The following is a 48,898-nucleotide window of genomic DNA, read 5'->3' as shown; positions in this document are numbered from 1 at the left end:
AATCTACCATGAGTGCTTCCTATAAAGGAGCAACAGTCTGTGATGCACCGTGGTCGAAGGAGTCAGACTATGGGGAGGGCTCTCACGCACCAAGGAGTCTCGACCTTCCTCATCCAGCCGTAGAATCAGTATAGGCATACCATAACCATTTTCATTCTCTGTGGTGTAGAGCTGTTTTTTGCGATACATGAATGGCTATGGGACGTGTGGGACAGGTGAGACCCCGGAAGGCGTAGCCTGAGGAGGCTCAGCGCCCGCCCCATGGAAAGCGAACTGTTTCCCGGAGCCCCTAAACTCCAACAAACATCTCGAAACTGACTCTTCCACAATCGGGATCTTTAGTTGAAGTCGGAATTTGTCTTTTTATTTCTGAATCAGACTTTTTTGTTCTAACCGGGAAATCCGACCTGCTTTTTTCTGTTCAATCCACCCAAACTTTGATAGAGTAGTTTCATAGGGAATAAAGGAGGTACCAACATGGCATTCGGATTCAGCTTGTACGCGCTCGTCATTTTATTCGTGTTTAACTCACTCACACATTCCTTATGCACAAAGACGAAAATGTCGAACGAAAAACAAACGCGTGTTTTCCGCACGATCAACGTACTCATTACAATATTACTGATCTCTTCTTATGTGGAAGTGCTTAATACACTTTAGAACAGGCCGTAGATGGCCTGTTTTTTCTATGTCTTGTTTGAATTGCTATATTTTCACAACACAGTATAGAACATTGACTATATAATGTGTTATATTTACTGATAGGCTGTGAGCAAATCTCTACGTCACGAAATTCACAATAAGTTTTAGGAGTGTCAGGATTATGAAAAAAATAGCCATCACGGCTGCATTGGCAGCGAGCGTATTCACCTTGTCAGCTTGTTCATCAAATGCAGATGAATCAGAAGTTGTTGTTGAAACCAATGGTGGAGAAGTCACGAAAGAAGAATTCTACCAAGAATTGAAATCTCAATCTGGGGAGCAAGTGCTTCAGACTCTTGTCATGAAAGAAGTTCTTGCAAATAACTACGAGGTTTCTGATGAAGAAGTGAACAAGGAACTAGAAACAATCAAAGAACAATACGGTGATAATTTTGAGAACATTCTTCAGCAAAATGGCTTTGCAGATGAAGAGGCTTTCAAAGAAACCATCCGTATGAGCCTATTGCAAGAAAAAGCCGCTTCTGAAGGAATCGAAATTTCAGAAGAAGAAATGAAAAATTATTATGATCGGATGAAGACAGAGGTTCAAGCGAGCCATATCCTAGTCTCTGATGAAGAAACGGCGAAAGAAGTTAAAGAAAAAATCGATAATGGAGAAGATTTCGGAGAGCTAGCCGCGGAATATTCTTCTGATGGTTCTGCTCAGCAAGGCGGTAAGCTTGGCTGGTTCGGACCTGGAGAAATGGTTGCTGAATTTGAAGATAAAGCCTATGAATTAGAGCCAGGCGAAGTAAGTGAACCTGTGCAATCTCAATTTGGCTACCATGTCATCAAAGTGACGGACAAGCGCGATAAAGAAGATATCAAGCCTTATGAAGAAATGAAGGAAGAAATCAAACGTACATTGACGAGTCAGAAAGTCGATCAGGCTGAGCTTCAGAAGAAGATGGATGAGCTTATGCAGAACTCTGAAATTGATGTGAAGCTTGATGAGTTTGAAGGTCTCTTCGATAAAGAAGAAGCACCAGTAGAAGAAGGTACAAATCCTGAGGGAAATAACTCAGAAGAAAATTCTTCTGAAGCAGAAAATACAGAAGAATAATAAAGATCAAAAGCCAGGTGAATGTTTCACCTGGCTTTTATTCTGACATCATGGCATCTCTTTTTCCTCGGCGCTCTTTCTCCTTTTCAATCCGCTTTAAATACACTTGACCTTCCCGTTCGATATACTCTTGTTCGAGGTTGTGCTCCGCTCTCATGGCGCGGATGGCCATATACCCGCTTATGAATATAAAGACAATGCACAAAAACACCCAAATCGGAAGACCGAATATCATAAATTCATCCTCCCCGCTCCTTTTGTCTCTAGTCTATGAGCAATCGCGAGCAAATATGATACAAGCTCCCTGTTCTTAGTAAAGAGCTACGAAAAAATCCGATGCGCACAGCCAACAAGCTGTTCACATCGGATTTTTTACTTTTTATCTTTTTGATCAATTTTCGGTACGTATTGAAAGATCTCTCCGGATTCTACCACATGAATGAACCTCATGAGCCAGCGATAGTAATTTTGAGCATATTCCAGCCGATCGATATCTTCTGATATTTTTGCTTGAAGATCTTCGTCCGTCGTCTTCTCTTGCAGCTCTAGAAGCTCCTGGATGGCTTCATCCGCTTCTTCAATATTCGTCTCTGTATGATGTCTCCAACGGCTTCCGAACAAGGAAGTGAAAGATTTATACCAATCTTCTTCTGACTTGTATAAATCTTTACGGACTCCTTTTTTAAAGGAAGGTTCGACCATCTTCATATCTGATAAAGCACGGACGCCTGTTGACATACTGGTCTTACTCATCTCCAAAGCTTCCCGCATGTCATCCAATGTCATGGGTTCCTGTGAAAAGTACAGCACCCCATACAAGCGGCCGATGGACGGGGTTACCCCATAAAGGCTCATATTCTTAGCTATGACTTGGATAAATTGTTCAATCGTTTCTTCGTATTTGTTCCAATCTTTATTGTTCATTTCTGGCAATGGAAACCCTCCATTTGCTTATTCCTCAGTAATCTTAAAACATTTTATCATTAATGTTCTTACATTGCGACCTTTTATCGATTTTAACTCAATCGCAGGACTTGAGGAGATTGAAACGCTTCTTCCAAATCTTCTCGCCATGTAAAAAGAACGACTTGGTGCTTTTTAGATAATTGCTCGAAAAGTTCCACCATCAGGCTTAATCTCCTCTGGTCAAAATGAACAAAGGCATCATCAACGAGAAACGGAAGGGACAAGTCATCCGCCATCGTCTCCCCAAGGGCCAGACGGAAAGAAACATACAGTTGATCCCTTGTTCCCCGTGAGAGTTCCATTGGAAAATAAGTGAATCCCTGCTTACTAATGACCTTAATGCAATCATCATCGGGTGGAATTTTCACATCAACATAATTTCCGTTCGTCAGGTTATGAAAATAGGTCGTAGCTTTCCCTAAGATCCGTGGTAAATATTTTTCTTTATACGCACGCTTCGTCTTCTCTAAAGCCTTCCAAGCCAATTGATAAGCCGCCCATTCTTCCGAAAGTTTTTGAAGTTCTACTTTTTCTTTGTGAAGTTTGTGGGTAATGCTAGAGCGTTCATCTGAATGCTCCAGCTGTCGAATGGCGCTCTCGTTATCTGCACTGGCTTGCTGATTCTTTTTTTGTTCCTCTTCAATCTTTTGCTTTTCGCTTTTCAGGCGTTCCAGGCGGGCCGAAAGTGCAGCTTCTTCAGGCACTTCTGTCCACACATGATAATGCTGCTGCTCTCTTTCTGACAGCATACGCTGCAGTTGACGTTCTAAATCCTGGAGCTGACTTTGTTGCTCCCTTTGTTTTTTCTTCTGTTTCGCCTTTGTGTAAAAGTCTTCTTCCTCCTCCACGCCGGCTTCTTGGAAAAGCTCTTGTTGTTGGTCCAAATAAGTAGAAAGCTTCACATTATTTTCTTTCGCACGCTTATCCAAGGATTCCAACTGCTGTTCTGTTTGGGTGATCTTCTGCCTTCTATGATTCTGCTCTTGGACCCATTCTTTTAAACGCTGCCACTGCTGTTCCATATTCTCTTCGTAGAATTCCCACTTTTTCACCTTGTAAAACGCTTCCAGATTTTTTTTGATATGGTTTATTGTGGAACGTTGCTTTTCTGTTTCCTGAAGCAGCCGTTTCTGTGTACGTTTCTTTTCTTTCAATTGTGTCAAAAGATGATAGAGCTTTTCCCAATGCTCCACGTGTAAGTATGCTAGGAAAGGATAGAGATTACGCTGTTCATCAAGGGTATTTTCCAATCTTCTTTTTCGTTGTTGGAGATGGTGGGTCTTCTCCTGCAGCCGAATCTCTTCCTGGTTCAACTGCTTCCATTGCTCACGCAGATGATGGTACTCATTCTTTTGTGCATCATATTTTTGCAGCTGTTTCCTCGCTTGTTCCATTTCTTCCACAGGAATGGATGTCGTCACACTTCGCTCGGATAATTCCACTATTTTTTTGTGACAGCTATAACTGTACAATGCAAGACCAGCGGCTATGACCAAACACAAGACGAATAGCACCATTCCTTCGAGGAACCCCCCAAAAGCCAGTGAGAGGCCGGCCAACACGCCCCCTAACAAACGTCCATTCCTTAATCTCGTTGTATCTTGATCAGACGTTGCTGCCATTTGATAATTTCTCTGCAACTTTTCTTCATATTCTTTGGCTGTTTCCTCGCTGATCCTCTCGTTCTCTATCGAATGTTTATGTTCTTCTATTTTTTGAAGCTCCCGGGCGATGTCGTCTGCTTGTTCCTTAATAAACGCTTCCTCACGTTCCACTTCTTCTTTTTCCTTTTTCAATGCTCGCCATGTTTCTTCAATATAAAATGGCAATGAATATTCCTCTATTTCATCTATATCCAAAGGAACATCAATATGACTTTTATCTTCCTCAAGCTGTTCATCAAGTCGGGTAATCTGTTGTAAAAGGCGTTCGACCTCATAGACAGCTTGTTCATACTTTGGATATCCTGTTTCTACGAGCTTTCCTGCTTCTTCCTCTTGAAGTGGGTCGTATCCATCCTTCCAACGTTGAATAGAAGACTCAACTTCCTCAATATTAGTTTTTAATAGCTTTTGTTCCGATTGAAGAGGCAAAAGGACTTCCTTCACTTGCTGGTAACGCTCCACACCGGCTTCCGGAAAAGAAAGGTTACATTGATGCTCTACTTCAGCCTTTATTAAGTGGTAATCAACGATAATAGCTCTTACTTTCAGAACTTGTTCCGTTATGTAAATTTGATTGATGGTCTCCTGCCATTCCCCTTCTAATGTGCGTAGGCGTCCGTTCAATGTTTCTTTTGTCTTTTGAAGCCGTAAATAGTCTTCTTCTTCATCATCCAATGTTTTCTTCTTCTGCTGCAACTCCTCAACCACTTGAAGCTGTTCATTAATGAGTGGTTTTTTTCCTTTCGGCTTGAAACGTTCATCCATTTGTTTTTGCAGCCATTTTTCTGTCTGATAAATTTGGTCAGATCCAGTTAATCCGATATTCAAAAGGGCTTCACCAAGCTCATACCCTGATAAATTCTTTAGTTCCATCAAGTCATCCGCATTAAAACTATAGGTAGATTCAAAAACTCTACGTTCCATTCCATCCAGTAAGTTCCGGAGCCACGCTTCGTCCTTTTCCTCTCCTGTCTCCAAACGGCAGACCGCTTTTCCGTTCTCATGTTCGTGCGTTCTCTCAATCGTCACTCTTCCGAACTCTTCCGTTAAAAGGACAAGACGTCCGCCCATGCTTCCTCCGGTTTTAGGTATAAAAGATACCCTTTGCTTTGGGGGTAGTCCAAATAACATAAACAAGATAAATTCGTAGAGCGTCGATTTTCCTGCTTCATTTTCGCCTATAATGACATGAGGAGATGGAGCGGTTAAATCCAAAGAATGATCCTTCCATTTGCCGAATCCGTAAATGAATAAATGGGTGATCTTCACATCGCCCCCCTCCTCTCATGGTTGATCATCCGTTCCAATAGTAGTGATTTTGCTTGTTCTATCATATCCGTCGTTTCTTCATTTTTAATCGGATGAATATACTTGGACACTTTTCGGTGAGAAAACAAAGGAGAGAGCCATTGTTCTACTTCTTCTTCATTTAAATTAGAAATGGTCCGCAATAGTTCACCTGTAAAATGAGAACCTTTCATTAAATCCTCTTCATCCCAGGTTGTGCGGCCTTCAACCTTGATTTCCTCAATCCAAATCCAATCATCGGAATCAAAATCTTCATTCTCATTAATGACTTCCACCCATTCTTGAATATCCTCTGTGGATCCTGCATATCCCATCATCGTGATCGTCAACATCACAGGAGAACCGGCAGCTACTTTTTCTTTCGCCTTCTTCAAACCTTTTTCCAATTCTTCAAACGATGTGATTTCAAGATCCTCCACAGTGGTAGAATCGTATGTAATGCTTTGCAAGGGGACAAACTGAAAATTCCATTCTCCGGAGTTGTGCTCGACAAGATAACATCCTTTTTCTCCCGCTTCCTTTCGTGATCTCCCCTGGATATTCCCAGGGTATAGGATAGGTGGATCTGCCGATAGAATCGAACGTTTGTGGATGTGACCTAATGCCCAATAGTCCATCTCTTTCCCTTTTAACTCCTGTAGTGAAAAAGGTGCGTAAACATCATGGTCTGTATTTGTATCCAGACTCCCGTGAAGCATTCCGATATGATAGTCCGCCCCCTCTTTTTTAGTAAAGAATGGAACTTTGCGGTCTCGCACTTCTCTTGTCTCATAGCTAAACCCATAAATATGAGCCAATACCTTTCCATCCTTTTCAAATGGGAAATGTTCAACATTGTCACTTTTAAAAATATGTACATTGTCAGGCATTTCAATGGGTAAGGTTTGCCCCTCTATATAATCGTGGTTACCATAACTGATATATACTTGAATATCCTTCTCATAAAGACGTTCGAACCCACGCCTGAGATGGACTTGAGCTTTAATACTCCGAATTTCCTCATTGTATAAGTCACCAGTAATCAAAAGGAAATCCACATTATTGTCTATGCAGGCGTCGATTAGCCGGTCGAACGCTTCGAATGTGCTTTTTCGCAACCTATCTAACAGTTTTTCCGGGAAGTGTCCCTTTGTTTTAAAAAGGCTGTCGATATGTAAATCTGCGCTGTGTATGAATCGAATCGATGATTCCACCATGATCAGCCTCCTTTTCTATTATTTCTTTCATTTTAACAGAGCCAAAAACCGAATGCACGTTCTCATATCACAAGGGAGCAACAGCAAAGTCGCAAGCTTCTCCGAACGGCCCACCCATAGCTAGGGATTTATCATTTAACCAGCCAAACAAAAAACCCCTTAACAAAGGGGTTTTTCTTTACTTCTCTTTTTTAGAGAGTTGCAAAGCCGTTTTTAAATCTTTTAAGGAAGTGGACTTCCCATACATCAGTACACCGCCACGATAGACCCGTGCTCCAATCAAAGCAAGCAAAAGAATGGAACCGATGAGAATACCAATAGATAAGGCGACTTCCCAAATCGGGATTTCCAGCATTCCTACACGTAAAAACATGATCAGTGGTGTAAAGAACGGGAAATAAGAACTGACCGTGATGAAAGTAGAATCAGGAATACCAAGGCCAAACATCGCAATAAGGAAACCAGCTACAATCAGCATAATCATAGGTGCTAATAATTGCTGCGCATCCTCCAAGCGACTGACGAGCGACCCCAAAGTTGCTGCTAAGGTAGCATAAAGCAAATAGCCAAGAATAAAGAAAACGACAGCATAGACGATGGTGCCGGGATTAATGTCGTTGAAACCGAAAAACTCCAGCATCGAACCATCTCCAAGGGTCTTGCTTTGTTGGATGCCTAAGTATCCAGCCAAAATAAGGATAGCGAATTGCGTCAAGCCTAACAAAGCAATCCCGAAAATTTTGGCAAACATTTGGGAGACAGGGGATACGCTGGAAACTAAAATTTCCATGACCCGACTTGATTTTTCTGTTGCTACTTCCGTAGAGATCATCTGCCCATACATGATGACAGAGAAATACAAGAAAAAGAGCATCACATACACAAGTCCGCGAGTCTGGTTGAGCTCTTCTGCCGTTTTTGCACTATCTTCAAGAGCTACGAGCTCAAAATTCACAGGGGCATTCATTTGTTGAATGATCGCAGGATCGACATTGGCCTGCTCGGTCACATACTGAACTTTCACTTGTTGAAGCGCCTGTCTGACAGGGTCACTTTCCCCTGTGTTAGCGATTTTGTTCGCATAATAAGTCGCTTCAGGCATCCCCTCTTCGCCTTGTTCCACATCTACAACAGATTGAAAGTCTCCTTCTTCTACCGCTGCTTGAGCTTCCTCAAGACTTCCATTGTATTTCTCAAGGCTAAGGTTGTCATTCATCGACACGACCTGATTTAATGACTGAAACCAGTCCTCATTGTCTGTCACGACAGCCACTTTCTTTTCTTCATCCACATCGCTGAAAGTCTCAATTAGGGATTGCAAATTCGATAAAGCGAAAATGAGTGCAACAGTGACAATCGTGGTAATTAGGAAAGACTTGGATTTGACGCGGTTTTTATAGGTCTGGGCAACCATGATAAAGAACTTATTCATAAGAAGCACCCACCTTCTCAATAAAGATATCATTCAAAGTCGGCTCTTCCAGATCAAATTTGCGTACAAACCCTTTCCCTTGAAGCTCCTCAAAAATACGCTGTGCAATTTCCTCGCTCTCAATCTGGATTTCACAGCCATCTCCCAGGGGCTTATATTTCGTAACTCCAGGAATACTCTCCAAAAACGCAAGGTCAAAATCTGCAATGACTTTCACATTCTTTTTCCCGAATGACTTTTTAATCTCCTTCAACTTTCCATGCACCACAGGTGAACCGTGATGAAGAATACACAGACTTTCACACAATTCCTCTACATGCTCCATCCGGTGGGAGGAAAATACAATCGATGTTCCGGATTCTTTCAAATCAATGACAGCTTTTTTCAGCATTTCAACGTTAACTGGATCAAGACCTGAAAAAGGCTCATCCAATATCAACAATTTCGGTTTATGTAATACAGCTGAGATGAACTGAATTTTTTGTTGATTTCCTTTCGATAATTCTTCAACTTTCTTATTTTTGTATTCGGGTACTTTAAATCTTTCAAGCCAACTTTCAATCTGTTGAACGGCTTCAGATTTCTTCATCCCTCTTAATTTGGCCAAATAAACCAACTGCTCCTGGACCTTCAGCTTGGGATAAAGTCCTCTTTCCTCCGGTAAATACCCGATTAAATGACTCTGGTCGTAGCCAATGTCCCCACCGTTCCATGATATTTCCCCTTTGGTTTGATCCAACAAACCGAGAACCATACGGAAGGTGGTGGTTTTACCCGCTCCGTTCGCACCGAGAAAACCAAAGATCTGCTTTTCTGGAATTTCCAATGACAAATCATCAACAGCTGTAAACGATCCAAACTTTTTCGTCACTTTCTCCAATCGTAACGTCATTATTTCTCCCCCTTTTCACCTTATGTACGTAATTTCTAACCTAATGGTTTCAAAATTGCTTTCCAAAGAAATACTTCTTTCAAAGAATATGGCAGGATTCTTGAAGACTCAGTTTCGAGATGTTTTTTGAGTGGATATGGGCTGCGGGGAATGACTCGCTTTCCGCGGGAGCGCGGTGAGCCTCCTCGAGCTTCGCTCTGCGGGGTCTCACCCGGCACTTTTTTCCCGCAGGAGTCTCCCCATTCCCCTCCGCCCCTTTGCCATGGAAGATTCTCGAAACCACTTCTGGAAAAATCAGTTTGTATGATTGAGGGAAGTGGATAATATCCTCCCTCCACAGCTGGCATTCACAACGTAAAAGCTTGATACAGAGCGCTTTATGCATGCTTAGGAGAGAAGAGTGGGAGAAACTCCTTCTCGGTATAGGGATTCGTTTCTTCCTTTTATAGAATGGGGTTGTTGGGAAGCTACGAGACTCCCGTGGGAGAAGGAGGTAGGCGAGATCCCGCAAGGCGATAGCCTGAGGAAGCTCGGCGCTCCCCCACAGGAAAGCGAGTAGCTTCCCAACAACCCCTGACTCCCAATATGGCAAACGAACCCCGAAAACATCTCCAAACTGAGTCTTCAAGAATAGGGAGCTTTTGTGGAGGAATGTGATGGGAAATTTTTTGATGGAAATTTGCTGGTCAAGCAGGAATATCGACGTTGTATGACAAAAGTAAATAATGAATACCTATTCATTCAAGGAGGCACAACAATGAAGACATACTACTTAACTGTATTCGAGAAAGATGGTACCAATGTCCTCGATGAAACCTTTCAAGCAGAAAATGATGACCAGGCAAAAAAATTAGGGTCAGAGAAGCTGGAAGAGAAAGGGTACAGCAATCACACCCATCGCTGTGCTGCACCTGAAGGACATTTGGTTTTGTTCCACAGATAACACCACAAACAATTTAAAACTATAAAAAGTCGCGCTCTTCGGCGCGACTTTTTATTATTTACCATGAAACTCCGGCTTTCGTTTATTCAAGAAGGCTTCAACCCCTTCTTTATGATCATCAGTTTGAAGTAACATCCATTGGGTTTCACGTTCTTTCTCCAAATAGTGGGATAACCGTTCCATCCCATGTTGATGATAAATTTCTTTTGTAGCAATCATGGATTTTAATGGACGGCCGCTCCACTCTTCCGCCAGACGCGCGGCCTCTTCTCGGACAGGTCCATTGACGACAATATCCACAAGTTTATGATCATAAGCTTCTTTCGCTCTCATTTGTTGACCTTCCCAAGCGAAATGTTTAGCCTGGTGTGTTCCTAAACGTTCCTGCAGCCAAAAATGACCTCCACCGTCTGGAGCCAATCCAATACCTATGAAGTTCATTGATAAACTGGCATCAGGTTCCGCTATGACATAATCAGCAGATAATGCGATACTTAACCCAAGACCTACGACAGGCCCATGCAAAGCGGATATAACAATTTTCTGCATAGAATAGAAGGTTGTTACAATCGTCTCGATGTTGTTCATGACTTCATCATAGGTATCTCTGTCAGACACCTCTTTCATCATACTCAAATCTCCACCTGCACAGAATCCATCTCCCTCTCCGTAAAGAAGAACGACCTGTGCCTCCGACCGCCTCGCTTCACGAGCTGCTTCTGCGAATTCTGCTAATAATTCTGCATTTAATGCATTGTATTTTTCTCCTCGGGCAATTTTCAAATGAACCACATTTCCCTTTTCCTCTACAATGAAATGCTTCATAATTTTCCTCCTATATTTGGAAAAATTCTTCTCGGTTTAGCTTTTCGTCATAAAGCCCCCACTTTCCTGCAAGAGACGACAAAAAATCCAGTTTTGAGAAAGCCCTAGTAGACACGAAACATAGACGGCTTATGGTCTGCTTCCTGATTCCAGACATCCTCCCCTGCAAAATAACCCACAAATTGCAGACAACAAAAAAAGGAGCTGGTTCACCAGCTCCTTTTTCATTTCTTTATTATTGTTGTGGTTCTTCAGGGTTGCCGTAAAGCTCTTCAAGAGGCTTCGTAATGATACGGCTGATGTCGTTGATGACTGTATTCAAGCGTTGCTCTTCTTCCATAAGCTTGGAGATTTGAGGGTGTTGTTGTACAAGCTCAACGACTTTACGAGCCTGTTCTACTTCTTCCTCAGAAATTTCTTCTCCCTGCATCTGCTTTTGTTGAAGCGTGATTTGTGTTTGACGGAAATCGTCAAACATTTTTTTAGCAGCTTCGTCGTTCATAACTGCTTCATATGCTTCTTTCAATCCGTTGAATTCCTCACTGTTACGGATTGCTTTTTCTAGATCATACGCGTAATCATATAGATTTGCCATAAAAATAAGTACCTCCTAAATTTTCGTTCTGACACTCCTTCCCCACTATAACAAACTCCTATACGTCTGTATAGGAATACACTATTATCCGAAAAATAGCACAATAGTGGCTTGCAGCAAGCCGATCATTCCTCCTAGTAACGCACCCAGGTAGGTTATCATTTTAAATTCCCTCCTGGAAATGCCGAGGACCATTTCTTCAAGACGGTCAACTTGGAAAGCTTCGACTTCCTCCTGAACAATTTCAGATAAACGTAACTGTGTCATCATGCTCTCCACCTTGGATGATAACAATTCACTGATTTGATCAACGGCTGCCGGAACGAAAGTATCTAGAATCTTTTCTTCATAAGGACTTGTCCATTCCTCCACCGTTTTCGCCATCCATTGATCTACTGGCAAGGTATGGGCAACGGCTTCTCCAAGCTTTGAGCCTATGGTTTCACGCCCGATATAGTCTTCAAACCAAGCCACTCGCTTGGTTAAAAGTTTATCCTTCTCTGCATGCAACATCGTTTCCAACCAATCCTTCATCTCTCTATCAGATACATATTTAAGAATCAGTGGGTAAATACGTTCCGTGAGCCCATCGGGACCCATAAAAGATGAAATCATATTACCGAAAAACCCTTGATTATCCAGATAGTTATCGATCAGTGCTGCCACTTTCTCTTTTCCTTCCGAACTCCGGAAATAAGCTTCTATACTTGCCTGGATATGAGCAGCGGCTTGATCCACCCCATGGTCTGCCCTTTCTCGCAACGCGGGTGTTAACAACTCCTCGATCGTTTTTTCACGATATTCGTTCATAACCGAATCATAACGATGTTCCACCCAATGGGAAACATGCTTGTGAATGGATGTGGACGTTACTTCAATATGAAATTTTTCAAGTACTTCTTTTAACGTGTCTTCTTTTTTGAGCATCGTGTGAACTTCATCTTTCGCCCACGTGGTCATCTGAGTCTTAAAAGTTGAATGGGTGAGTTTTCGTCGGATGCCTTCTGGAGTTAATAGATGGTTCACAACCATTTTCCCTAATTGCTGGGCTAATTCCTTTTGTCGTTTAGGAATCAGTCCCGGGGTGAAAGGAAGACGGTAGTTACCGATATGAATGGCTCGGTATGGACGGAATAGCATTTTTATGGCTAATGAATTCGTAAGCCCTCCGATCAGGGCCCCGATTCCGATCATCATTAAAATTAATAAAACAGGATTCATGTTCCAACCTCTTTCTACACATGGTGTACCAAGTATAATCCATATAAAAGCCAAGTGCCAACGGTAAAACACCAAACAAAAAAGGCCTTGTGTAGACATGGCCTTCAAACTGGAATTATTTTAATCTCCCATAAATGGTACCGAACCGAGTCGCATGCTCCATCTCATCAGTCATAGCTGTAAATAACGCTTGATAAGCGACGGGCGTAGGAATCATAAACAGCATCTCCCTGTACATCTCGGCCGCTTTAAATTCATCTTGTTGAGCCCTGATCACACCATTCTCGAAAGACCGGTAGCTGATCATTTCGGGTTCAAAATCATGATACTTTCCTGTCAACTGAAAGTGAAGGTGTTGAAACATTTGATAATGTTTCAATTCATCATCTTCCGCATGCTTAATATAGTCCCTGAATAAACGGTTACTTGTATCCCCTTTTAGTCGGCTGTAAAAATCATGATCCTTCCACTCTTCTTCAATTGACCTTTGCAGCCTTTGGATAAAGGACTCACGATAGCCCTGCATTTGATCTCCTCCCTTACTACAAGAATATGAAGGGGAAGGACAAGTTAATGCTCCGTGTTGGTTCATTGAATTTCGGAATCAGGGCAAAATGAAAGGAGGAGGTGAACATATGGATAAGCATAAAAAACATGTAGCACCTGAAGGAAAGGGTAAATTCGAGCTTGACGTCGATCGGATGATCAATGAGGGTATGGCAGGTGGCACGATTAAACCTGTCTACGGGCATGAGCAAATCGGAGAAACTCACGAAATTCCTGAGCAAAAAGAGGAAAAATGAAAAGAAAAAGCTGTCTCCTGTTTGCCTTTCATCAGATGCAACAGGTGACAGCTTTCTTCATTACCGGCTTTTAACAATCATCTGTACAGCTTCGTTAATTAATTCTTCCGCTGATTCGCCTTCCTCATGAGCATCACGAATACAGCCTTCTAAATTTTTTGCTACGATATATCCAATCGCACGGTCCATCGCAGAACGTGCGGCTGACAACTGGGTAATAACATCTTTACAATCCTTGTCTTCATCCATCATCTTGAGGACACCACGAACTTGACCTTCAATCCTTTTTAAACGGTTTTTCGTTTCAGGACCGTAAATACTTTTATCCTTCACTTGATCCAATTCCTTCTCCTCCTCTCTTCAGGTACAAAGTTTTATACCTTCAACGCTTTGCGGATTTTGTCCATTGTATTACTATAATAGTAAATATCCAACCAAAAAGGAAGAGATTCATGTCAGTTGTAGACCAACTTAAACGATTATACCCTTCAATCACGATAAATAAACTAGGGTTTGACAATCATACGGAATACAAATGGTTCCAAACCGAAAATGCAGAAATCGTAGGAATTAAAAAAGATGAACTTGATCAGCAATCTTCTGAATTGCTCTCTATATTCCTCAAACCTTTAAGCTCAGAAGAATCCACCATGACGGAAAGGGAGAAGCGATGGTCATCATTTCTTTATAAAAATGAGAAGACTCAAGATATGGTGTGGCCGGTATCCTTTCGGTTTGTTCTCTTTTCCATTGAAGATGCTGAAGCAGAGAAAGATATTGTAAAGGAAGCACTTCAATCCCTATTCCCTCAAGAAATGCCTCTCTTATGGACATCGGATCGTGAGGGGTTCATCATAGAGGAAATATCATCTAAAGATCAGGAAATCATGGAATTTGAAGGCATGACAGACGTATTAAGCAGTGATTTTTATACAGATATCCATTTATTTATTAGTGAATTCACTTCGACACAGGAGGATGCCTCAAAAATATTGAAATGGGCACAGCACGGAGCAAGAATAGCCAAAGAACATAAACTAGGTTCAATTATTACCTATATGGATATTATCCCCTATTTATATATAGACGCACTTCCAGAAGAAGAATGGGAACATATTCGTAGATCCATCTTTAAGGACATCGAAAAGGACAAGGAATTATTGCAGACCATCCGGATCTTCCTGGAATCGGGTTCTAATACATCTCTAGCTGCTAAAAAACTGTATATGCATAGAAACAGTCTCCAATACCGAGTGGACAAATTTGTGGAAAAAACGGGGCTTGATATTAAACAATTTCAGGGCGCGGTCATTACTTATCTCGCATTATTACACATGGAATACTGACAATCGACAAAGTGCACAAACATACCCTTCCAAGCTTTGTGCACTTTGTCCATTTACCGTTTTCAGAAACTTCGATACACTGTAATCAATCAAGAAAGCGATTTCAAATTACTAGGGGGATATAAAATGGCTGAAATAAAACTGAACAATATTGATAAAGTATATGATAAAAGTGTAAAAGCGGTGGATGATTTCAACTTACACATCAAGGATAAAGAGTTTATCGTATTCGTCGGTCCATCCGGTTGCGGTAAATCTACGACACTTCGTATGATTGCAGGACTTGAAGAAATTACAAACGGCGATTTCATGATTGATGAAAAACGCATGAATGACGTAGCACCAAAAGACCGAGACATCGCGATGGTTTTCCAAAACTACGCTTTGTACCCGCACATGAACGTATATGATAATATGGCGTTTGGCCTCAAACTTCGCAAAATGGATAAAAGCGAAATTGAGAAACGTGTAAATAATGCGGCGCAAATCCTTGGCCTTGAGGCTTTACTTGATCGTAAACCAAAAGCGCTGTCAGGTGGTCAAAGACAGCGTGTTGCTCTTGGTCGTGCGATTGTCCGAGATGCGAAAGTATTCTTGATGGACGAGCCACTTTCCAACCTTGATGCAAAGCTTCGTGTTCAGATGCGTGCAGAAATTCAGAAATTGCACCAACGTCTTCAAACGACGACCATCTACGTCACGCACGACCAGACAGAGGCGATGACGATGGCAACACGACTTGTTGTTATGAAAGACGGCGTCATTCAACAAGTAGGTGCACCAAAAGATGTTTATGACAAACCTGAAAATGTTTTTGTCGGCGGCTTTATCGGTTCTCCGGCGATGAACTTCCTGAATGGAAAACTTGCCGACGGCCACATCGAGCTGGGCGAGGTCAAAATCGCTGTTCCTGAAGGGAAAATGAAACCTCTTCGTGAACAAAACTATATCGGTAAAGAAGTGATTCTTGGTGTAAGACCGGAAGATATGCATGATGAGCCTGTATTTATTGATGCAAACCAGGATAAGAAGATCACTGCAGACATTGAAGTAGCAGAATTGATGGGATCTGAGTCTTACTTATATTCCAAACTGAATGATCAGGACTTTATCGCTCGTGTAGACTCTCGTTCAGATATTAATGGTGGAGATCAGATTACGTTGGCAATCGATATGAACAAAGTTCACTTCTTTGATAAAGACTCTGAATTACGTATCCGCTAATAGATGAAAAACGCAGCCTTGTGGGCTGCGTTTTTTTATGTGGCTTGAATATCATTCAAACCACAATCTTCACAAACAAATAAATGGACGCATTCCTCAGTAATGGATGAATTCAAATCACCATCAACGAGATCTGTATATTTCTGATCAAGATAAGGACTGTAATCATCCAAGAAATCCGTGACACGTCCTTGATCTCGCATTGTTCCTTCGCATTTGGGGCAGGTTCTCTCAGAGGGTGCCCACCCATTGCATACACCACATTCTTGCATCGCTCGCCACTTCTTTCAAAACGATCTAAAGAATTCAATCTTCGTGCAACGTATGAATGCTTCAAGACATCCAAAAAATAAAGAGGAAGGGCGCACCCTTCCTCCTTCGTCACAAGTATTTATTTGTATTGTTGTCCACCGAACTGTTGCTCAGCCATTTGGACAAGACGCTTAGTGATCTCACCACCTACAGAACCGTTAGCACGGGATGTAGAGTCAGCACCAAGTTGTACGCCAAATTCTTGTGCGATTTCGTATTTCATTTGGTCTAGAGCTTGTTGTACACCAGGTACAACCAACTCGTTTGAACTGTTGTTGTTAGCCATGTGTCTCACCTCCTGTCTTGTGTAATCGTAGTATGGGTCGGTCTGGTTGTTTTTATGTCAAAAAAACAGGTGGTAATTACTGGAGAAATTTATACCAGGCTAATAAACATGGCTAACAACAAAATCATTTCGCGTTTGGCTTCGTCATCGCTTTAGGATCAACATATTCTTCAAATTGATCTTCGGTAAGAATACCTAGCTCAACCGCTGTTTCTTTCAATGTCTGATCTTTTTCAAAAGCTGTTTTTGCGATTTTCGCTGCATTTTCATATCCAATATGAGGGTTTAGAGCTGTCACAAGCATTAAGGAATCACGTAAGTATTTTTCAATTTGTTCATGATTCGGCTCCAATCCGCTCACACAACGTTCATCGAAAGAAACGATGCTGTCCGCAAGAAGTTGTGCAGACTGCAAGAAATTATAAGCGATTACTGGTTTGAATACGTTCAGCTCAAAGTTCCCCTGACTAGCTGCAAAACCGATCGTAGCGTCGTTCCCCATGACCTGAGCCGCAACCATCGTTACCGCTTCGCTTTGTGTCGGGTTCACTTTACCCGGCATAATGGAACTTCCCGGTTCATTTGCTGGAATCGTTATTTCTCCAATGCCACAACGCGGGCCACTTGCAAGCCACCTTACATCATTGGCTATTTTCATCAGATCGGCAGCCAAGGCTTTCAAAGCACCATGCGTGTGAACAAGTTCGTCATGCGAGGTAAGCGCATGGAACTTATTCGGTGCGGAAATAAAGCCTTTTCCTGTCGCCTCGTTAATTTGAGCCACAACTTGTTCAGAAAAATCTTCATGAGCATTCAATCCCGTACCTACAGCTGTTCCACCAATCGCAAGCTCTTTTACATATTCCGTACTTTCTATCAGCATTTTTTCCGTTTTTTCAAGCATGCGATGCCAACCGCTGATTTCCTGACCGAGTGTCAAGGGAGTGGCATCCTGTAAGTGAGTACGGCCAATTTTAACAATATCGTTAAACGCTTCCATTTTTTCTTGTAATGTATGTTTAAATTGGATCAAGGCTGGAAGAACGACATCCTCAATCTTTCTGACAGATGCAATATGCATGGCTGTCGGATAAGTATCATTCGAACTTTGAGATTTATTTACATCATCATTCGGGTGGAGGCGCGTTTCACTTCCTTTATCTTCCAGCCATTGTGAACCGACGTAAGCGATAACTTCATTCACGTTCATATTGGATTGCGTCCCGCTTCCCGTCTGCCAGACGACAAGAGGGAAATGCTCGTCAAGTTCTCCGGCAATAATGAGATCCGCCGCATAAGCTATAGCGTCTGCTTTTTCCTCTTCAAGCAAACCAAGTGCTGCATTTGCTTTTGCCGCGCTTTTTTTAAGAATAGCAAAGCCCTCAACAACTTCTTTCGGCATTTTTTCATCACCGATGGGGAAATTTTGTTTACTTCTCTGTGTTTGAGCTCCCCAAAACTTTTCGCTCGGTACTTTGATTTCTCCTATGGTATCTTTCTCAATGCGATAATCCATGAATATCCTCCCTTTGCTCAAATCATTGCATGCCCTTTCATTGTATCAAGAATCTTTTGAACAATCACCAGAAGCCCGCTCTTTTTGACAATTTTCTTCAAGTTACAAGTCAGATTATTTACATTTTTCAGATATTTATGTATAATGAATCCATCAAGCAAAGGTACATATCTTCCATCCTTGCTTGATCTCTCAAGTGGGTAAAAAGTGGTGAAAAAGAGCCTTTTCAGAAAGGCTCTTTTTTTTGAATCCACACATCCATTAAAGCTCCCTTTAGTTGAAGACTCAGTTTCGATACTTTTGTTAAGTGGATGGGGGCTGCGGGGAATAGCTCGCTTTCCGCGGGAGCGCGGTGAGCCTCCTCGGACTGCGTCCTGTGGGGTCTCACCATGCACTTTTTTCCCGCAGGAGTCTCGCCATTCCCCTCCGCCCCTTTGCCATAAAAGGATCTCGAAACCACTTCAACAAATAGCGGAGCTTCCAATAGTAGCGTGTAGATTCTAAAGAGTGTACACTTTCCATGGAAAGCCTGCTACAGAGCGCTTTATCAATCCAGAACTGGGATGATGGAAGACACTCATCCTGGGCAAAGTGGGTTCGTTTTTCACACTTATCGAATGGGGGGGTTGGGAAGCTGCGAGACTCCCGCGGGAATGGATTGACTGGCGAGACCCCGCAGAGCTTTAGCTCGAGGAGGCTTGCCGTCATCCCCGCAGGAAAGCGAGTAGCTTCCCAACCACCCCTGACGCTCAACTTTGTAACGAACCCCGGTTATCTCGAAACTGAGTCTTACACAATCCTGCCATTTAGTGTAACAAATTCTTATAAAGAATGGAGAATGATGATGCCTAATATATGGACACATATACTGTTTGTGGATCAGTTGTGCGAGGAGCTTGATAGGAAAGACCTTTTAGAAACTTCCCCGGCCCCTTTACATATGGGAGCCCAGGGTCCGGACCCGTTCTTTTATCATAATTTCCTGCCTTTTCTACCGGATAAAAAGGTAGCAGAAATCGGAATGCTGATGCATACAGAAAAATGCGGGCCCTTTTTGATGGATATGATTGAACGAGGAAAGTCAGAGAAAAACTTAATTCAAGCCTTTATCCTGGGCTTTGTGAGCCATCATATACTTGACCGCCATACCCATCCCTACGTTCACTACCATGCAGGTTATGAAGAAAATAAACACCAGGAACTAGAGGTACTTTTAGATACAGTCATGCTTCATCGTGAGAGGAATTTGGAAACATGGAAAAACCCTGTCCATAAGAAAATAAAAATTGGAAAACAAATCCGTCCGATTTCTTCCTTTATGCATTCGATGCTCTCCCATCACTATCCAGAAATCACGACAAAACATAAAAAGAAAGTGATTCAAGAATCTTTTTTCCATATTCAAGCTGCTCAAAGGGTGTTGTATGATCCTTGGAAATGGAAAAATCAATGGTTCGGATCTCTCGTCTCTTCGTTTTCCCATCAGCCAATCGCTGAAAAAAGAGATTTTTTGAATGAGAGCCGTATGGAGTGGTATCACCCGGCAACGAATGAAAAGCGCGCCGAATCTTTTTTGGATTTATATGAACAGGCTAAAAATGAAGGTACCCTTCTTTTTCAGTATATCTTCGAGTATTGGAAAACAGGTTCCCCGGACGTATTGGCTCACATTCAAGAAATCGTCGGAAACATTTCGTATGATACGGGGGAACCTCTTGAAAAAATGCTGACCAACCAGTATTGTCATCCGATTGTGTAAACTACGAACGAATGATGGGCTCTTCATCAGAGTGGGTGTAGGCCTGCGCCTGCTCCACCCCTTTATCTACATCAAGCACGTATAAAAGAATCATGCCAACGATAAAGAAGAACAAGAGGGACAAAATCCCAAAACGGCTGGACCCTGTCAATTGTCCCACAAGTGCAAAGGCAAACGGTCCAAAAATGGCAGCGAATTTTGAAGAGATACCGTAAAAACCGAAAAACTCCGCATGACGGTCCCCCGGAACCATTCGTCCAAAAATAGAGCGGCTTAAGGCCTGAGCTCCCCCTTGTACGAAACCTACACACAAAGCCAGGATGTAAAAATGAAGGGCTGAGGTCATAAAATACCCAAGTGCTACGATGACCAGGTAGATAGATAATGAAATCATGAGCGCACGTTTAGGAGTTATTTTACCTGCCAGCCAACCAAAGAAAAATGTACACGGAATACCGACGAATTGAGTGATGAGTAAAGCCGTAATCAGTGAAGTGCTATCAATACCAATATCCCTTCCATAAATAGTGGCCATTTTTATAATCGTAGATATCCCGTCGTTATAAAGCCAAAATGCTAATAAGAAGATGAGGAGCTGCTTAAACTGTCTCAGTTCTTTCCATGTCCGACCAAGCCGTTGAAAGCCGATGGCTACATAAGAGCGTTCCCTTTTTTGCTGCCTCTTCTTTTCCTCTACAACGTTTTTTATAAGAGGGATGGAAAAAACAAACCACCAAATACCGACAGATACGAAAGCAAGCTTCGTACCCATCAAGGTACTCGGCAGCCCGAACCATTCATACTTCATAATCATCAGCAAGTTGACGGCCAAGAGAACCCCGCCACCGACATACCCTAATGTGAAACCGGCTGCAGAAACCCGGTCTATATCTGCCTCTTTGGCCACTTCAGGTAAAAAGGCATCATAAAATACATTCGCACCTGAAAAGCCAATTGTCCCCACAATCAATAGTATAGAAGCAAAGACGTAATCCCCTTCTCCTACAAAGGCAAGCAAGACGCTAGCAATCATGCCCATATAGGCAAAAAACATCAAAAATCTTTTCTTCGCTGCCGAATAATCACTGATTGCACCAAGAATGGGAGCAAGGATCGCAACGATTAAGACGGCAATGGATTGGGAATATCCCCAATAGCTTGCAGCTAAAGATTCTTGAATACCTTTAGCTGCTACATCATAATAGAATACAGGTAAAACAGCAGCCATGATGGTCGTCGCAAAAGCTGAATTGGCAAAATCATAGAGCATCCAGCTCCGAACGGGTTTCTTTTTCATGGTCATATCCCCCATCTACATTCTTTTGAGACAAGCATAGCAAAGGATTTTCACATTTTTACGTAGTCATAAGTAAACTTTACAAATCTTTGAGGTGATTTAATGAAACTTGCATTATTCGGTGGAACAGGAAGAGTAGGATCTGAAATCGTACGATTAGCTCTAGATGATGAGGTGGAAGTAAAAGCACTCGTTCGTGATGAAAAACGGGCGATGGAAATTATTCCTGGAGCGGAGTTCGTTATTGGCGATGCGAAAAATGAAGAAGACGTAAAAAAGACGATTGCCAACTGTGATGCGGTTATAAGTGCCTTGAACACAGATAAGACGGACACCCTAACAAAGAGTGTACCTTTGATAATAAAAGCGATGAAGGAAGAAGAAATCAAGCGAATCGTCACAATCGGAACGGCAGGCATCCTCAACAGCAGGTTCGAAAAAGAAAAATACCGCTACCAGAGCAATGAATCCAAACGAAAAAAGACATTTGCAGCTGAAGAACACGTTAAAGTATATGAAGCTCTACAGGAAAGTAAGCTGGATTGGACTATCATCTGTCCGACTTACCTGCCTGATGGAGAAAGATACGGCAATATCCGATCCGAACGTGATTTGCTCCCGGAAGACGGCAAAAAGATTACCGTGGCAGACACGGCATTATTCGCCTATCAGGAATTACACAATAATGCATTTTTATATCACCGCGTTGGAATCTGTTATTAAAAAAGCCATTTCTCTCTTGAGAAATGGCTTTCTATCATTCATCCGAAGGGTAAAGGCCAAAAAACTCCTCTAACGTTACGGCCTGTTCATGAACATCTGTAGAGATGTCTTTCCCTACATACCTCAAATGCCAAGGTTCATACATGTAACCGGTGATCTCTTTGGCACCCTCTCTATAACGGATAATAAACCCGTGTTCATGAGCATGGTCGGCCAGCCATTCTCCCTCGTTGGTTTCACCAAAGGACTGCTCCAGTTTGAATGCCACCTGAGCAGAGGTGACATCCATGGCAAGTCCTGTCTGGTGTTCACTCGTACCAGGTTGTGCTGAGAATGTATCTGTTTCTTCTTTGCCATAAACTTCTACATTTCTTTCGTAAATCCTTTTTTGACGATCATAGGAACGATAGCCGGAAGCGGCTACTAAGTCAATTCCATCCTGTTCAGCAGCGTCAAAAAGCTTTTCTAAAGCACGCGCTGCTTCTTTTCTCAACTGTTTTTTCGGGTGGTCTTCTGTGAAATAAAAAGGCACATTCGGGACAGTCAAATCTTCGGGAGTATAATCCTCCGGCAGTTTCCTTCTCTTGTTGACAACCACCTGCAAACTCTCAGGTTCACCTACTTCGACCGTTCCATCATCCAAGACTTTATCTTTTTCTGTTTTCTCAGACGCTGTATCTTTTTCTTCGTCAGCAGGTGTCTGCTCTGTTTCTTCAGGTGAAGAGGATTGTCCTTCCTTATCTGCATCGTTTTGTTCCGATTCTTTTTGGGAAGAAGCAGGAACATCTTCTTCCGACTCTTGTTCGTTCCCAGATGAGGCGAGAGAACAAGCGGTCAAGCTGATACATAACATTGTTAGAATCCATACTTTTTTCAATTGTATTACCTTCCTAGTCTATGATGTTACCCTTACTATAACATTCACAGGAAGATGTTGTATATCTGATCCCTTTCATAAAGCTGTTTTCCTAAAACTCCGCTCATTTACTCTTTGATTTGTTGCAAAAAGTTCCTTGACGAGTTCTATTTAGTCATAGGAAAGAATTCCAATGTTCCTCTTTCATTCATGACCTAAAACTTCACAAAAAAACCGCTGCATCAGCAACGGTTCTATCTTATTCCCATGTAAAGGGTTGATATTGAAAACTTAAACGTTCAAATTCATCGCGGTCATCGTTATCAATGGCCTGGTTAATTTCCTTATCCAGACGTTCTTTATTAAACTGATAACTTAGTTGATCTAAAAGCAGACGTGAGGCTAACTGTATTCCAAAGGACAACTCTCTCTTTGCCGTAATCTCTTTCCCTTTGTACTCGGGGTGGCGACGGATAACATAATCAATCTTTTGCTTTCTCATGAGACTACCCCCTTCATGCTTTTTTTCATTATGCAGGATTTAATAGAATTTCGCAACAAGTTTTCTGAATATTTAGTATTATGATTCCCAAATTTGAAAAATTTAAACCTTTCAAACCTATTGCTAGAGGGATTCATCATGATTTACTGTCACAAAATAGTTACTAAATCCCTAAGAGAATTCTATGAACATCTCTATTTCTCGAAAAAAATAGGATTCGCTCACCTCTCCTTGTCACATTTAGAAGAAAGAAAAGCGATGATCAACCTTTTTCCATAAAACTCACAAATGGGCCCTCATTCCCCAAACTTCCTTTATAAAGTAAAAAAAGAGTATGAAACTCAAAAAGCTTCATACTCTTCCCTCTATATTAATTGATGAATTTACTTGCTACATCTATTGTACGTTTCACTTGGTGACGTACGCCGCCTTCAACTTCTTCTTTCATATTTCCTTCTCCATCTACGCTCACACTCGTACCGTAAGGGTTGCCTCCTGAAGCAAATACCGCATCATCTGTGTACCCTGGCGCTGCAATGATGGCGCCCCAGTGGAACATCGTAGTGTAAAAGTTCAACAGCGTTGCTTCTTGGCCACCGTGCACGTTTTGAGCAGATGTCATCGCACTGACAACCTTGTTCACAAGTTTTCCTTGGAACCATAGTCCGCCCGCCTGATCCATAAATTGTTTCACTTGCCCAGGAACGTTACCAAAGCGGGTAGGCACACTGAAAATCACAGCGTCCGCCCAATCAAGGTCGTCGATTTTCGCTTCTGGTACAACGTCTTTTGTAGCTAAGTAATGCTCTTTCCATGCAGGATTCTGTTCAATTGCTTCCATAGGAGCTAACTCAGGGACGCGTACCAGTTTCACATCTGCCCCTTCTTGTTTAGCTGCATCTTCCGCCCATTGCGCCATTTGGTAGTTCGTACCTGTAGAACTGTAATAAATGATCGCTAATTTTACGTTTGCCACTAAAATCTCTCCTTTTACATACTATTGGAATCCAAGAATGCCTGTTTATTGTTTCCTAAGATACGATCAGGATTCACAAATAGTATATACCCGCACAAATTAAAATTCAAACTCGAGACTCTTAGTTTCGAGATATTTTATAAAACCTTTACAAATTCTATATAATAGTTCAAATAGAGCCTGTTTTGCGCGAAGGCAATTAACATGAACATGGAAAGCTTTTTTTCTCTAGACCCACTGAACTTCTATTTGATAAGCTATATCAAGCCTTTAATTGACCGATCTGGAGGTAAAAGTCCATGAATGAATATGCAAAATTAAAAAAAGGGGAACGAGGGGCCTGGGTTAGTATTATTGCATACCTTGTTCTTGCTACTACAAAATTAATCATTGCCTCCGCAGGAAACTCTGAAGCGCTCCGTGCGGATGGGTTAAACAATACGACCGATGTCATTGCATCCGTGGCTGTCTTGATCGGGCTTAAGATTTCAAGGAAACCACCGGATGAAGATCATCACTATGGACATTTCCGCGCTGAGACGATCGCTTCTCTCATTGCGGCCTTCATTATGATGACTGTCGGCATTGAAGTGATTATCGGTACGGTTCAGGATATTATCCAGCAAAAAGCAAGTGAACCTTCCATGCTTACGGCTTGGACGGCTTTAGCAGCTGCCTTAATCATGTATGGTGTGTATCGCTACAATTTAAATTTATCAAAAAAAGTGGATAGTAATGCCTTATATGCCGCTGCTCAAGATAATCGATCAGATGCTTTAGTAAGTGTCGGTGCAAGCATCGGTATCTTCGGTTCTCAGTTCGGGGTGTTCTGGTTGGATCCTCTTGCTGGTTTGATTGTTGGCCTCATCATTTGTAAAACGGCTTGGGATATTTTTGTCGATGCCACCCACAGCCTTACGGATGGTTATGATGAAGAAGGAATTGAACACATCCGTGAGAGCATATCCGATCATCCTGACGTTTGGGCTGTGAAAGATGTCAAGGCACGGATGCAGGGAAATAAGACGCTTGTCGAAGCCACCATTCACGTCAATCCTGATATTACTGTGCAAGAAGGGCATACCATTACCGATGAAGTGGAAGAGCGATTAGAAAAAGAAAAAAACATCGGTTACGCCCATATCCATATCGAACCCTACGAAGAAAAAGAAGAGACGTAAAAAGCCTGCCATGACGGCAGGCTTTTTTGACGAATATGGTCTGGTTTATGCTAGACGATCAGTTAAGCTCTTTAACTCACTCCAACCATAAGCCGTCTCTTCATAAGTTCCTTGTCCGATCGTGACCCTCTCAGCCTCAACTGGGTCTGCTCCATATTTTATGTAAAAATGGCTGGAAGGATTATTGGTCAGCACCCATACAAGAAGGGATTGGTACCCCGCTTCAAGCATCCCATTTGAGAATACCCGGAGCATTTCTTTCCCATACCCTTTTCCCTGATACTCATCCAGCAAGTATATGGCATAAATTTCTCCGTCAAATCCATAATTCTTTGTCCGCTCTTTTCCACCAGAAACAAAGCCGACAACTTCACCATGATCATTTTCAATAACATAGGCAATCTGACCATTCACAGGAGTTCTAAGCACCGTTTCCCAAAGCGCAATACGGTGCTCAACCGTCGTATTGCTTAAATCCCTTTCATCAATCAAATCTTTATATGTTGATTTCCAACTCTTCACATGAATTTCCGCAATCGTTTCAGCATCCTCAAAGCGGGCAGCTCTAACTTCAGGCATATGGAGATCGTCCCTTCTTCCTCTAATTAATTCTTATTGTAACAAAAAGATGATGCCAAGAGTGACATCACCTTTTATTTGAGGTTTATCTACATTGGAAACTAGAAATTTGTCGTGTATCAAAGCCTGTATAAACCCACTGACGACGGCGACGCTGCCAACGGTAACCAGCTACAGAAGTGCGGCCAATGAATGTCGGATAAAACCAGAACGAGCGGCCGTTAACAAGCGTGATCCATGTGTATCGATAGAGGCAGCCATATAATGACCCTGGATCAACAGCAAATAGAGAAGCCCCTTGTGAACTAGGCGGCTGATCCGGTGGTGGAGGAAGCTGGATTCCAGGACCGCCTGGCCCACCAGGTCCTCCACCAAATGGTGGCTGCCCTTGCCCGCCTCCAAAAGGTGGTCCACCTGGTGGAGGTCCAGGAGGTGGTTGGCCCGGGCCGAATTGGCCTCCCTGATTAGGAAATCCGAAAATCTGCCCGAAAGGAAACCCAAATTGTCGGTGCATAACGATCAATTCCTTTCTCGGAAGTATCCCTATAAGATATGCACCTTCTGGGCAGTTGTGATTATAATGTCATCAAGAATACAGAGGCAATAGCCCCAAATACAACGAAGATAATATGGACATTCAACCATGCAAGGAAAATTCCTACCAAACCAGCGATGACACCGATTTGGGGTGCATCGGGCTTTACTGACATGATTCCTGGAAAAATCAACGCTCCGAGTGCAGCATATGGAATGGCATTGAGCCACCGGTCTACCCATTTCGGGAAAGTGACAAAACCTACGATCAACGCCGGTAAAAACCTCGGAACAGCTGTAACGACTGCCATACCGATAACCATCCAAATGATCATTCTGTCACCTCCTCATCTTCAAGAAGCCAAATTCCGCTGAAGCCTGCAAGTACGGTACCCATAACGATGGCCCAGCCTTGACTCATTCCCCAATACTGACAAATAAAATTGATCAACATTGCGAGTACAGCGATGCCAGCGATTTTGAAATCCTTTTTCACGGAAGGGATCAAAAGTCCAATGAACATGGCGTATAAGGCAACGCCCATACTGTCACTTAACCTCGCTGGCATGACATCACCTAAAACACCACCAAGATAGGATCCTCCCACCCACGATAAATAAGCGGTCAAGATTAAAGAAGCATAAAATAAGCTGCCATATTTCTCTTTTGCTTCGTCCTTATACAGAGCCGACATCGTGAAAGTTTCATCCGTCAAACCAAAGGTAAGAGGAAGTTTTGCTCTTAGGGCCACCCCTTTCAAACGGTTGACGAAAGATAGACTCATGACGAAATGCCTGAAATTCAGAACAAATGTTGCAATAATAATTTCAATCATTCCTGTCCCCGTCGCTACCATCCCTACTGCTAGAAATTGAGCAGCGCCAGCGAACACAAGCACGCTCATTAATGTTAGCTCAAGATTCGTCATTCCTGTCCGACTCGCTAAGACACCATAAGTTAAAGCGATTGGTAAATAGCCCAGCATGATCGGAAAACCCGCAATCATCCCTCTTTTGATCATATGTAAGCGAGTAGAAGAAGCCGTTGTGTGAATGGCTTGTGTTTCCATCCTTCCTCCCCCTGTCCATCCAAATTTCCACTATTATACACAACAGAAGAAACAATTTGAAGCATCGTCTTGTAAAAAAATTCGTTGACATCCTATAAAAAATATTCTATGATGAACTCACATCACTTCACTGCTTAAAAGCGTTTAAGTAAAAAAGAATAGATCGTATCATGAGTTCCGAAGTAGATGGTTCGAGAGCAGCAGACAGAGACCAAGTGGTTGGTGTGAACTTGGGCATCCTCCCATCGAATTACAGAATTCCAGACCAAGTGATACACCAACAGAGTGGGTAAAGAAATTTACCAACAAGGGTGGTACCGCGGAGTGAAAGCTTCGTCCCTGTTTTTCAGGGGCGGGGCTTTTATTTTTATAAACACGGCCTTGGGAGTAAAGAATAATAAAACTTGAGGGGGAATTCATATGCTTCACCTGCAGCCAAAAAAGCTACCAGGCATCATTGAATCGACATTACTATTACTCGTAACCATTGGAATCATCAGCTATTTTATAATTGACGTTCAAACCGTTCCACACATCCCGATTCTGATCGGAATCCTCATTATGATCGCCTATGGGTCTTTGAAAAAAATGAGCTTCAAAGATCTGCAGTACGGGATGACTCAAGGAGCACAGACAGGAATGGGAGCTGTCCTTCTATTTTTTGTCATTGGGGTCCTAATTGCGAGCTGGATGGCCAGCGGAACCATTCCTGTCTTAATGAATGCAGGCTTTCTTCTAGCTGGAGGCCCATGGTTTTTAGCGATTGTTTTTGCTGTAACAGCCATCGTCGGTGTTGCCTTAGGCAGCTCATTCACAACAGCAGCGACGGTTGGGGTAGCGCTCATCGGGGTTGCTCAATCGATGGATATATCCTTAGCCATGACTGCAGGGGCCATCGTATCCGGAGCATTCTTTGGTGACAAAATGTCCCCCCTATCCGATACGACCAACCTGGCTTCAACGGTTGTTAAAGTCGATTTGTTTGATCACATAAAAAACATGGCATGGACAACGATTCCTGCTTTTGTGATTACCTTTATCCTGTTCATGATTCTTTCTCCAGACGGAAGACCGGATGTGGAGCAATTGAACACGTTCCAAGCCGGTCTTAGGGAAACAGGCTTGATGCACTGGAGCTCCTGGATTCCATTAGCTTTACTTGTAATCATGACTGTGACCAAACGCCCGGCTTTCCTATCTCTTGCCATCAGCAGTATTGTCGCCACATTGATCGCCGGTTTACGCGGTGTCATGGAATGGGGCGCCCTTTTCGGGACATGGTTTGACGGCTTCCAAGGAAATTCCGGGAATGATATCGTCAACGACCTGTTGACCCGCGGTGGAATGAACGGCATGCTCTTCACCGTATCCCTAGTTATTCTCGCCCTTGCTCTTGGAGGACTGTTCTTTGTTACTGGGATCATTCCTTCTATTTTGACCCGCGTACAGGAATCACTAAAATCAGCTCGCTCCGCTACGCTGTCTACCGCGTTTACAGCGATTGGAATCAACATTGCCATCGGGGAACAATATTTGTCCATCTTGCTCACGGGAGAAGCTTACCAGGACATTTATGAAAAAGCGGGACTTGCAAGGAAGAACTTGTCCAGAACACTTGAAGACGCCGGAACCGTTATCAATCCACTTGTCCCTTGGAGTGTTTGTGGTGTCTTCTTATCCGGTGTGCTCGGTGTACCCGTTCTCGAGTACCTGCCCTTTGCTTTCTTCTGCCTATTGAGCCCATTGCTCACGATTCTATTTGGATTGACAGGGAAAACACTCACCCCAAAGCAAGCAAAGATTCAACCACTCGATAAAGCGAATTAACAGATGAAGAACCGTCTCTTTATTTAAGAGGCGGTCTTTTTTTGTTCCCTTCTCAAATAATGACTGGCACTATCATGACATTACGGCTCACTCCTGAACAAACAATAGGACGGTGAATAATTCCCCTTCTCTGACTTACACTAAATAAAAACAATGGGAGATCGAGGTGATGGGCATGGACCAAATGGAACATGAGGATCAGTCGAACGAAGAATATCATATGGGGCATGCAGAAGCTGAACAGGTGTTGGATGATATCGCCTTTTACCGCACGTTAATTGTCAATGTTGTCTTTATTGGTAAGGAAGGAGCCGATGACTGGGTGCTCATTGATTGTGGAATCGGCCATTATAGTAAACGGATCATGGAAGCCGCGGAGAAGAGATACGGGCGTGCAAAGCCGAAAGCCATTATTCTGACACATGGTCATTTCGATCATGTCGGTTCAGCAAAGCAATTGGCAGATGAATGGAAAGTCCCTATATATATTCATCCGATGGAGATGGATTATGTTACAGGGAAACGAGATTATCCTGTTGGTGATGCAACCGTCGGGGGTGGGTTATTTTCGCTTTTATCGCCTTTCTTCCCTACTCACCAGGCCGATTTGAGTAAATACATCCATCCGCTTCCAAACGATGGGACCATCCCTTTTCTTGAAGATTGGCGCTTCATTCACACCCCCGGACATACACCGGGGCATATCGCTCTATTTCGTGATAAGGACAAAACTCTCATTGCCGGAGATGCATTCATTACAGTGAAGCAGGAGTCAAGTATGGCTGTGTTTATTCAACACCAGCACGTGCATGGCCCCCCGGCATACTTTACTCATAACTGGGAGGAAGCAGAAAAGTCCGTTAAAGAACTAGCCTCTCTTCAGCCGGTGGTAGCCGTCACAGGCCACGGTCTGCCGATGGAAGGAGAAATTCTTTCCAAACAATTGAACGAACTCGCCACGAATTTTAAAGAATTGGCTGTCCCGAAACATAAAGGGAAGCTTCACTAAACAGCAAGTGATATCCTCACTTGCTGTTTTTGTGTTTGACAATAGCAGATATTTTTCTAAGACCTTCCAGTAAACGCGGACTTGGTCGGCAAAAAAGTGATTCTTCCAGGACATGAATATGATTGTGCTTCACAGCTTTGAGTTCAGACCACCCCGGTCTCTTCTTAATAAGATCAGGATTCATTTTTTCTTCCTTCACCCCTACCCACACCATACATATATGATCAGGATCGCGTTTTTTCACTTCCTCCCAATCCGTTTGAAAGCTGGCGACCTCTTGGTCACGGAAGAGGTTAACCCCACCAGAAAGTTCGCTGATTTCATTCAGCCAGTTCAACTTCCCTGGTGTAAATACCGGTTTCGGCCACCATTCCCAGTACAAAGAAGGCTTTTTCTCCATCTGCTTGGAACGATGTTTGAATTCATCGATTTCTCTCAGAAAATCATCCGCATGCTGGTGGCTTTTCTCTTCCACTCCAATCGCCTTTCCTACACGACGAATATCTTCAGAAATCTCATATAACGTGTTCGGATTCAATATGATATAGGGCAGGTCGTATTCGTCCAACCCTTCAATGTTCTTTTCCATTCCAGGAACAGATAAAGATGCTAAAACAAGGTCCGGCTTCAAGGAAGCGACCCTTTCGATATCAATGGATAAGTCAGGACCAAGCTTCGGAAGATGTTCCACTTCTTCAGGATAATCAGAATAATTATCGACACCAACCAACAGGTGGGTCTGCCCAAGATTAGCGACAATTTCAGTATTGCTAGGACAAATCGACACAATTCTCATTTTTCAACCCCTTTTTCAGAATCGTCTGATGTTTCATTTTCTTCCATTATAGCTTATATTGAATGTATGGAAAAACGAAGAAAGAAAGGGATGAACCCATTGACGACGACACTCCTCGATACATCCAAAGGAATAGTAGAGTTTACATATAAAGGGTCCGGCCCTCCTGTTTTGTTATTGAAAGGTGGACACTCCACTAGAGATACAGATTTATCTCACAGCAGCCTGATTTATGAAGGATTTTCATTACTCACGATTTCTCGCCCCGGCTACGATTACACCGAGCTTTCCACAGGTCGCACTCCTGAGGATTTTGCTGATACAATCGTCGAAGTACTCGACCATCTCCAACTTGAAAAAGTGAATGTCATCTCAATCTCGGCGGCTGGACCTACAGGGATCGCTCTAGCTGTTCATCACCCAGACCGTGTGGCCCGTTTGCTGCTTGAAGCGGCACTCCTCACTTCATGGGAAGGTGATGTAAAAAAAAGAGCCGCGCTTCTTTTCGGACCAGCAGAGAAATTCGTTTGGAGTAGTCTCCGAACCATGCTTAAATTCTTCCCTGATTTGGTGTTGAAACAATTGCTTGCTGATTTAACAACAGAGAATGTTGAAGATTACTTGGACAACCTTACCCCTAACGACCGCCGTTTCATTGTGGATATGCTGGCGACTTCCCAATCCGGAAAAGGGTTTATCACAGATCTTGATCACGAAACCCCGGATATAAACGGCCTCCAGGTGCCTGTTCTTGGCATGTATTCACAGAAAGATCGCAGTGTACCTTACACAAACGCTCTATTGTTGAAGTCTTCCGTACCTGATTGCGAAATTTTTGAAGTCGACTCTGATAGTCATTTGATTTGGATAGGTAAAGATGCTCACACCGTTTGGAAGAAACGCCTGGAGTTTTTAACTAATACTTAAACATTCGGAGGGATCATCATGGATGATGTCAAATGCAAACAAATGTTGGATCGTTTCCTTACGTTTTATGACCAAGCCTCCCAAACACCGCTGCACAAACGCTATGAGTTATGGACTGATCAATACGCTTTTCCCTACACCCCTCCCGGCTATCAACAAGGGCAGCTAGCAAAAGAAATGATTGAATACGCATGGAATAGATACGAACAAGTCTATGACAAAATTCAATATTTCGATATTGGCCCCTTAGAAGTGAATGGTTATGTAGAATCCATTAAACAAATTCTCCACTGTACGTCGCCCGTAAGAATGACCGTCATGTTTTTTGTTGGAACTTTTGAAACAGATCCATTCATAATGGAAAAGAACCAGCATTATACCCTTTGCTTTCCTGTCGAACTAACATCCAGCCGGACACGATTAATTCAAGAATTGACTCGTGTCGTCCACTGCAGCCAATCAGGACTTGCTCCAAGTCATACACGAACATTAGGGCAGTTGATTTTCCAGGAAGGGATGGCGGCCCACACAACCGAAGAAGTTCTCGAAGAGAGTGGAATGATCGACTTCCCATTGTGCTGGGAGCAGGAAAAATGCAGTCGTGAACCGAACCGTGTGATGATGAACATCCAACCGCACCTCCATCGCACCGATTATGAAGCCCTTTATTCGTTTACAAAAGGCACAGGCGCTTCTGGTTTTGAAAAAGAAGCCAATTACACAGGCTATCTGATTGTCGAACATTTATTAGAACAAGGCCGCCCACTTTATGACCTTGCCCGTATTCAGAATACTGAGGTGGATGCCATTGTAGAGCGGTCCCTATTCTCCTTGATGAATCAAGCTTATCTCACTCAGCCCCAGGAGTGAACATTCCCAGTAGTTGGGAAAACTTTTTCCTCACAGGGCTTTCATTCTTTTGGTCCATCTGTTATACTAAGGTTAATTATTCGTTGTTCGATCAGATTCATGCAAGAGAAGATGTTTCGTAAGATGTCGTCTTGATGGAACTTGAAAAGAGCAAGAATAGTAATACAATGTGGATTTTTTCCACGCAGGAGGTAACGTACATGGTTGAAGGTACAGTAAAATGGTTTAACGCAGAAAAAGGTTTTGGATTTATCGAGGTAGAAGGTCAAGACGACGTCTTCGTACACTTCTCTGCTATTCAAGAAGAAGGTTTCAAGTCTCTTGAAGAAGGACAAGTTGTAAGTTTCGAAATTGAAGAAGGTCAGCGTGGACCACAAGCAGCTAACGTTCAAAAATAAGAACGTATAAAAAACTCCCCTTTCATAGGGGAGTTTTTTTATTACCCAAATCCACCAACCCCATTCGATGCATGTGAGAAACGGACCCCTTTACCACAATGGGGATTCTCCCACCCCCACTTAGAACTAGGCGTAAATCGCTCTATATCAAGCTTTCGCATTCGGATTCACACGGAGGAGAGTATTATATATTTCACTTCGCTTGAGCATACTAGCAGAGTTTCCGAGAAGTGGTTTCGAGACACTCCCATGGTAAAGGGGCGGAGGGGAATGGCGAGTCTCCTGCGGGAAAAAAGTGCATGGTGAGACCCCACAGGACGCACTCCGAGGAGGCTCACCGCGCTCCCGCGGAAAGCGAGCTATTCCCCATAGCCCCCATCCACTCAATAAAAGTCTCGAAACTGAGTCTTCAAGAAGACTGCCATTTTCTTCAACAAAAAAAGGAAGGCTCAGTGGCTGAGCCTTCCTTTTTTTGCTTATTCTTCGTCCTGCTCGGTAAGAATGAACGGACCTTCTTTTGTAATGGCAACGGTGTGCTCATACTGGGCAGAAAGCGAACCGTCAACAGTACGTGCTGTCCAGTTGTTTTCATCCATCTGGCTGCCCCATGCACCAATGTTTATCATCGGTTCAATCGTTATGACCATGCCCTCTTTCAAGCGAGCTCCTTTTCCAGCGGCACCAAAGTGAGGAATATAAGGATCTTCATGAATGGAATCGCCAATACCGTGTCCTGTGAAATCACGGACTACGGAATAGCCTTCCCCTTCTGCATAAGATTGAATGGCATGACCGATATCACCGATGCGGTTCCCAGGAACGGCTTGCTCAATCCCTTTATAAAGCGAAGTTTTCGTGACATCCATTAACTTTTTAGCTTCTTCACTAACCTCTCCTACGGCATGTGTCCAGGCTGAATCAGCCAAGAAGCCATTCAAGTTAACAACCATATCAATAGTAACGATGTCGCCTTCCTCCAGTTTTTCTGTACGTGGGAAACCGTGACAAATTTCATCATTGATGGAAGCACATGTAGTGAATTCATATCCCTGGTAGCCTTTCTGTTCCCCAGTGGCCCCACGTTCAGCTAAGTACTTTTCAACGAAATTTTCAATTTCCATCGTAGTTACGCCTGGCTTAATGAACGTGCGTAATTGTTTATGAACACTCGCAAGAAGCTTTCCTGCTTCATGCATCTTTTCAATTTCTCTTTGACTCTTACGTTTGATCATTTGCTCAATCCTCTCTTTTTCTATTACGTATGCATGTATCCTCTAGTATGATAACGAAAAATTGGAGGAGCGACTACCCTTACGAATTCAATCTACCTTTCGAATTTCCTTTGCAGGGTTTCCAGCTACAAACACATTAGGTGAAACATCCTTCGTAACCACTGCCCCTGCGCCAACCACGACGTTCTCTCCAATGGTCACTCCCGGGTTGATGACAACACTTCCTCCGATCCATACATCATCACCAATAGTAATCGGTCTGCCTGACTCCAATCCACTCGCCCTTGTCTCTCGATCCATTGGATGTGTGGCCGTGTACAATTGGACATTCGGACCGATCAGCACTCTTTTTCCGATACGGATCTCACAGACATCCAGAAATACACAATTGTAATTAGCAAAAAAACCGTCACCTACATGAATATTGTAACCATAATCACAATAAAATGGAGGTTCGAGCCCTATCTCCCCTTCAATCGTACCAAAAAGATCATGAATCAGCTGCTTACGATAATGGTCCTCTGTATCTTTCGTCTGGTTCAATTGATAAGTCAGTTGTTTAGCGCGGGACCGTTCCATCGTCAACTCTTCGTCCCAGGATTTATATAATTCGCCTGCCATCATCTTTTCCTTTTCAGTCATGAGATCACCTCAGTCAATAAGTACGTTCTCTCTTTACTTTACCATAGTTTTTCGCTAGTCTAGGAACAACCAAAGGAGGTCATTTATTATGCAAGTACGCGAATTGAATCAAGCGGATGCTAAAGAATATTATCATTTAAGACTAGAAGCGCTACTAACCAATCCCGATGCATTTATCACTACATATGAACAGGAAAAACAAAGGCCTGATCCAATCAACACGATAGCCCAAAGGCTGGAAAGTGAAACCTCCCGCACGTTCGGGCTTTTTGTTGAGGAGACGCTTGCAGGTGTCGTCACTTTAGTGAAAGAATCCCACCCAAAGTTTTCCCACAAAGCGTCCATCCTAGCCATGTACATAACCAAAGATCATAGACGAAAAGGTGGCGCAGAACTCTTAATTAAAGAGTTGATTCAATTTGCACGTGCTATCGAGCTAGAAGTTCTTCACTTGAGCGTGGTCACAGATAACCATCCGGCCCAAGAGTTGTATAAAAAGCTCGGCTTCCACACGTACGGTACAGAGGAAAAAGCCATCAAATTACCAAATCGCTATTTAGACGAAGATCATATGGTCCTCTTCTTATAACTAATTCTACAATTATAATGTCAATTTCACATAAGTTCCCGTTTGTGGAAGAATCACTTTCGAGACTTTTGTTGAGTGGATGGGGGCTGCGGGGAATGGCTCGCTTTCCGGGGGAGCGCGGTGAGCCTCCTCGGACTCCGTCCTGCTGGGTCTCACCAAGCACTTTTTTCCCGCAGGATCCTCCCCATTCCCCTCCGCCCCTTTACCGTATAAGTGTCTCGAAACCACTTCCGGCATAAGATGTTTTTACTCATAAGGAAAATAGAGCTATATGAATTCCCATAACCGCTATCCAGGATAAAAAAGCTTGCTATAGAGCGATTTATAACTAAAATCAGGAAATGTGAAAGACATTCACCCTCGGGAAAGGGGTTCGTTTCACGTATGCATCGAATGGAGTGGTTGGGAAGCTGCGAGACTCCCGTGGGAGAAGGAGATAGGCGAGATCCCGCAGGACGTAGTCCGAGGAAGCTCGGCGCTCCCGCACAGGAAAGTATTCAAATGCGCAATCGCCCTGGGAGACACGACTGGCATAAGCAGAACAGCAACGGAATGTCCTTTTCATTCCTTTGCTGTTCTGCTTATGACGCGAGTGTCTGGGCGATGGAGCTAGACGAGTTGCTTCCCAGCCACCCCTAACGCTCATCCCAGCAAACGAACCCCGAAAAGTCTCAAATTCAAGTCTTCCACAATCCTGCCATATACTTCAATAACCAGAGGAATATAATAACCAACTGAGCGTTGGAAAATTGAAACATTGTTCCCTTCTCTTTCGTATAGAAAAGAGGAAAGCAATTTAGGTAAAGGGTGAAAATATGATAGAAATTAATCGTATCTCTAAAAGCTTCGCAGGAAAGCACGCGGTCAAAGACCTTGATCTTTCTGTACCAGATGGTAAAATCTTCGGCTTTCTCGGCCCGAATGGGGCTGGAAAATCAACAACCATCAAGATGATGACAGGGATTTTGCCCATTGATGAAGGTTCGATCATTATGAATGGCATCGATGTCGCGAAAGAACCGATGAAGGCAAAACATCAATTTGGGTATGTCCCGGATCGTTCAGACATTTTTCTCAGGTTAAAAGGAATCGAATATTTAAATTTCATTGCTGATGTGTTCGAAGTCCCTAAGGATATCCGGAAAGAAAAGATCGAATACTTAACAAAAAGCTTTGGCATTTATGAGGCTTTGAATGATCATATTCAAACCTACTCCCATGGAATGAGACAAAAAATTGTTGTCAGTGGTGTACTGCTTCATGATCCGGATGTATGGATTCTAGATGAACCGTTAACGGGGCTGGATCCGAAATCTTCCTACACATTAAAGGAGATGATGCGCGACCATGCCAGAAGAGGGAAAATCGTCTTCTTTTCCACTCACGTATTAGAAGTAGTGGAACAGCTGTGTGATGAAGTCGCTATCATTAACAATGGGCATGTGCAATTCAAGGGAAATATGGCTGAGATGAGACAGCAATTTAAAGATGATGATAATCTGGAGCAATTGTTCCTGGAGCTGACGCAAAATGAGTAAAGCGTGGAAATTAATGCGAGTCATGGTCAAAATGCAGTTGTCCATGGCTAACAAAAGCAGTATGGAAAAATTCGGATATATCATGATTGGTTTAATGATGATCCCTTTCGGTCTGCTTATATTGTTTTTCATCCAAGGTATCATTGGTAACATGTATGCCGCCCTTGAACCAATAGGCAACGAAGGAGTCATTCTCGGGTTATTGTTTGTGATGATGACTTTTATTTTCTGTTTCACAAGTATAGGGACTGTACTCAGTTCTTTTTACTTCGCCGAAGATGTGGAGTCCTTTATTTCTTTACCTTTTCAACCGTATCAAATCTTGTTCGGGAAGTCTGCGGTTCCATTTCTATCGTTATACGGTTTGAATACGATCTTGCTGCTCCCTTCTCTCGTATTTTATGGCATACATAGTGGGTCTGGAGTCCTTTATTACCTTTTGGGGTTTATCGTATGGGCTTTGACGCCGATCATTCCTTTCGTTTTAACTGCCATCGTATTAATGTTCATTATGCGATTTGCTAACATATCTAAAAATAAAGATCGTACGAAAGTCCTCGTCGGGCTCCTTGGATTTGTCTTTGCCATCGGAATCAATGTACTGGTAAGGTTGGATTCTGGAACAGGCAACGCAGCCGAAATGTTAACACAGCAAAACGCTCTTCTTGAACTTGTAACGAAGTTCTTCCCGACTGCTTATTTCAGCAGTATCGCACTGACTGATATAGGATCCTGGACTGGCCTTTTTTATTTCCTGCTGTTTGTCGCTTTATCTCTAGGGGCAATCCTGTTATTCCTCACAGTCGGACAGAGGTTCTACTTCAAAGGAGTACTGGGGTTATCTGGAGGAAAGCGCAGCGAATTCGACGAAGAGAAAGTTCAGAAACATGTGAAGCAGCAGTCCATACTAATGAGCTTATGGAAAAAAGAGATACGCATCATCTTTCGAACACCGACTTTCTTCACACAAATTGTCGTACAAAGCCTTTTCTTTCCTGTATTCTTGATTATTATCATGATGCTGGACCCCAACGGACCTCTTACGGGGTGGGGCACGCAGCTCAATGTAATTGAAGGAAAAAAAGTCATCCTCGGGATGTTCGGGCTCACAGTTGTCGCACTAGGAATCAACCCCGCCTCCTTTTCCTCTGTTTCCAGAGATGGGAAGAGCTGGTTCAATCATTTATACTTGCCGATTCCGGCCTCAAAGGTCATCCTTAGCAAGCTGCTTGTGTCCTTCTTCATGAACTTTCTATCCATACTTCTTTTAAGCTTGGCCGCTCTAATCGTCCTTAAAGTACCTTTTATCATATGGTTCCTCTGGTTTGTGATTTCTCTTATTACAGGCTGGATTGCTAGCATTGCAGGGCTCATCATTGACTTGTATACTCCTAAGCTTAATTGGACGGATGAGCGTGAAGTATTTAAAGGAAGATTTATTGGAATCGTCCCTCTCGCACTGGAAGCTGCAGTCTTCGGAGTCGTCATTCTTATTTTGTGGAATAGTGGCTTGGAAGGGATATGGACGGTGAGTAGTGTACTGATCCTTGTGTTGCTGATCATCACTGCCATTACACAATATTTCTTGAATCGTATGGTCCAGCAAAAATACTATAAGATCCTTTGAACATTAAAAAAGCTCTGAGTGAAAAACTCAGAGCTTTTAAATATTCCACCGTAATTCATTTAGGGTTAGCCTCCAAAGAAAAAGTCGAGAATGTTACCTGCTTTGGAAGCATTTTGATTGTAAAACTCTGAGTATCCGCAGTTTTTGCAATATACGACGGTGAATTTGTTGTTTTGTACATCCATCATTTTTGATAGACCTGAACCTGTCATAGATACATCCTTTTTTCCTGCATCTGTACTTCCACATTTAATACAGCCTTGCTCACTCATTGGATATACATCTCCCTTCTAGACTACAATTACCATCATTTCACAATCATAACTGGACATTTCGCTCTCTTCGCCACTTTATGACTTACACTACCTAATACCATTTCCTGCAGTGTATTCAAACCTCTACTTCCAATTACTACAAGGTCAAAGTTATTTTCATTCGCATATTTAACGATCGTTGGACCTGGTTCACCATGTTGTATATTTATTTGATAAGAAGCATTTTTCTCCTGAAGGATTTCTTCGATTGGTTTCAATCTCTGCTGTCGACGCTGTTCAACCATGCCTTGATCACCTTCGGATAGGACATCTGACTTCGACTGCTCACCATCGATCACATAAACGATTGTAATTTCTCCATCCTCTTGTAAGTTGACAAGTTCAGCCGCGCGTTCAGCTGTACGGATTGAGTGTTCGGATCCATCTGCTGCTACTAATATTTTTTGATACATCTGAATTCCCCCAATCGATAATCTTCTATTTTTTCCATTTTACCATTTTCATTCATGATAAAGGTAATAAAACTCCTATTAAATAACACTGAATAAAATTAATTTTGTATAGTTAGGGTCTATGAAGGCGAAAAAAAGAGAAAAAAGGAGTGAAATATTTATTTATGCGCTTACATGGGGTTATGTAATATCCCCTATAGGTGATATAATCTGATCGTTCTTGCCGGATTTTCGTATTGTCACGGACAATACAATACAAAAATAATAGAAAGAGGTGCGAAATTGAACACAGAAACAATTAAACAACAATGGTTTGGAAACGTAAAAAACGATGTGCTTTCAGGCATGGTTGTCGCTATGGCGCTCATCCCTGAAGCGATCGCTTTCTCTATCATCGCTGGAGTCGACCCCATGGTAGGGTTGTACGCTTCCTTCTGTATCGCTTTCGTCATTGCTTTTCTGGGTGGTCGTCCTGGTATGATTTCTGCCGCCACCGGAGCTATGGCTGTCCTTATGGTCACTTTAGTCAAGGACCACGGTTTGGAGTATTTACTTGCTGCTACGATTTTGACGGGTATCTTACAGTTCACTTTGGGTGCATTAAAAATTGGTCAGCTTATGAAGTTTATTCCTAGGTCTGTCATGATTGGATTTGTCAATGCCTTAGCCATTCTTATTTTCTCATCACAACTTGTCCATTTTGAAGGGGCAGGACTAGCTATGTATGCGATGGTGGTAGGTTCATTAGCTATTATTTATATCCTGCCAAGGTTCACTAAATCCGTTCCATCACCATTAGTGGCTATTGTCGTAATGACAATCATCGCCATCACCACAGGAGCTGGATTGAAAACAGTAGGGGATATGGGGGAACTATCCAGTACGTTACCTATTTTCCTACTACCAGATATTCCATTGACGTTTGAAACGCTACAAATTATTTTCCCTATATCACTAGCTCTTGCCTTTGTAGGGTTACTTGAATCATTATTAACTGCCCAGATTGTAGATGATATGACAGATACAGTGAGTGATAAAAATAAAGAAGCCAGAGGACAGGGAATGGCCAATGTGGTTTCCGGTTTCTTCGGTGGAATGGCTGGTTGTGCCATGATCGGTCAATCCGTTATTAACGTCTCCTCTGGTGGTCGTGGACGATTATCGACACTCGTAGCAGGAATATTTATGATGTTGTTGATTATTGTATTCAACGATCTACTTGTTCAAATTCCTATGGCGGTCCTTGTCGGGGTTATGATTATGGTATCGATTGGAACGTTTGATTGGAGCTCATTGACACGCTTCAAAAAGACTCCGGTTACAGACAGTATCGTCATGCTAGTAACCGTTGGTACGGTTGTACAAACTCATGACCTGTCTAAAGGCGTCATTGCTGGTGTCATTTTAAGTGCTATCTTCTTCGTTGCTAAGATTTCAAAAGTAAAAGTTGAGGAAGTATTCGACCAGAATGCAGAAAAAATGGTTTACCATGTCAGTGGTCAAGTCTTCTTTGCTTCCACAGACAGCTTGATTAAGCATTTCGACTATGATGTTCAAGTCCCTCATGTCGTCATTGATTTTACTCATGCCCATGTTTGGGATGACTCAGCTGTTGCTGCGATTGATAAACTTATAACGAAATATGAAGACCGTGATGTAGATGTCGAGATTGTCGGATTGAATAAGGACAGCTCTCAGCTTGTTCAACGTCTTACAGTCAATGACAAACTGAATGCTTCATAAAAAAAGCGCAAGGCTATAGCCTTGCGCTTTTTTCTATCCATTCTTCCCTCAGCATGCTGTAGACACAAGAATCCTGCCATTTCCCTTTGACAAGCAAATCCTTCCGAAGCGTTCCTTCTTTAATCATCCCGACCTTTTCTAGCACCTTGATTGATCCGATATTCTCCGGATTTGATGTAGCCACTATTCGCTGAAGTTCACAATGCTCAAAACAATAGTTGATCATTAATTGAACGGATTCTGTGGCCAGGCCTCTTCCCCAATAATCATGATGAATGATAAACCCGATTTCACCGACACCATCCCAGTCTCTGATGTTCATCTCAATATTACCAACCACTTGGTCCATTTCTTTTTCTACAATTGTAAAAACATAGCGGCTTCTATGTCTTTGTTTACGATCAATAATCACTTGACGGACGAAAAAGAGACTATCTTCCTCTGTGTTCGGCCCCCACGGCTGGTGTTTTACCGTCTCTTCGTTCGATGAATAAGGGTGAAAAGCTGACCAGTCTTCAAGTAAGACTTCCCGAAGATAAATACGGTCATTCTCTTCAATCACTTCCACTCCATCACGTCCTATATCCTTCTAATTGATATCAGTTTCTTAAAAGACATGCTTTTAACTTTTTCATCCAAGGATCAGGGTCTTCTTTCACCATATAAGCGCGTACACCTTTGTGTGTATGCAAATACAGCATTCCATACATATCCGAAGACTTTCGATATGAAACATCATGAATAGCATGAAGAGGAAAAGTTTCCTTTGGTGACACGACCCTCGTTTCAAACAGCTTAAGCGTGTTTTCTTTTTCTATATAAAGCTGCTGATTATTTTCTATGACACGCGTTCTCTCAAAAATAGGATGAGAACATATCAACATCTATCGCCCTTTCCTTCTCCTTGACTACTCCAAGTATATCGCACTTTTCAAGACCATGTATAGACAATCCACTTTACTCCGCTATATAGCAGGATTCTTGAAGACTTGATTTCGAGATGTTTATTGAGTGGATGGGGCTGCGGGGAATGAGTCGCTTTCCGCGGGAGTGCGGTGAGCCTCCTCGAACTGCGTCCTGTGGGGGCTCACCAAGCACATTTTTTCCGCAGGAGTCTCCCCATTCCCCTCCGCCCCTTTACCATATCAGGTTCTCGAAACCAGTTCTCAGAAACTCTGCTTGTATGTTCAAGTGAAGTGGATAATATACAATTCTCTCCGTGTCACTCCGAGTGTAAAAACTTGATATAGAGCGCTTTATGTCTGCTTCTGAGTGGGAGTGGAAAAAGCCACATCTGGGTATAGGGGTTCGATTCTCTCCTAAATCGAATGGGATGGTTGGGAAGCTGCGAGACTCCCGTGGGAGAAGGAGATAGGCGAGATCCCTTAGTGCGGCAGCCCGCCCGAGGAAGCTCGGCGCTCACCCACAGGAAAGTGTTCAAATGCGGAATCGCCCTGGTAGACACGACTGGCATAAGCAGAACAGCAACGGAATGTGTTTTTTCATTCCTTTGCTGTTCTGCTTATGACGCGAGTGTCTGGGCGATGGAGCTGGACGAGCTGCTTCCCAAGCACCCCGACTCCCTATAAGGCAAACGAACCCCGGTTATCTCGAAACCGAGTCTTCCACAATCGGGAGCTTTTGTGGAAGAAGTGCATCTGGCTTTCTTTCGAGGGTTTTTTGTATTAGGATGGTAAAGGTGTTTTTTTTGCACAACCTAAGTACAACTGGAGGAACCATCATGAGCAATCGAAATAAAGGAATCATACTTTTACTTATATCTGCCTTCGGCTTCTCTATGATGGCGGCACTAGTCAAGCTGTCTGGAGACGTTCCGACTGTTCAAAAGACCTTATTCCGCAACCTCGTATCAGCCATTATCGCCTTTGGTTTTGTCATGTACAACAAAGAACGATTATTTGGAAAAAAGGAAAACCAGAAGCTGCTGCTCTCTCGTTCAGCACTTGGTACGATCGGGATGGTGTTGTTTTTCTATGCCATTGATAACCTCGTGCTGTCAGACGCGGATATGCTCAACAAACTCAGTCCTTTTTTGTTAATTATTTTTTCGGCTATCTTTTTGAAAGAGAAAGCACGTTTGTATCAAATCATCGCTATTATCGTCGCTTTTATCGGCACACTGTTCATCATTAAACCGGCGTTTTCCGTCGAGTTCATCCCTTACCTCGCGGGAATTTTTTCAGCTGTTTTTGCGGCGGGCGCTTATACTTTACTGCGTGTTTTAGGAGATAAGGAGAAATTTTACACCATCGTTTTCTACTTCTCGTTTTTCACGACGGTCACCCTGCTCCCTTTCACCATTGCTTTCTATGAACCGATGAGCTTGAAACAATGGGTATACCTACTATCCGCTGGTGCATTTGCGACGTTAGGACAGTTCGGTTTGACGATCGCCTATAAATTCGCACCGGCACGTGAGATCTCGATCTTCTTCTATTCCACTGTCGTCTACTCGGCACTCATCAGTATTATCTTATTTGACCAAGTACCCGATATCTTCAGCATTCTCGGTTACTTCACAATCTTCGGCGCTTCTCTTTACATGTTCTTGAGAAATAACAAAGAGGCAAAGAAAGTTGAGACGTCTCGGTAGCTTGTCGTGAGAAGTGTTTCTTCACGCAGCGAGATCTCTCTTATCATAAAAAAAGCGACCGCAGCCGGTCGCTTTTTTTTAATCCTTTTTCAGTTTCTTTAATTGAGACAAGGTTTGTTGATACTCAGACTCCAACTCGGCAATATCATCGTTCGGCCCTGGCATGCTCAGCCGACTGATAAGTTCCGTCAACCTTGTTTCTAATGCCATCTGATCGTAGGCTTCCTCGTCCGCGACGGGGGGATTCTCCACATATTCTTCCCATTGTTTCCATGTGCCATCAAATGTTTTTAACCTTGAATCTTCAATCATCCATAATTGATCCGCTGTTCTCTCGATGAATGTACGATCATGGGTAACAAAAAGAATCGTCCCTGGAAAATCACAAATCAACCGTTCTAAAGCTTGAATAGCTTCAAGGTCCAGGTGGTTCGTTGGTTCATCCAGCACGAGGAACGTAGACCCGCTGGCAATCAACTTCGCCAAAGACAGCTTCACCCGTTCTCCTCCACTTAATTGTCCTATGATTTTGTTCATATCATCTGCAAAAAACCTGAGGCGTGCAAGGATGATACGGATTGTAGTTTCAGATAGTGAACTCCCTTCACTTGCATAGTCGTACACTTTCTTTTCTAAAGGCAGGTCTTCCAGGGTCTGATGAAAATATCCCACCTTTACTCCAGAAGAAAGCCAGTCGGTGTTTTTTAAAAGGTATCGAATAAAGGTGGATTTCCCTGTGCCATTTCCACCGATGAAGGCTGTCTTCGATCCATTTCTCAATGACAACTCAGGACTGGAAAAAAGAAACCTTGAGCCCACTTGTACCTCAGTCTCCCCCGCCTTCCCCAACACTTTTTTACTTGAAGGATTCAATTGGTTGAACTCCATTTTCACTTGATCCCATTCCATCGGTTTATCTGCTTTCTCAAGACGGTCCAACCTGTGTTCTAGTGTTTTACTGACGCGTTCCACCTTCTTTTGATGGGCAGCCGCTTTGTTTTTACCCAGCTGCCACTCGGAATTCCCCATTCTCTTTGGAGGTTTTCGCATTCCTTTTGATTGGGACTGCTTCTGGCGGATTCGTTCTTCGATTCTGTTTTTTTCTTTCACATACTGTTCGTGCTTTTCGTACTTCTGTTTTTGTTCCAGGTCCTTTTGCGCTTCATAAAAATCATAATCACCATGGTATTCCGTTATCTTTCCTTGCTCGAGTTCCCATATTTTATTGCAGCAGCGATTGAGTAACTTCCGATCATGAGAAACAACGACATAAGCGCCTTCATGATGGCGCAAATTTTCTTCTAAGTCTTCGATGTGCTCCCAATCCAAGTTGTTGGTTGGTTCATCAAGAAAAAGCAATGGGTGGCCCTTTTCAAGCACTTGCTCCAGACGGGCGAGCGTTTTTTCTCCACCACTCATTGTGGAAGTTTTCCATTCTTCTTCATTCATCTGTTGCAGCCATCCATAAGAAGTGTGCCATTCCACTTGCGGCACTATGTCGAGTTTCCCTAACAAGTATTGCAACAAGAGACTTTTCCCTTCTCCGTTTCTGCCTACTAAACCGATCCGGTCCCCTTCATGAATCCTCAGTTCTTTAATATCAAGAATGTTCCGGCTCCCGATTTGATACTGTATATTAATTGCTCGCATGTTCAACATAAATAAACCTCCCTGAATCGTTCCAGAGAGGTTTGAGCCTGCCATCGCTTTCAGGTACACCACGACATATATGTAGGGTGATGTTAAAGCAATAGAATCCTTTTTAAAAAAGGACAGACCAATCCTGTATCTGGAACGAGTGTTGTTTCTTATTCTCATACTCGTTTAGCAACAGGATTAGTACTTCATTGCTTTAAACGTCAGTCCCTTCTTTTTTGGTTACGTTTATTATATGATGAAGTGGCTTGGAATTACAAGACAAAAAGAACGGAGGTATTCATATGGGTAAAGTCATTTTATTCATTGCTCAAAGTACCGATGGTTATATCGCAAGAGAGGATGGCAGCATTGACTGGCTGCGGGATGATCCAGAAGAAGACTATGGGTATGAAGAATTTTTCCATACCATCGATACCGTCTTTTTGGGGAGAAAAACATATGATCACATCTTTGAATTAGCTGAAGAATTCCCCTACAAAATGAAGGATGTGTATGTGGTCAGTAACTCACGCGAAGGCCATGACGAATACGCAACATACCTCCAGCCTGAACAGACCCTGCCTCTCGTGAACATGCTGAAGAATGAACAGAATAAAACCATATGGGTCGTCGGAGGAGCAAACCTGATTCATTATTTCATCTCCGCTGGATTGATTGATGAATACCAGATTTTCATTCAACCAACATTGATCGGTAAAGGCATTCCACTTTTTCAAAAAAATGACCACGAAGAAGAGCTGCAGCTTACAGAAACAAATGCCTACCCTGACGGCATGCTGGCGATTACTTACCAAAGAAAGGAGCAGAGCCATTGATTCCACAAGATTTAAAAAAGAACCTCTCTGACGCGTATGACCGGCAATCGAAACAGCGCAATCAAACCCAGACACAAGATTGGAAAACTCATGAGCGGGAAGCTTTCCTGCAAAGATTGAGGGATGAGCAAAAACATACCATGCTCGAAATCGGATCCGGGCCTGGGAAAGACAGTCTTTTCTTTTCACAAAAAGGAGTCGACGTTCACGCAACAGATTTATCTGAAGAAATGGTGCAGCGCTGTCGTGAAAAAGGATTGAAAGCAGACGTTATGAGCTTTGATGACTTACAGTTTCCAGCAGGATCTTTTGATGCCGTTTGGGCGTTGAATTGTCTGCTTCATGTTCCCAAAAAGAATCTTCCCGAGATTCTAACAGGTCTTCGTAGAGTTCTAAAAAAAGATGGGCTCTTTTATTTAGGTGTTTATGGCGGCATCAACCACGAAGGCATTTGGCAAGGAGACTTTCATGAGCCTAAACGCTTTTTTTCTTTTTATGATGACGATATTCTTAAATCCATTCTAACAAGGGAGTTCAAGCTCGAAGCGTTTCATAAAATCCCAATGGATGAAGATGGAGATGGACCCACTCATTTTCAGGGAGTCATTTTAAGAAAGTGAATGAGGAGTCACGATTCACTCTCCTCCCCCGTCTCCACCACCATCCGAATGATCGAACTGATGAAATCCAGGCTGCCACGTCGCATCATCTTTTTTAGAGGAAAGGCTGCGACTGCTCGTTGATTGCCCTACAAACCTGAAGATAAGGGCTAAAAACACAAGGACAAGGATGAGTCCAAAAATCGTTGGGAACATATCATTCCTCCTTTCTCATACATACGAGTGAATTCGAAAATAGTTTCGGAATACTCTTAAAATGATAGACGAAAACACACATATTTGGTATAGTGTTGTAATTTACCAATGGAAGAAGGAGGAAAGCCAATGATACCTGAGAAATTGAAAAAGGGAGATGAAATTCGAGTGATCTCTCCCGCTAAAAGTTTAGCGATCGTAGCACCTGAACAACAGGATCTTGCCATAGAGCGATTAAATCAGGCGGGATTCAACGTAAGCTTCAGTACATATGCGGCAGAAAGCAGCCATTTCATCTCGAATCCGGTCGATCACAGAGTGGCCGATATTCACGAAGCTTTTTCTGATCCGAATGTCAAAGCCATCTTAACTACTCTTGGTGGATATGACAGCAACCAGTTGTTGAGCCATCTCGATTTCGATCTCATTCAAAAGAATCCAAAGATTTTCTGTGGCTATTCGGACATTACGGCTCTCTCCAACACGATATATAAAAGGACGAGGCTGGTCACATACAGCGGTCCCCACTTTTCCTCTTTTGGTATGGAGAAAGGCTTCCACTATACGTTCGATCATTTTATGAAAGTATTCACTGAAACAGAACCGCAAAACATATACCCAGCGTTTGACTGGAGTGACGATCGCTGGTATTTGAATCAACAGGAGCGACAATTCCATACCAATCCCGGCTATGAAGTACTGCAGGAAGGAGTGGCTGAAGGAACCTCCATAGGTGGGAACCTATGTACATTGAACTTGCTTCATGGAACGCCGTATATGCCTTCCCTTGATGGTACAATCCTGTTCCTTGAAGATGACCTGTTATCAGACCCCTTTACCTTCGACCGTGATTTACAATCATTGATCCACCAACCTGGCTTCGAGGGAGTGCGGGGAATGATCATCGGCCGCTTCCAAAAAGAATCCAACATGGATGATGATACGCTTATACAGATTCTCAAGTCTAAAAAAGAACTCGGACATATCCCGATCATTTACAATGCAAGCTTCGGTCATACCACTCCGATCTTTACTTTTCCTATCGGAGGCCAAGTAAGAATTGAAGCCCACAAACAAGCTTCAGCAATCGAACTTCTGGAATATTAAAAGGAGCCCCGTTCATCTCGGGGCTCCTTCCATCATTTGCCTACTAGATCATAAAGCTTATACACCTGGCCATTTTCGATTTTATCCGGTTTTTCTAAAAGGTTCATTAATACACTCGCCACCTCATCAGGCGAGCGTAATTCCCCTTCTTCTTTCAATTTGCGGAATTTCTCCACATCTGCAAAAGCGTCTT

53 protein-coding genes (1 of these 53 running past the window's edge) are annotated in these 48,898 nt (G+C 42.8%); 22 read left to right on the top strand and 31 right to left on the bottom strand.

Annotated features, from left to right (window positions below):
* Positions 1-477 precede the first annotated feature (477 nt).
* A complete protein-coding gene (locus tag BLS23_RS13905) occupies positions 478-660 on the top strand; it encodes a hypothetical protein (RefSeq protein WP_035510066.1) in 183 nt (60 codons plus the stop codon).
* A 163-nt stretch (positions 661-823) separates the two neighbouring features.
* Positions 824-1,765, top strand: coding sequence for a peptidylprolyl isomerase (locus BLS23_RS13900; RefSeq protein ID WP_089653246.1), 942 nt, complete (start codon positions 824-826; stop codon positions 1,763-1,765).
* A gap of 37 nt (positions 1,766-1,802) precedes the next feature.
* On the opposite strand, the gene BLS23_RS13895 is transcribed toward BLS23_RS13900, so the two are convergent.
* From BLS23_RS13895 to BLS23_RS13870, 6 genes are all read right to left on the bottom strand, one after another.
* Entirely contained in the window at positions 1,803-2,000 is a 198-nt protein-coding gene (locus tag BLS23_RS13895; protein ID WP_089653244.1) for a sporulation YhaL family protein, read from the bottom strand.
* A gap of 137 nt (positions 2,001-2,137) precedes the next feature.
* A complete protein-coding gene (locus BLS23_RS13890; protein WP_089653270.1) occupies positions 2,138-2,689 on the bottom strand; it encodes a GbsR/MarR family transcriptional regulator in 552 nt (183 codons plus the stop codon).
* Between the two features lie 92 nt (positions 2,690-2,781).
* Positions 2,782-5,664, bottom strand: coding sequence for an AAA family ATPase (locus tag BLS23_RS13885; RefSeq protein WP_089653241.1), 2,883 nt, complete (start codon positions 5,662-5,664; stop codon positions 2,782-2,784).
* Positions 5,661-6,899 (bottom strand): metallophosphoesterase family protein, encoded by a 1,239-nt coding sequence (locus tag BLS23_RS13880; protein WP_089653240.1) that lies wholly within the window; start codon positions 6,897-6,899, stop codon positions 5,661-5,663. Before BLS23_RS13880 ends, BLS23_RS13885 begins: the two co-directional genes overlap by 4 nt.
* A gap of 178 nt (positions 6,900-7,077) precedes the next feature.
* Entirely contained in the window at positions 7,078-8,331 is a 1,254-nt protein-coding gene (locus BLS23_RS13875; protein WP_089653238.1) for an ABC transporter permease, read from the bottom strand.
* Positions 8,324-9,223: an ABC transporter ATP-binding protein gene (locus BLS23_RS13870; protein WP_089653236.1), complete on the bottom strand. Its 900-nt coding sequence runs from the start codon at positions 9,221-9,223 to the stop codon at positions 8,324-8,326. Before BLS23_RS13870 ends, BLS23_RS13875 begins: the two co-directional genes overlap by 8 nt.
* A gap of 757 nt (positions 9,224-9,980) precedes the next feature.
* Between BLS23_RS13870 and BLS23_RS13860 the strand changes: the two genes are divergently transcribed.
* Positions 9,981-10,166: a YhzD family protein gene (locus tag BLS23_RS13860; protein WP_089653268.1), complete on the top strand. Its 186-nt coding sequence runs from the start codon at positions 9,981-9,983 to the stop codon at positions 10,164-10,166.
* A gap of 54 nt (positions 10,167-10,220) precedes the next feature.
* On the opposite strand, the gene BLS23_RS13855 is transcribed toward BLS23_RS13860, so the two are convergent.
* The 4 genes from BLS23_RS13855 to BLS23_RS13840 form a co-directional block, all read right to left on the bottom strand.
* The gene (locus tag BLS23_RS13855) at positions 10,221-10,991 is read right to left on the bottom strand and encodes an enoyl-CoA hydratase (protein ID WP_089653231.1); all 771 of its coding nucleotides are present in this window, start codon (positions 10,989-10,991) and stop codon (positions 10,221-10,223) included.
* 235 nt (positions 10,992-11,226) lie between these two features.
* The gene (locus BLS23_RS13850; protein ID WP_089653229.1) at positions 11,227-11,586 is read right to left on the bottom strand and encodes a YlbF/YmcA family competence regulator; all 360 of its coding nucleotides are present in this window, start codon (positions 11,584-11,586) and stop codon (positions 11,227-11,229) included.
* An 84-nt stretch (positions 11,587-11,670) separates the two neighbouring features.
* A complete protein-coding gene (locus BLS23_RS13845; protein WP_089653227.1) occupies positions 11,671-12,807 on the bottom strand; it encodes a DUF445 domain-containing protein in 1,137 nt (378 codons plus the stop codon).
* Between the two features lie 115 nt (positions 12,808-12,922).
* Entirely contained in the window at positions 12,923-13,333 is a 411-nt protein-coding gene (locus tag BLS23_RS13840) for a ferritin-like domain-containing protein (RefSeq protein ID WP_089653226.1), read from the bottom strand.
* A 109-nt stretch (positions 13,334-13,442) separates the two neighbouring features.
* Between BLS23_RS13840 and BLS23_RS21800 the strand changes: the two genes are divergently transcribed.
* The gene (locus tag BLS23_RS21800) at positions 13,443-13,610 is read left to right on the top strand and encodes a hypothetical protein (protein WP_167356091.1); all 168 of its coding nucleotides are present in this window, start codon (positions 13,443-13,445) and stop codon (positions 13,608-13,610) included.
* A 60-nt stretch (positions 13,611-13,670) separates the two neighbouring features.
* On the opposite strand, the gene BLS23_RS13835 is transcribed toward BLS23_RS21800, so the two are convergent.
* Complete coding sequence (locus tag BLS23_RS13835) at positions 13,671-13,952, bottom strand: metal-sensitive transcriptional regulator (RefSeq protein ID WP_174787809.1); 282 nt, start codon at positions 13,950-13,952, stop codon at positions 13,671-13,673.
* Positions 13,953-14,062: 110 nt separating this feature from the next.
* On the opposite strand from BLS23_RS13835, the gene BLS23_RS13830 reads away from it, so the two are divergent.
* Together BLS23_RS13830 and BLS23_RS13825 are read left to right on the top strand one after the other, a co-directional pair.
* Positions 14,063-14,956, top strand: a complete 894-nt coding sequence (locus BLS23_RS13830) for a PucR family transcriptional regulator (protein WP_089653224.1) — start codon at positions 14,063-14,065, stop codon at positions 14,954-14,956.
* A 126-nt stretch (positions 14,957-15,082) separates the two neighbouring features.
* Positions 15,083-16,180, top strand: a complete 1,098-nt coding sequence (locus BLS23_RS13825; RefSeq protein WP_089653223.1) for an ABC transporter ATP-binding protein — start codon at positions 15,083-15,085, stop codon at positions 16,178-16,180.
* Between the two features lie 35 nt (positions 16,181-16,215).
* On the opposite strand, the gene BLS23_RS21795 is transcribed toward BLS23_RS13825, so the two are convergent.
* The 3 genes from BLS23_RS21795 to fumC all read right to left on the bottom strand — a co-directional run bounded on the left by BLS23_RS21795 (position 16,216) and on the right by fumC (position 18,294).
* On the bottom strand, positions 16,216-16,383 hold the full coding sequence (locus BLS23_RS21795) for a hypothetical protein (protein ID WP_160915233.1): 168 nt from the start codon (positions 16,381-16,383) through the stop codon (positions 16,216-16,218).
* Positions 16,384-16,571: 188 nt separating this feature from the next.
* Positions 16,572-16,778: an alpha/beta-type small acid-soluble spore protein gene (locus BLS23_RS13815; protein WP_089653219.1), complete on the bottom strand. Its 207-nt coding sequence runs from the start codon at positions 16,776-16,778 to the stop codon at positions 16,572-16,574.
* 124 nt (positions 16,779-16,902) lie between these two features.
* Positions 16,903-18,294, bottom strand: coding sequence for a class II fumarate hydratase (fumC, locus tag BLS23_RS13810; protein ID WP_089653217.1), 1,392 nt, complete (start codon positions 18,292-18,294; stop codon positions 16,903-16,905).
* Between the two features lie 844 nt (positions 18,295-19,138).
* On the opposite strand from fumC, the gene BLS23_RS13800 reads away from it, so the two are divergent.
* The gene (locus BLS23_RS13800) at positions 19,139-20,053 is read left to right on the top strand and encodes a zinc dependent phospholipase C family protein (RefSeq protein WP_167356090.1); all 915 of its coding nucleotides are present in this window, start codon (positions 19,139-19,141) and stop codon (positions 20,051-20,053) included.
* Position 20,054: 1 nt separating this feature from the next.
* On the opposite strand, the gene BLS23_RS13795 is transcribed toward BLS23_RS13800, so the two are convergent.
* Positions 20,055-21,350, bottom strand: a complete 1,296-nt coding sequence (locus BLS23_RS13795) for an MFS transporter (RefSeq protein WP_089653212.1) — start codon at positions 21,348-21,350, stop codon at positions 20,055-20,057.
* Between the two features lie 102 nt (positions 21,351-21,452).
* Here BLS23_RS13795 and BLS23_RS13790 point away from each other — a divergent pair, with 102 nt between their 5' ends.
* Positions 21,453-22,073 (top strand): NAD(P)-dependent oxidoreductase, encoded by a 621-nt coding sequence (locus BLS23_RS13790; RefSeq protein WP_089653210.1) that lies wholly within the window; start codon positions 21,453-21,455, stop codon positions 22,071-22,073.
* A gap of 34 nt (positions 22,074-22,107) precedes the next feature.
* Here the strand turns inward: BLS23_RS13790 and BLS23_RS13785 are convergent, their stop codons facing one another.
* The 3 genes from BLS23_RS13785 to wrbA all read right to left on the bottom strand — a co-directional run bounded on the left by BLS23_RS13785 (position 22,108) and on the right by wrbA (position 24,407).
* Complete coding sequence (locus BLS23_RS13785) at positions 22,108-22,950, bottom strand: M15 family metallopeptidase (protein ID WP_244157215.1); 843 nt, start codon at positions 22,948-22,950, stop codon at positions 22,108-22,110.
* Positions 22,951-23,188: 238 nt separating this feature from the next.
* Positions 23,189-23,431: an IDEAL domain-containing protein gene (locus BLS23_RS13780; protein WP_089653208.1), complete on the bottom strand. Its 243-nt coding sequence runs from the start codon at positions 23,429-23,431 to the stop codon at positions 23,189-23,191.
* Between the two features lie 370 nt (positions 23,432-23,801).
* A complete protein-coding gene (wrbA, locus tag BLS23_RS13775; RefSeq protein WP_089653207.1) occupies positions 23,802-24,407 on the bottom strand; it encodes an NAD(P)H:quinone oxidoreductase in 606 nt (201 codons plus the stop codon).
* Between the two features lie 299 nt (positions 24,408-24,706).
* Between wrbA and BLS23_RS13770 the strand changes: the two genes are divergently transcribed.
* Positions 24,707-25,588: a cation diffusion facilitator family transporter gene (locus BLS23_RS13770; protein WP_089653205.1), complete on the top strand. Its 882-nt coding sequence runs from the start codon at positions 24,707-24,709 to the stop codon at positions 25,586-25,588.
* Positions 25,589-25,633: 45 nt separating this feature from the next.
* Here BLS23_RS13770 and BLS23_RS13765 read toward each other — a convergent pair whose 3' ends face one another.
* From BLS23_RS13765 to BLS23_RS13750, 4 genes are all read right to left on the bottom strand, one after another.
* The gene (locus BLS23_RS13765) at positions 25,634-26,167 is read right to left on the bottom strand and encodes a GNAT family N-acetyltransferase (protein WP_089653203.1); all 534 of its coding nucleotides are present in this window, start codon (positions 26,165-26,167) and stop codon (positions 25,634-25,636) included.
* 85 nt (positions 26,168-26,252) lie between these two features.
* Complete coding sequence (locus tag BLS23_RS21790; RefSeq protein ID WP_089653202.1) at positions 26,253-26,681, bottom strand: hypothetical protein; 429 nt, start codon at positions 26,679-26,681, stop codon at positions 26,253-26,255.
* Positions 26,682-26,742: 61 nt separating this feature from the next.
* A complete protein-coding gene (locus BLS23_RS13755; protein ID WP_089653201.1) occupies positions 26,743-27,036 on the bottom strand; it encodes an AzlD domain-containing protein in 294 nt (97 codons plus the stop codon).
* Entirely contained in the window at positions 27,033-27,770 is a 738-nt protein-coding gene (locus BLS23_RS13750) for an AzlC family ABC transporter permease (RefSeq protein ID WP_089653200.1), read from the bottom strand. The genes BLS23_RS13755 and BLS23_RS13750 overlap by 4 nt, the downstream gene beginning before the upstream one ends.
* 420 nt (positions 27,771-28,190) lie before the next feature.
* On the opposite strand from BLS23_RS13750, the gene nhaC reads away from it, so the two are divergent.
* Positions 28,191-29,597 (top strand): Na+/H+ antiporter NhaC, encoded by a 1,407-nt coding sequence (nhaC, locus tag BLS23_RS13745; protein WP_089653199.1) that lies wholly within the window; start codon positions 28,191-28,193, stop codon positions 29,595-29,597.
* Between the two features lie 175 nt (positions 29,598-29,772).
* Positions 29,773-30,606, top strand: coding sequence for an MBL fold metallo-hydrolase (locus BLS23_RS13740; RefSeq protein ID WP_089653262.1), 834 nt, complete (start codon positions 29,773-29,775; stop codon positions 30,604-30,606).
* Positions 30,607-30,622: 16 nt separating this feature from the next.
* Here BLS23_RS13740 and BLS23_RS13735 read toward each other — a convergent pair whose 3' ends face one another.
* Positions 30,623-31,402: a cobalamin-binding protein gene (locus BLS23_RS13735; RefSeq protein WP_089653198.1), complete on the bottom strand. Its 780-nt coding sequence runs from the start codon at positions 31,400-31,402 to the stop codon at positions 30,623-30,625.
* A gap of 90 nt (positions 31,403-31,492) precedes the next feature.
* Between BLS23_RS13735 and BLS23_RS13730 the strand changes: the two genes are divergently transcribed.
* The 3 genes from BLS23_RS13730 to BLS23_RS13720 all read left to right on the top strand — a co-directional run bounded on the left by BLS23_RS13730 (position 31,493) and on the right by BLS23_RS13720 (position 33,597).
* Positions 31,493-32,329, top strand: coding sequence for an alpha/beta fold hydrolase (locus tag BLS23_RS13730; RefSeq protein WP_244157213.1), 837 nt, complete (start codon positions 31,493-31,495; stop codon positions 32,327-32,329).
* 18 nt (positions 32,330-32,347) lie between these two features.
* The gene (locus tag BLS23_RS13725; protein WP_089653197.1) at positions 32,348-33,199 is read left to right on the top strand and encodes a hypothetical protein; all 852 of its coding nucleotides are present in this window, start codon (positions 32,348-32,350) and stop codon (positions 33,197-33,199) included.
* Positions 33,200-33,399: 200 nt separating this feature from the next.
* Positions 33,400-33,597, top strand: a complete 198-nt coding sequence (locus BLS23_RS13720) for a cold-shock protein (protein ID WP_089653196.1) — start codon at positions 33,400-33,402, stop codon at positions 33,595-33,597.
* Between the two features lie 476 nt (positions 33,598-34,073).
* Here BLS23_RS13720 and map read toward each other — a convergent pair whose 3' ends face one another.
* Together map and BLS23_RS13710 are read right to left on the bottom strand one after the other, a co-directional pair.
* Positions 34,074-34,829 carry a type I methionyl aminopeptidase gene (gene map, locus BLS23_RS13715; RefSeq protein ID WP_089653194.1) on the bottom strand — a complete coding sequence of 252 codons (756 nt, stop codon included), beginning with the start codon at positions 34,827-34,829 and terminating at the stop codon, positions 34,074-34,076.
* A gap of 87 nt (positions 34,830-34,916) precedes the next feature.
* Positions 34,917-35,471: a sugar O-acetyltransferase gene (locus tag BLS23_RS13710; protein WP_089653193.1), complete on the bottom strand. Its 555-nt coding sequence runs from the start codon at positions 35,469-35,471 to the stop codon at positions 34,917-34,919.
* Positions 35,472-35,559: 88 nt separating this feature from the next.
* Here BLS23_RS13710 and BLS23_RS13705 point away from each other — a divergent pair, with 88 nt between their 5' ends.
* The 3 genes from BLS23_RS13705 (at position 35,560) to BLS23_RS13690 (ending at position 39,225) form a co-directional block, all read left to right on the top strand.
* On the top strand, positions 35,560-36,060 hold the full coding sequence (locus BLS23_RS13705) for a GNAT family N-acetyltransferase (protein ID WP_089653191.1): 501 nt from the start codon (positions 35,560-35,562) through the stop codon (positions 36,058-36,060).
* Between the two features lie 815 nt (positions 36,061-36,875).
* Positions 36,876-37,598, top strand: a complete 723-nt coding sequence (locus BLS23_RS13695) for an ABC transporter ATP-binding protein (protein ID WP_089653187.1) — start codon at positions 36,876-36,878, stop codon at positions 37,596-37,598.
* Entirely contained in the window at positions 37,591-39,225 is a 1,635-nt protein-coding gene (locus BLS23_RS13690; protein WP_089653185.1) for a putative ABC transporter permease subunit, read from the top strand. Before BLS23_RS13695 ends, BLS23_RS13690 begins: the two co-directional genes overlap by 8 nt.
* 65 nt (positions 39,226-39,290) lie before the next feature.
* On the opposite strand, the gene BLS23_RS13685 is transcribed toward BLS23_RS13690, so the two are convergent.
* Together BLS23_RS13685 and BLS23_RS13680 are read right to left on the bottom strand one after the other, a co-directional pair.
* Positions 39,291-39,497, bottom strand: coding sequence for a zinc ribbon domain-containing protein (locus BLS23_RS13685; RefSeq protein WP_089653183.1), 207 nt, complete (start codon positions 39,495-39,497; stop codon positions 39,291-39,293).
* A 35-nt stretch (positions 39,498-39,532) separates the two neighbouring features.
* Positions 39,533-39,952, bottom strand: coding sequence for a universal stress protein (locus tag BLS23_RS13680; RefSeq protein ID WP_089653181.1), 420 nt, complete (start codon positions 39,950-39,952; stop codon positions 39,533-39,535).
* Positions 39,953-40,234: 282 nt separating this feature from the next.
* Here BLS23_RS13680 and BLS23_RS13675 point away from each other — a divergent pair, with 282 nt between their 5' ends.
* Entirely contained in the window at positions 40,235-41,695 is a 1,461-nt protein-coding gene (locus BLS23_RS13675) for a SulP family inorganic anion transporter (protein WP_089653179.1), read from the top strand.
* 13 nt (positions 41,696-41,708) lie between these two features.
* Here the strand turns inward: BLS23_RS13675 and BLS23_RS13670 are convergent, their stop codons facing one another.
* Entirely contained in the window at positions 41,709-42,263 is a 555-nt protein-coding gene (locus BLS23_RS13670) for a GNAT family N-acetyltransferase (protein WP_208599185.1), read from the bottom strand.
* A 1,173-nt stretch (positions 42,264-43,436) separates the two neighbouring features.
* On the opposite strand from BLS23_RS13670, the gene BLS23_RS13660 reads away from it, so the two are divergent.
* Positions 43,437-44,309 (top strand): DMT family transporter, encoded by an 873-nt coding sequence (locus BLS23_RS13660; protein ID WP_089653175.1) that lies wholly within the window; start codon positions 43,437-43,439, stop codon positions 44,307-44,309.
* A 78-nt stretch (positions 44,310-44,387) separates the two neighbouring features.
* Here the strand turns inward: BLS23_RS13660 and abc-f are convergent, their stop codons facing one another.
* Positions 44,388-45,968: a ribosomal protection-like ABC-F family protein gene (gene abc-f / locus BLS23_RS13655; RefSeq protein ID WP_167356089.1), complete on the bottom strand. Its 1,581-nt coding sequence runs from the start codon at positions 45,966-45,968 to the stop codon at positions 44,388-44,390.
* 281 nt (positions 45,969-46,249) lie between these two features.
* On the opposite strand from abc-f, the gene BLS23_RS13650 reads away from it, so the two are divergent.
* Positions 46,250-46,783: a dihydrofolate reductase family protein gene (locus BLS23_RS13650; RefSeq protein WP_089653171.1), complete on the top strand. Its 534-nt coding sequence runs from the start codon at positions 46,250-46,252 to the stop codon at positions 46,781-46,783.
* A complete protein-coding gene (locus BLS23_RS13645) occupies positions 46,780-47,403 on the top strand; it encodes a class I SAM-dependent methyltransferase (protein WP_244157212.1) in 624 nt (207 codons plus the stop codon). Before BLS23_RS13650 ends, BLS23_RS13645 begins: the two co-directional genes overlap by 4 nt.
* 15 nt (positions 47,404-47,418) lie before the next feature.
* Here the strand turns inward: BLS23_RS13645 and BLS23_RS13640 are convergent, their stop codons facing one another.
* Complete coding sequence (locus BLS23_RS13640) at positions 47,419-47,598, bottom strand: hypothetical protein (RefSeq protein ID WP_089653169.1); 180 nt, start codon at positions 47,596-47,598, stop codon at positions 47,419-47,421.
* Between the two features lie 129 nt (positions 47,599-47,727).
* Here BLS23_RS13640 and BLS23_RS13635 point away from each other — a divergent pair, with 129 nt between their 5' ends.
* Positions 47,728-48,705, top strand: coding sequence for a S66 family peptidase (locus tag BLS23_RS13635; protein ID WP_089653167.1), 978 nt, complete (start codon positions 47,728-47,730; stop codon positions 48,703-48,705).
* A 32-nt stretch (positions 48,706-48,737) separates the two neighbouring features.
* Here BLS23_RS13635 and BLS23_RS13630 read toward each other — a convergent pair whose 3' ends face one another.
* A protein-coding gene (locus BLS23_RS13630; RefSeq protein WP_089653164.1) for a (S)-benzoin forming benzil reductase crosses the window boundary here: on the bottom strand, positions 48,738-48,898 show its 3' end. It continues 598 nt past the right edge of the window; the window shows 161 of its 759 coding nt (coding positions 599-759); its start codon lies beyond the right edge, outside the window; its stop codon occupies positions 48,738-48,740.

The sequence above is a fragment of the Halobacillus aidingensis genome (genome assembly GCF_900104185.1).
Taxonomy (GTDB): Bacteria; Bacillota; Bacilli; order Bacillales; family Halobacillaceae; genus Halobacillus; species Halobacillus aidingensis.
Note: the sequence above shows the minus strand (reverse complement) of the source record. Positions and strands in the feature narration are given on the sequence as shown.

What these genes read in the sequence shown, in the direction of transcription:
- BLS23_RS13650 (WP_089653171.1), top strand. Translation starts at nt 46,250, where the DNA reads ATGGGTAAAGTCATTTTATTCATTGCTCAAAGTACCGATGGTTATATC.
- BLS23_RS13635 (WP_089653167.1), top strand. Translation starts at nt 47,728, where the DNA reads ATGATACCTGAGAAATTGAAAAAGGGAGATGAAATTCGAGTGATCTCT.
- BLS23_RS13895 (WP_089653244.1), bottom strand. Translation starts at nt 2,000, where the DNA reads ATGATATTCGGTCTTCCGATTTGGGTGTTTTTGTGCATTGTCTTTATA.
- BLS23_RS13850 (WP_089653229.1), bottom strand. Translation starts at nt 11,586, where the DNA reads ATGGCAAATCTATATGATTACGCGTATGATCTAGAAAAAGCAATCCGT.
- BLS23_RS13735 (WP_089653198.1), bottom strand. Translation starts at nt 31,402, where the DNA reads ATGAGAATTGTGTCGATTTGTCCTAGCAATACTGAAATTGTCGCTAAT.
- BLS23_RS13780 (WP_089653208.1), bottom strand. Translation starts at nt 23,431, where the DNA reads ATGAGAAAGCAAAAGATTGATTATGTTATCCGTCGCCACCCCGAGTAC.
- BLS23_RS13755 (WP_089653201.1), bottom strand. Translation starts at nt 27,036, where the DNA reads ATGATCATTTGGATGGTTATCGGTATGGCAGTCGTTACAGCTGTTCCG.
- BLS23_RS13855 (WP_089653231.1), bottom strand. Translation starts at nt 10,991, where the DNA reads ATGAAGCATTTCATTGTAGAGGAAAAGGGAAATGTGGTTCATTTGAAA.
- BLS23_RS13900 (WP_089653246.1), top strand. Translation starts at nt 824, where the DNA reads ATGAAAAAAATAGCCATCACGGCTGCATTGGCAGCGAGCGTATTCACC.
- BLS23_RS13830 (WP_089653224.1), top strand. Translation starts at nt 14,063, where the DNA reads ATGTCAGTTGTAGACCAACTTAAACGATTATACCCTTCAATCACGATA.
- BLS23_RS13765 (WP_089653203.1), bottom strand. Translation starts at nt 26,167, where the DNA reads ATGCCTGAAGTTAGAGCTGCCCGCTTTGAGGATGCTGAAACGATTGCG.
- fumC (WP_089653217.1), bottom strand. Translation starts at nt 18,294, where the DNA reads ATGGATTATCGCATTGAGAAAGATACCATAGGAGAAATCAAAGTACCG.
- BLS23_RS13840 (WP_089653226.1), bottom strand. Translation starts at nt 13,333, where the DNA reads ATGCAGGGCTATCGTGAGTCCTTTATCCAAAGGCTGCAAAGGTCAATT.
- BLS23_RS13875 (WP_089653238.1), bottom strand. Translation starts at nt 8,331, where the DNA reads ATGAATAAGTTCTTTATCATGGTTGCCCAGACCTATAAAAACCGCGTC.
- BLS23_RS13800 (WP_167356090.1), top strand. Translation starts at nt 19,139, where the DNA reads ATGCCTAATATATGGACACATATACTGTTTGTGGATCAGTTGTGCGAG.
- BLS23_RS13660 (WP_089653175.1), top strand. Translation starts at nt 43,437, where the DNA reads ATGAGCAATCGAAATAAAGGAATCATACTTTTACTTATATCTGCCTTC.
- BLS23_RS13695 (WP_089653187.1), top strand. Translation starts at nt 36,876, where the DNA reads ATGATAGAAATTAATCGTATCTCTAAAAGCTTCGCAGGAAAGCACGCG.
- map (WP_089653194.1), bottom strand. Translation starts at nt 34,829, where the DNA reads ATGATCAAACGTAAGAGTCAAAGAGAAATTGAAAAGATGCATGAAGCA.
- BLS23_RS13680 (WP_089653181.1), bottom strand. Translation starts at nt 39,952, where the DNA reads ATGTATCAAAAAATATTAGTAGCAGCAGATGGATCCGAACACTCAATC.
- BLS23_RS13860 (WP_089653268.1), top strand. Translation starts at nt 9,981, where the DNA reads ATGAAGACATACTACTTAACTGTATTCGAGAAAGATGGTACCAATGTC.
- BLS23_RS13870 (WP_089653236.1), bottom strand. Translation starts at nt 9,223, where the DNA reads ATGACGTTACGATTGGAGAAAGTGACGAAAAAGTTTGGATCGTTTACA.
- BLS23_RS13795 (WP_089653212.1), bottom strand. Translation starts at nt 21,350, where the DNA reads ATGAAAAAGAAACCCGTTCGGAGCTGGATGCTCTATGATTTTGCCAAT.
- BLS23_RS13720 (WP_089653196.1), top strand. Translation starts at nt 33,400, where the DNA reads ATGGTTGAAGGTACAGTAAAATGGTTTAACGCAGAAAAAGGTTTTGGA.
- BLS23_RS13725 (WP_089653197.1), top strand. Translation starts at nt 32,348, where the DNA reads ATGGATGATGTCAAATGCAAACAAATGTTGGATCGTTTCCTTACGTTT.
- BLS23_RS13740 (WP_089653262.1), top strand. Translation starts at nt 29,773, where the DNA reads ATGGACCAAATGGAACATGAGGATCAGTCGAACGAAGAATATCATATG.
- nhaC (WP_089653199.1), top strand. Translation starts at nt 28,191, where the DNA reads ATGCTTCACCTGCAGCCAAAAAAGCTACCAGGCATCATTGAATCGACA.
- BLS23_RS13815 (WP_089653219.1), bottom strand. Translation starts at nt 16,778, where the DNA reads ATGGCTAACAACAACAGTTCAAACGAGTTGGTTGTACCTGGTGTACAA.
- BLS23_RS13880 (WP_089653240.1), bottom strand. Translation starts at nt 6,899, where the DNA reads ATGGTGGAATCATCGATTCGATTCATACACAGCGCAGATTTACATATC.
- BLS23_RS13825 (WP_089653223.1), top strand. Translation starts at nt 15,083, where the DNA reads ATGGCTGAAATAAAACTGAACAATATTGATAAAGTATATGATAAAAGT.
- BLS23_RS21795 (WP_160915233.1), bottom strand. Translation starts at nt 16,383, where the DNA reads ATGCGAGATCAAGGACGTGTCACGGATTTCTTGGATGATTACAGTCCT.
- BLS23_RS21800 (WP_167356091.1), top strand. Translation starts at nt 13,443, where the DNA reads ATGGATAAGCATAAAAAACATGTAGCACCTGAAGGAAAGGGTAAATTC.
- BLS23_RS13890 (WP_089653270.1), bottom strand. Translation starts at nt 2,689, where the DNA reads ATGAACAATAAAGATTGGAACAAATACGAAGAAACGATTGAACAATTT.
- BLS23_RS13770 (WP_089653205.1), top strand. Translation starts at nt 24,707, where the DNA reads ATGAATGAATATGCAAAATTAAAAAAAGGGGAACGAGGGGCCTGGGTT.
- BLS23_RS13690 (WP_089653185.1), top strand. Translation starts at nt 37,591, where the DNA reads ATGAGTAAAGCGTGGAAATTAATGCGAGTCATGGTCAAAATGCAGTTG.
- BLS23_RS13705 (WP_089653191.1), top strand. Translation starts at nt 35,560, where the DNA reads ATGCAAGTACGCGAATTGAATCAAGCGGATGCTAAAGAATATTATCAT.
- BLS23_RS13730 (WP_244157213.1), top strand. Translation starts at nt 31,493, where the DNA reads ATGAACCCATTGACGACGACACTCCTCGATACATCCAAAGGAATAGTA.
- abc-f (WP_167356089.1), bottom strand. Translation starts at nt 45,968, where the DNA reads ATGTTGAACATGCGAGCAATTAATATACAGTATCAAATCGGGAGCCGG.
- BLS23_RS21790 (WP_089653202.1), bottom strand. Translation starts at nt 26,681, where the DNA reads ATGCACCGACAATTTGGGTTTCCTTTCGGGCAGATTTTCGGATTTCCT.
- BLS23_RS13640 (WP_089653169.1), bottom strand. Translation starts at nt 47,598, where the DNA reads ATGTTCCCAACGATTTTTGGACTCATCCTTGTCCTTGTGTTTTTAGCC.
- BLS23_RS13710 (WP_089653193.1), bottom strand. Translation starts at nt 35,471, where the DNA reads ATGACTGAAAAGGAAAAGATGATGGCAGGCGAATTATATAAATCCTGG.
- BLS23_RS13905 (WP_035510066.1), top strand. Translation starts at nt 478, where the DNA reads ATGGCATTCGGATTCAGCTTGTACGCGCTCGTCATTTTATTCGTGTTT.
- BLS23_RS13750 (WP_089653200.1), bottom strand. Translation starts at nt 27,770, where the DNA reads ATGGAAACACAAGCCATTCACACAACGGCTTCTTCTACTCGCTTACAT.
- BLS23_RS13790 (WP_089653210.1), top strand. Translation starts at nt 21,453, where the DNA reads ATGAAACTTGCATTATTCGGTGGAACAGGAAGAGTAGGATCTGAAATC.
- BLS23_RS13845 (WP_089653227.1), bottom strand. Translation starts at nt 12,807, where the DNA reads ATGAATCCTGTTTTATTAATTTTAATGATGATCGGAATCGGGGCCCTG.
- BLS23_RS13685 (WP_089653183.1), bottom strand. Translation starts at nt 39,497, where the DNA reads ATGAGTGAGCAAGGCTGTATTAAATGTGGAAGTACAGATGCAGGAAAA.